Origin of the sequence: Clostridium sp. 'deep sea', from assembly GCF_014931565.1 — a bacterium.
Lineage (GTDB): Bacteria > Bacillota > UBA994 > PWPR01 > PWPR01.
This window is the reverse complement of sequence record NZ_CP063353.1, coordinates 57,672-115,342: the sequence shown is the minus strand read 5'-3', so window position 1 is coordinate 115,342 and position 57,671 is coordinate 57,672. Positions and strand designations below refer to the sequence as shown.

Here is a 57,671-nt window from a genome sequence, read left to right as displayed (position 1 = left end):
AACTTTGCAATAAAATTCCTGAAAATGGATTGACTATTAATTAAGATGCTGAGGCGTAAGGATTACCATTAAGCAATACCACCTTATTTTCCCTTCGTGCACTTTGTGGTATTAAAAACATTACCTATTAACTTTAAGCTCAATTTTTAAACCTAAAATATTGTAATTTAATAACAGCTTTAAAAATCATACTCTCAAATTAGTCTAAATAAATTTTTAACCACTAAGTGCACAAAGGGTTTCTGGATTTAACTTAATTGGTAGTTTAAAAATGAAGGATTAATAATTAAGACTTAAAAAAATGGATTGTCTATAGATTATGCTGCTGAGGCGTAAGGATTACCATTTACCTGCCACACCTTCTTTTCCCTTCGGGCACTTTGTGGTACTAAAAACCCTTAACTATTTCCTGCAAGCTTGATTTTTAAACCTCAAATATTGTTACATTAATCTTTAAAAATCATACTCCCCAATTAGATTAAAATGGTTTTTAACCGCTAAGGGCGCAAAGGGTATGAAGAGGTTTCAGATTTAACTTAATTAGTGATTTAAAAATGAGACTTTACAATATAATTTCTAAAAATGGATTGACTATAGAGTAAGATGCTGAGGCGTAAGGATTACCATTTACCTACCACACCTTATTTTCCCTTCGTGCTCTTTGTGGTACTAAATCATTAACTATCTACTTTAAGCTCAATTTTTAAACCTCAATATTTCTAATTTACTAACAGCTTTAAAAATCATACTCTCCAATTAGTCTAAATAAATTTTTAACCACAAAGGGCACAAAGTGAAAAGAAGATGGTATTGCTTAATGAAAATCTAGTTGCCTCTCAGCATCAAAATTTGTAGTCATTCCACTTAAGTCTTTATTTTACTGTTTACTTGGCATGTATATGTAATTATCAATTAATGTTTTGTAAACAATTGATATATATTATTTATAAAACTACTCTTTTAATTCCGTCTTTTAAAAACCTTGTATTAAAATTAATTAACAAACCCAACTTTTTGTTTGATAATCTCATGTAAGAAAGTAGTTGAGACATATGTAAAGCTGTCAATTTATCTACTGATTTTAATTCAATTACAATTTGCTTTTCCACCAGCATATCAATACGATAACCACAGTCCAGTTTTATGCCTTTATAGAATACCGGTAATCTTTTTTCTACATCAACTTTTACATCTCTAAGCTTTAACTCGTGCGACAAGCATTGTTTATAGGTATTCTCAAAAAGCCCTGGGCCTAACAAACTATGTACCTCAAAGGCACTATCTAAAATTAATTTATATAGCTTCTCCATTACGGTTCTCCTTTTTTTAACATAAGACAAGAGGAACGCTTAGCGTTCCTCTAAATAATTTCATTTTACTGCATTAGTTTTGAATACCCCTCTAAAGCTGTTTGATGTTTTTTTGATAAAGAGATATTTTTTCCTAATTCTGTTTTAATTTCATTTAATAATTTTACTGTTTCTTCATGTTTTTGCAAAACTACTTTTACCTGTTTTTGAATAGTTTTGTCGTTTTTTATTTCCGGGGTAATATATTGTTTCATTTGCTCAATTACTTTGTTCTTGGCTTTATTTAGTTCCTCTAACGACTCTATGTTATCTGTTTCTATAGCGTCTTGTTGTTGTAACGTTAGTTTATGAAACTGCTCTAAACATTGTAAAAAATTAAATGGCATTTTTAGCGCCTTCTCGTTCTACAGTTTTAATAACCTGATACCAAGTTGTTCTAAACTCTTCAACCAGTGTTAAGGCTTCTTTGAGTTGCTCGGGGTCTTTTTTAACGTTACCTTGCATTAATTTATACATAATAAAATCATATATTTTAAGCATTTCTTTAGCTATGGGCATACTCATATCTAGGGTTTTTACTAACTCTCTAATAATGTTTATTGAGTTAGTAATATAATTATGGGCTTTCTCCATATCACTTTCATTAATGCTTTCTATAGCAATATTAATGTCTTTAACACACTCATTATAAAGCATAAGTGTTAGTTCTCCTGGGGAAGCTGTCATAACACTTTGCTGTCTATAAATGTTGGTTACTGACTTTCTATTCTTGTGCATAACCATACTCCCTTTCTTTTATTGACCTGAGAACTGTGAAGCTAACCAACTGCTTTGGGTATTTAGTTGAGAAAGGGCTCTTTCCATAGCAGTGAACCTTCTCCAATAACTTTGCTCTTTAGTATTCATTCGCTTTATGGCTTCTTTAACTCGCTTTTCAAGTTTTTCTATGTTTTTAGAAAAGGTGTTCTCTTTTTGAGAAGCGTCACCATCAACGCCAGCTTTTTCTACTAATATACCTTTTAGATCGTAATCATCACGAAAGGTAGAGATATTACTTTCTATTATATCTGATATTCTTTGAGCAAAACCATTTTCTTTTTGTCTCTGGGCATATTGCTCAGAATCAAGTCTCCTACTATAGTCTATATCTCCCTCTTTATTAAAGAGATCCCATACTGATTGAGCATCTTTTTGAATTGCTTCTTTTAGCTTTGTTTCATCAACTGCTATTTCAAATTTATTATAGTTTTTAGTGGTAGTTATTCCTGCCTCATATAGAGTAGTACTAGCTCCCTCTATCTTACTCCAAAAAGCATCTTTTAAATCATCAACTATTTTATTTAAGGTTGAATCATACTTTACTAAACCACTTTTAGCTTTTTCTTCCCATAGTTTTATTTGATTTTCAGTCATTTCCTTTTTTTGTTCTGCAGTTAATGGCTGGTAATCTTTATAAATTTTTTCACTAACTTTTGCTTCAAGGCTACTTATTAATTCGTTAAAATCACTCACAAATGTTTTAATGGTATCTATCATACCCTCGGTATCTTGGCTTATTTCGTAACTTATGGCTTCGTTAGTAACCTCTTTTAACGAATAACGCACACCATCTATAGTAAAGTTGTTATCACTCCTAGTGATAGGGCTAGCTTTAGATGGGTCATCAAGATAAAACATAGCATCTTTTCCATTAGCATAGATATTTTGAGTAATGTTTATTTTACTATTAGTACCAAATAAATTTCCCTCTTGATTTTCTATCATAACGGCAGATACCGCTCCTGTATCTTTGGTTTTTATAGTAAAGTTATCGTTAAGGCTACTATAAGTCATGGTTACATTGGCCTTAGAGTTATTTATGGTGTCCATTATTTTACGCATAGATGTTGTGTTACTAAACTCAAACTGTTGACCATTTATTTTAAATTTTATATTACTTGATGTTTCACCTAGTGAATCACTAACAGAACTATCTAAGTTAACTATGTTTTTTTGACCATTTTTCATGCCAAGTGTCTCTAAAAAATTGTTAGCTGTAGTACCATCAAACACTTGCACAACACTGTTTTGAGAGTTAAAGCTTATTTTACCGTCCGTAGCACTAGCTTGTATACGATCGGTGCCAAATACTTGATTAAAGTAATTGTTTAAGCCTGTTACTAAATCATCTGCAGAATTAAAGGTTCCTGCAGCAAGTGGAACTTCACAGTAAGCACCATCTAAAGCAATGCCGAAAGAGGTATTGGCAGGTATCGTTAAAGGAAAACTAATTGCTTTTGTTCCATTTAGTCCATTTGCTACTTTTCCAGTACTTACAACTGTTGTAGAAGTTGCTAATTGGGTAATGGCATTAATTGTATGGCTACCCTCTGCTGCTTGTGATTTTGCTGTTATTTCAACAAAACTACTGGAATTATTCGCTATGTTAGATGTTACTACTTTTTTGTTGCTTCCTTTACTAAAAAGGTAGGTATCTGAGCTTAATACATCGAAGTACTTTTTAGAAAAGGTTTTGAACTTAGACATTACTGAGTGATAAATTTCTTGAGTCCAAGTTTCTTTTTGTTTGTTAGCATTAAGCTTGTCAATGCCTGCTTGGTCTTTTGATAAAAGCTTTTTAATGATATTTTCTGTATCTAGTCCACTGGCTAAACCACTTATTCCATTATATTTGGAGTAAGCACTAATATTATTACCCATAATATCTCTCCTAAATTTTAGTATCTAAATTAAGACCAATATACTCCATTAAACCAGCTGCATAATCGAGTAATTTTTGGCTAGGTATTTGTTTTATTACTTCATCTGTTTGAGCATCTATTATTCTAATGACAATTGTGTTTGTTTCATCTTGAAAGTCGTATTCCATACGTTTGTTTTCCAGCATAAAGCTCTTGTTAACATTTTCAACAGCTCTAATAATTTGATCTTCTTTTATATCTAGATTAATTTGTACAGAATTGTTTTGCTGTTTTATAAACTTATCGGGATCAGTATTATTAGATAGTTTACTGTTGTTTAGTTGAATAACTATTGAGTCTACAGGATTGATTGAATTAATCATAAGTGTTAACTCCTTTAAATATTAGAGTTGCATTGTGATGAAATGTAACATAGATTGTTCAACTCATAACAATCTCTCATTTATTATTGTTTGCTGACCTACAATAATAAAACGAGCTGCATTATACAATCATGCAACTAATTTTGTTTTCTATTAATTTTATCGGATAAGCAAGTATTTTCTTTATAGCTATTATTTAGAAAGTTTTTTTGCTAACTCTGTTAGATTAATGTTTTTTGCGTTTAAACTAGAATTAATGTTAAGCTCGGTTACTTGATCAATGATTTCTTGCCTCATTATTCTAATGTTACGAGGAGCTTCTATGCCAATTTTTACGCTACCATTTTGAACCTCTAAAATTGTTAACTGAATATTCTCGCCTATGTGTAATGACTGATTAAGCTTTCTTGTAAGTACTAGCATATTAATCCATCCGTCCTCATAGTTAGTTGCCTAGCTCTACTACATGCCTAATATCATAAGGACTATTGTCTAGAATAATTTGTTTGCCTCTTTTTTTAGACAATGCTAACACTATTGGGCTTTTTAAGTTTACATAAATACTCTTACCATCTTGTGCCAATGAAACAATACAAACAACCACAATATCATTAGAATCACAGACATCTAACTCCTGTAACTCGAGGTCATCTATTTTTATTTCATAGTTTTCATGAACAAAAGTTGGGGGTACCACAACAAAGCTAATATCAGGGTTGTTAATTGATACCATAAGCCTAAATGGGTTATCAATATCATCAGTTTGGTTTACAAATCCAAACTGATGATGATTTTCAAAGCCGTATATACCATTTTTAAATGTAAAAACTGTATCTTGAGAAAACAATTTTGCTGGATAATCCTGAGTATTTATTGTCATATAAAACTACCTATCTTAAAAAATCAACCAAAGTTGGCTGAATAATCTTTGAACTAGCCATTAATGCAGAGTTATATACCATTTCGGATATTTTAAAGTTAATAATAGCTTCTTCATACTCTACGCCCGATACTCTAGATAATAGTTCATCTAAGCTGCCTTTAACTCCCTCATTTTGCTCAAACATACTCTCAACATTACATGTCTTAGTACCAACTATAGATTTAAAATTCTCCACTTTAACAGAAAAATCTATTACCTTAGTGTTTAAATCTTCTAATTCTGTTCTTGTTGCAGCTGGATCTCTTAAATTAGTACATACTCTCTTTAGTACACTAAACAGACTATCTGGTCCAGATCCTGTTAGTTCAATACCTGGCAATGACGTATCTATTTCTGTTGCTTTACCAGTTCGTACAATTAGCTTTTCGCCCGAAAAAGCATCATACTCAGCAGCTGTCATAGTTTCAATACTAACATTATTATAAGTAATATCTCCTGCTGCAGTTACTTTAAAGGGTCTTTCAAAGGTATTAAACCCACCAAAAATATGTTTTCCAGCATACTCTTTATTTAACTGGGCAACAATGGTATCTATCTCTGTTTCTATTGCATTGGCAAGGCCCTGTTTGTCTTCATCGTTGTAGCTACCATTTAAGGCTTTATTTAAACATGTTTTTATTGTTTTAAAAGACTTTGTCATAGAGTTATAAGATGATTCAGCTTCTTCAAATACTGCTTTTGCGTCAGCAATATTGCTAGCATATTGCTCTGCTCTATCTAATTTAATTTGCACATCCATAGTTCTTATAGCATTTACAGGATCATCTGAAGCCCGCTGAAATCTATCACCAGTAGAGGCTTGGGTATGGTACTTATCCAAATTACTATAAACATTATTAAGGTTATTCAACACTCTGCGAGAGAGTGTTTTAGTTGTTATACGCATTTTTCAACCTCCTATTTTAAGTTAATTAATGTCGTAATCATTTCATCTATAACAGATATCATTTTAGCAGAAGCACCATAAGAGTGTTGAAACTGTACTAAGTTTACTGATTCTTCATCTATTGATACTTCACTTACTGCTAACTTTTGATTTTCGATATGATTAGCTAAGGTTAGTTGACTTTTACTTCTATTTTTATAATAGTTAGTATTCATAGCGATGTCGGAAATAACGCCTTGTAATTGCTCCTCAATATTTGAGCTATTACGCATCTTGTCAAATTCTACTATATTTTCACTACTACCCCAATTAGTGTCTCCCACAATTAGAGTTTTAGAGGCAGCAATATTAAATCCACTTGCCAATAAATCATCAGATACTCTAATAGTAAAAGCGCTATAGTTTGCTGCATCTGAGTTAAAAAAGTCTACCCCAGTTCTAGATGGATTGCCACCTATGGGTATAGTATAACCAGCTCTATTTACAGTATTGAAGTTATCAATTGCTTTTTTTGCTAAGGTATCTATTTCGTTCAAATAAAAAGGAATACCTTGATTATCTTTACTATTACCATCACGAATATCCAATAGACCTTTAATTTTACCGCCAGTAATATTCACATTAGATGACGAACCTTGCCAGTATACTTCGCGTACTGCATCTCCCGTAAATGGATTAGTAGTTGAACCAGGTCGCAACTCTATTTTCTCTGTAGTTTCATTTTCAACTAAAGAAACTCCATTTATTTTAACTATAAACTCTCCATTTTCTGTTTCTTTAGTTTGTACAGGAACTAAGGCAGATAATTTATCTACTAGTAGATTTCGTTTATCTCTTAAGTCATTGGCCTTTTGACCATGGTTTTCATAGGCAAAAATTGTTTTATTTAAGCCTGCAATCTCTTCCGCATACATATTAACTTCATCAACCATTAACTCTATGTTATGATCTACTTCACCCTGATAAGTTAATACATTATTACTAATTGTTCTAAATGTATCACAAAGTTTAACTGCATTTAGCACCACAATTTCTCTATTACTTTGATCATATGCGCCATTACTTAAGTTTTCAATGGACTTAAAAAGATCCATAAAGGACTGATTAAGTCCGTGCTTAGAAGGCTCGGACATTACACCCTCAATATACTCTAAGGATTGATGTTTGGTTTGTAGGGTATTACTCTCTGAATTCTCAAATCGGTACTGTGCATCCAGATATTTATTACGAATTTGTGTTAGCTTGTCTATATTAACACCGCCACCTACCGAAGCCACTCCATCACTTACTCCTGTAATAGCTGATTGCTCTACTCTTTGACGTGTAAAGCCTTCTGTATCTGCATTTGCAATATTATGAGCAGTTACATCCATGTTTTTCTGGCTCGCGAAAAGACCAGTTCTTGCTATATTTAGTGAATAAAAACTCATTTTAATTCTCCTTATATAGATTCATCTATAAGTTTGCTTTGAGATGAATTATTAAGATTTGTTTTGTTATAAACTGCATTAGTGGCCAAGCCTAAATAATTTAATGAGAAATTTACAACATCTAATCTGTTTTTAATTAGACTACCATTGGTGGTATTTAATTCATTTAGTTCAACAATGATATCAGCAATATCACTCTCTAAAGTATTTAACTTTTGGATTTGCATAGCAGTAGAGTGTTTTTTTAATTCATCTATGTTAAAATTGTTGCCACCATAACCAACAGTTTTAGCAATATTATTAACCAAAGTTGTTCTTTTTTTCTCTAAAACAGAGAACTTCATAGCTAAAGCAGATTCCGCCTGAATTAAGATATTCATTTCAGTTGTATCATCTTTAACTATGGCTTTTTGCATTTGACGTGAATATTTAATTAGTTTTTGGTAAATAGTTTGTTGTTGTTGTAAAATATTAATTACATTATCAACCATATGCTATTAGCCTTTCTACTTACATTTATCTAAAATACAATTGGCAATTTCTTTAGAGGCTATTTTATATTCTCCCTTTTCAATCAAATCGGATATTTCTTGAAGCTTTGATTCTTTATCATCCATGTTGAGCAGTTTCTTCATTGATTTTTCATAAATTTGATAGTCTTTAGAGATTTTAATATCTGCCTCTTTATTAAAGCTTTTGTCATCGCAGGTCAAAACCTTAGTATCGTTTACTGGGTTATTTTTTTCAAAACCTGTTTGTGATTTCATTTTAACTTCGTTGTACTTTTGTATTGCTTTATTATAGGGCGTAATTTTCAATACAACCGCCTCCTACATTATTTCCTTAATCTATTTGCCATCGATGCCATTTCATCAACAGTTTGAACTACCCTAGAGTTAATGCTAAAAATGCGCTGAGTTTTCATAAGCTCAACCATTTCATATGCAGTGTCTACATTAGATAGTTCGGTAAATCCTTGGCGAACTTTAGCTTTTTGATTTTCATAAGGCTCTCCAGAAGATGCAGTTTCTTTATAAATGCCAAAACTATGCATCTCTAGGTTTGTTGGATCAGCAAAATTTACAACCTTAAGTTTTTGCTCATCCGACATACCCTCATATTTAATATTACCAGCTAAATCAACAGTAATATCACTTACATCTGCTGGTATTTCAACTCTACTACCATTTTCATCAAGTAAGTAATAACCAAGTCCGTTTACAATATTTTTAGTACTAGAGCCATCACCGGCTACAAAAGTAAAGCTACCACCTCTACTATATAGCTCATCACTGCCTTCACTTTGCACAGCAAAAAATCCTTCTTTATCTAACGCTAGGTCTAGTTTTCTACCAGTTTCTATTATTGCTCCGGGGGTAAAGTCTCTTGTTATAGTTGTAAAGTAGGTACCACTACCTGTTTGATAAGTTGTATTAATATTGTTGGGGTAGTTTTTATTAGTCTCGTAGTAAAGGGCATCAGCAAAGCTAGCATAGTTCTTTTTAAAACCCTGGGTGTTAGTATTAGCCATGTTATTTGCCACAACGTTTAAGCCTTTTTGTCTTCTTAATAAAGCCGATCTGGCTGAGTAAAAACCCTGTATCATTTTATTACACCCTTCCTATTTTATTAACAGCTATGCCAAAAATCTCATCTAACATCTGAATTGTTTGTTGCACTGTTTGATATCTTCTTGATACCTCTATTAAGTCAACCATTTCATTAGTCATATTTACATTAGAGCCTTCTAAGAACCCTTGTTGAAACATAGCTTCATCGTCATCCTGCACATTACTTTTGGGTGTTGTAAATGATACGTCTCCAACTTTTTTGATTTGTTTCATGTCTCTAAACTGTACAGCTTTTATTTTATCAACCTCTTCACCATCAACATAAATTCGTCCTACTTCATCAATTGTAAAGTCATTCGATTCAATTTGAATATCTCCGCTCTCACCTTGAACTCTACCTAGGGTTGGTACAATTAAATAACCTTCGTTATCTCTTTTAGTAGTAGCAGATCCTATATACACATCTTCTTTTTTAGTTTTAACAACCATGTAACTATCGGTTGCTAAGGCTATATCTGATTTACGACCTGTATCCTCAAGGTTACCTTTTTCATACGAAGTTATTACCTCACTGGCATAAACACCGGGGGTATACTCTTCCATAAAGCTTGTTTTGGTTATGTCATCATTGCCAAAAACTGATACTTGGCTTTTAAAGTTTCTCAGCAATATTTTATCAAAGCTTTCTGAAACAATGGTATCTTTTTTGAAGCCCATTGTTGCACTATTAGATAAGTTATTAGATATTACATTTACTTTTTCTTGAAAGAACTTCATGGTACTTCCAACATTATAAATACTTTTATCCATTACTTTTCCCCTTACTTGTATATCGGTTAATTAATTTCAAACTTAAACTACAGGTATTCAGAAATATTTTTTCTTAATTTTTGAATAGCTTTTTTCATTATTTGCGAAACACGAGACTCTGATATTTTTAACACTTTACCAATATCTTTTAACTTAAGTTCTTCTTTGTAGTATAAAGATATAACTAGTTGCTCTTTTTCAGTAAGTTTTTCTATTTCATTAGCTAAAATTTGACTTAGTTCTTTTTTTTCAATTACCTGTTCCAGATTGTCTTCGGGATCTCTGCTTACTGGATTAAGTCCTTTATTTAATAGTTCCTCAAAAGAGGCTATTTCGGAATAAGTAAGTTTACCAATTATTTTGTTGACTTGACTTATTGTCATACCTGTTTCAGCTGCTAACTCTTGATTGCTTGGATTCCTAAGCAGTTTTGATGATAATTTTTCTCGTGCATTTTCTATTTTCTTTTGCTTCTCTCGCACTCCTCGAGGCAACCAATCCTGCATTCTCATGTAGTCTTTAATTGAGCCCCGTATGCGTATAGAAGCATAGGTTTCAAATTTTACGTTTTTTCTGCTGTCGTATTTATGTACTGCGTCTATTAATCCAAAAATACCATTGCTGTAGTACTCTTCCCTAACATGAATATTTTCTGATCCATAAAGCTGAGAGTTAACTATTTTTTGAACAATAGGTAGGTACTGCAGTACCAGCTCATTGCGACACTCTATGTTTTTTGTTTGATTATATTCATTCCAAAGATGAATGTTGTCCACAATACATACCCCATTTGTTAAATATTTATATTACCAACTATTTTGATATCACACATTTCATCAATCTCTAGTACAGATAATACATCTATATCACATCTATTTTGTTTTAGTAAGCCTTTTAAGTAGCTTCTCAGCACAGGAGTTGTAACTAAAACAGGGCTATAACCTAAATCCGAGGCTGAGTTAAATTGCTCATTAGCATTTTGAATAAATTGCTTTATTTCATCATGCCTTAAAAATTTGCCATCTGGCTTGTCCCTAGTTACTAATGTATCTGTTAAGCGTTGTTCAAGCTCTGGGTTTATTACCAACAAGTCTATTTGATCATCATGAATAAAGTTAGAGCAAATTTCTTTTTTAATACCCTGTCTTACAAACTCTGTAAGCTCATCTGCATCAGCAACTGTTCTACCATAGTCTCCTAATATCTCTAGAATTTTAGGTAGATTTTTTATTTTCACACCCTCTTCTAGTAGATTACAAAGTACTTTTTGTAATGTTCTGAGGGTAATTATTTCTGGCACAACGTTTTCAACTAATGCTGGATACCGTTTTTGCAAAGCCTCTACAAGTTCTTTTACTTCTTCTAAGCCAACTAACTCATAGCTATAGTCTGTAATAATTTTTGATATATGAGTAGCTATTACAGATACAGCATCTACAACTGTGTATCCTTGCATTTCAGCTTTATCTAAGGCATCTGGTCTAATCCAATATGCCGGTATTCCATAGGTTGGCTCAGTTGTTTCTATACCATCTATTTCTCCTGCATGTTCATCCGATGTCATTGCTAAATAATAGTCTGGTAGTATTTCACCTGAGGCAACATTAAAACCTTTTACTTTAATGCTGTATTGATTAGGCATTAAAGTGTGGTTATCTTTAACCCGTATTTTAGGAAGGATAACTCCCCATTCAACTACGGTTTGTCTTCTTATCATTACTAATCGATCAAGTAATTTACCACCCTGTTTTTTATCTATAAGTTGCACTAGGCTATAACCAAACTCAACTACAATTGGGTCTGTAAAGATATACTCTGTTATATCATATTCTTCTACCTTAGGTAGAGCTGCCGCAGGCGCCGTTACAGGAACAGGCTTGTTTTGATCGGAATATATTCTGTACCCTAAAATAAGTAAAAATGAACCAACAACCATTAATGGTATTTTGGGTAGCCCTGGAATAAACATCATAAGGATTAAAGCAGCACCACCTATAAATAATACAATAGCTTGTGAGGTTAACTGACTTACAATCTCTCTATTTAGGGTATCGGATGAAGCTTTACGAGATAAAATGATACCCGATGCTGTAGAGATTAAAAGTGCTGGTATTTGAGATACTAAACCATCACCTACACTTGCTAAGGTGTAAACATTTACAGCCTGTCCAAAACTTTGTTTACCAATTACAACACCAATAATTATTCCACCTAACAGGTTAATAAATGTTATAACTATACCAGCAATAGCATCACCTTTAACAAACTTACTGGCACCGTCCATAGAGCCATAAAAGTCTGCTTCACGCTGTATATCTTCACGCCTTTGTTTGGCCTGCTTTTCATCTATTAAACCAGCATTAAGGTCTGCATCAATGGCCATTTGTTTTCCGGGCATTGAATCTAAGGTAAATCTTGCTGATACCTCTGATATCCGCTCTGAACCTTTAGTTATTACAACCAATTGAATAATCATTATGATCATAAAGATTATTAATCCTACAACAGGATTACCCTGTATCACAAAATCACCAAAGGTTTTAATTACGTCACCAGCATTACCATTACTACCTAAAATTAAGGTTGTTGACGATATATTTAATGCTAACCTAAACAATGTAGCTATTAATATAATTGTTGGAAATGAAGTTAGTTCTAAAGGTGATTTTACATACATTGCTATTAGAATAATTATTAATGAGGCTGCAATGTTAATTATTAATAATATATCAAGTAATTTTGTACTAACTGGTAAAATAATAAGCAGTACTATACCAATTACAAAAATTGCAATGAAACTATCTTTTAATTTTATTGTTTTTTCCTCCAATTTCTTAATTCTTGTAATCTACATTATTAGTTAGTAAATATAAACTTACAATAATCATAAAATGAATTTTAATACACTTCTATATAACTCTATGGTAAAAGATTTTAAAGACTCTGCTATCCACGGACCAAAAATTACTATTGCTAATAAAACAACTATTATTTTGGGTACAAATACTAAAGTTGGTTCATTGATTTGGGTTGTTGCCTGAAACAAGGCGACTATAAAACCGGTAACTAAGGCTCCAATTAACATAGGAGAGGCCAGTTTTAATACAGTAATTATGGCGTTTTTCAATATAAAAACAACATCTTGTACATCCAATCAATTCACCTGCCTTATCCAAAACTTGTTACTAGCGTTTTAAACAATAGGGTCCAACCATCTACAATAATAAACAATAATATTTTGAAAGGTAGTGATATTGTAGTTGGTGGAATCATCATCATACCCATTGCCATTAATACACTTGCTACAATCATATCTATTACAATAAATGGTATATAGATAATGAATCCCATTATAAATGCTTTTTTAAGTTCACTAGTTATAAACGACATCATTAATACCAACGAAGGTATATCATCTATGGTTTCTGGCACCTCTTGTTTGCCAGCTAGCCCCAAGAAAAAGTTAATAGTTTGTGGCTCTGTTTTAGCCTTATCAAACATAAACTGTCTCATGGGTTTCATTGCTTTATCAAAAGCCTCTTCTGTTTTAAGATCACCTGCCATATAAGGATCATAAGCCTCTGCTTTAATCTCAGTTATGATAGGAGACATTACAAAAAAACATAATATTAAGGCAATTCCAATTAACACTTGATTTGGTGGCGTTTGTTGAGTACCCATGGCACTACGTGTAAACGACAGTACAATTAGTATTCTAGGAAATACTGTCATTGTTAAAACTATAGCTGGTAATATTGTAAGGGTTGTTAGAACAACAATTAGCTTAACTATATCTGTAGTTTTTCCGTTCTCATTTAAGTAATCGTAAATAACCGAGTCGCCTGGTTCAGCCATTACTGGCACTAAATTAATTAATACAATAATAGCAAGCATATTAACAAATAATAGGGTTTTTAGTTGTTTACTTTTTAGTATATTTTTCAAGCACTGATGCAAAGAGATTAACATTTTCTTCTCTATATATCTCATGTAAATCCTCCTCATCAAGTTCTCTTAACTCATGTACCCCTTGTGGTGTTATTGCTATCAGCAAATTTTTATCACCTATCTTTATTATCTCTAGCCATTTGTCATTTGTTATTATGTATCTATCAATTGACTCAATATATTTGCTCTTATTGAGGGAAAGTTTTCCGTTAGCTGCAAAGCGTTTAAAGAAATAACCTACTGCAAACAAAATGATTAGGAATATTACTATTTTTATAATTAATTCGGTAATAGCGTCCATTTTAGACCTCCCATGTTACCATAACTAACCTCTACTCTTTGATGATGGAGGTGATTCTTACGCCATATGTTTCATCTAAAACCACAACCTCGCCTTTTGCAAAAAACTCTTTGTTTAATAATATATCTACATTTTCGCCAGCAGCTTTATTTAAGGCAATTATGCTTCCTTTTTCAAGCTTTAATATTTCTTTAGCAGTTTTGGTAGTTCTACCCAGCTCAACTACTACATGTGTTGCTAAGTCTGCTAAAAAGCTCATTGGCATTTCTTCGTTTTGACTTTGTTTTATGTCATCAAACTCTTCGAATGTAGCTTTATAAACCTTGGTTTTTTTTACAAGATTGCTTCTTTTAATTTTTCCATCAGTGTCTGTTGTATTGTCCTTTGTAAAAGATATTTGCATTGAAATTCTCCTAAATATTATATTTTTGTTATTTAAATTTAAGAGTTTCTACTGAGTTATTAACTGTTTATAATATACCTTTGTTATTGATTCATACTCATGTAATTCATTCATTTTTGTTATTAATTTTTCACTGATTCTGTCTTGAATATCATCAGCTCTAAATTCCAGTTCTTCAGTACCTCTTAAGATTTCTAGCATTACATCCTTAACCTTAAATGTTTCACTTACAAGCTTAGTAGATTCTTTTTCATTGTTTAAGATTAAGACTATCTCACACCTTACAAATCTTCTACTATTTTTTATATTAGTAATGATGTTACCAGGAATAGCTACCTGATACTCTTTAGTGGAAACAACAGGTTCGCCTGTGTTGCCTAGTATTTGTGAAACATCAATTACACCAAAAAACATTAAAGCCCCAACTACTACAATTAACAATAGCACAACTAGTAAGATAATTAGTAATCTTTTGCGTTTCATCTATAGCCTTCCTTTTGCTTAGTGTCAAAATTATATCTTTACCCAAAAGCCTATGTTACTTTTACTAGTACAATATCGGTGCGCCTATTTTTAGCCCTACCAGCTACTGTATCGTTATCTGCAATTGGATTAAACTCACCATAACCTAGAGGAACAAGTTTTTGAGGAGAAAAGTCTCCCTCATATTTAAAGAAATACAATACGGTTAGCGCTCGTTCTAAAGATAACTCAAAATTATCTCTAAACTGTTCATTATGTATAGGTAAATTATCTGTATTACCCTCTAATATTAATTTTTTTAAGATGCCATCATATTTTTTTACTATCACCGTTATTTCGGTTAGAGTTTCCCGGGCTTTGTTATTGAGATTAGCCCTCGCTGAAGCAAATAATAAATGATTAGATAATCTTATTCTTATTTCTGGTCCATCCATCATAACCTGCATTTGCATGCCATTTTGCATATTGTATTGAACCAAAGCATCATAAAGTTCGTTAAAGTTTTCTTGTATTTTTTGATTTGTGGCATTATCTACTTCTGATACGGCCTCAATTACAGGGGGTTCACTTTTATCAACAATACCTAAATCTCCTTCTAAAATTGAACTTGAATTATCTGATTCAATAATGTAGATTTCACCAGTAAAAGACTCTACAACCTTTTTCCATTTAGTTGCATCTACAGTTGAGAAGGCAAAGAGCAATACAAAAAACGCCAATAACAGTGTTACCATATCACTATATGTTACAATCCACTCATCTGGAGCATCTTCTTGTGGCTTAGGTTTGTTAATTCTCATTGTTACCATCCTTGGCGGTTTGGCGTTCGCTATTGGCTACAAAGGTTTTTAATTTTTCTTTAATCATTAAAGGTGATTCACCAGCTTGTACAGCCAAAATCCCCTCAATAATCATCATTTTGTAAATAACCTCTTGATCGCTTTTATACTGTAGCTTGCCAGCTAAAGGCAAAAATACGATATTTGCAAAAAAAGATCCATAAAAGGTTGTTATTAATGCAAGTGCCATTGCAGGACCAAGTGTGGATGGGTCATTGAGCTTTTTAAGCATTAAAATAAGTCCTATTAGGGTGCCAAGCATACCCATTGCAGGGGCATATTTGCCCATTGTTTTTAAGACACCTTGACCCTCTTGATGACGAGTTATCATATTCTCGAGATCTAAACTGAGCATTTTCTCAATCATTTTAGGGTCAGTACCGTCAACAACTAACAGAATTGACTTTTTCATAAACTCGTTATCAACTTCATTTGTATATTTTTCTAAAGCCAATAAGCCATTCTTTTTTGCCACTAAAGATAGTTCACTAAGAATTTCAATAGTTTGATTTATTTCGAAGTTTTCTTTAGTAAATGCCTTTTTAAATATACCTAAAAAACCTTTGAGTTTTTCTACTGGATAACTTATAGCTGTTGAGCAAAGAGTACCTCCTATCACAATTATTAAAGATGATGTACTCCAAAATGCACTAATACTGCCTTGAGTTACAATTGCTAAAATAAATAAGATAAACGCTAGAATTAAACCGGCTACTGATGTAATATCCATAAGTTAATTTCCTTCTTTTATTATTACAGGCAACTGCATATATTTTTGTCTAAAGTTAATTATTGACTCTATTATCTCTTCAGCTTTTTCAGTAACTACATAAGTATGCTCGTTAACTGTTCTTATAACTGTGTGAGGTACTTCTTCTATTTGCTCTATTATGTCGCAGTTTAAGAAAAATACTTCATTATTAAGCCTTGTTAACTTTATCAATTGTTCATCACCCCTTAATTATTAAATTGTATAATTCGAATTAAGTTAAGTTATGAGTATAACGGCTACCTTAGTAGCCGTTATACCTTGGCTTAAATATTTATTTATCTCTTAAGATTTACTAACTCTTGTAGTATTTCATCTGAGGTTGTAATAATTTTTGAGTTGGCTTGGAATCCACGTTGAGCAACAATCATTTCGGTAAATTCTTTAGCTAGGTCGACATTAGACATCTCTAAAGCACCATCTCTAATAGGACCTCTGCCCCCTGTGCCTGCAAGGCTATACTGAGGCTCCCCCGAGTTCCAAGACTTTATATAGTTATTATTGCCTGCTCTCTCTAAACCCTGGGGATTTATAAAAGACGCAATTGCTAAAGCAGCTACTGTTTTATCTCTACTATTAGAGAATGTACCCACAACCTCCCCTATGGCATTTACGCCCAAGCTAAGCAAGGAGCCAGATTGATAGCCATCTTGTTCACCACCTACAGTATTTTTATTTGAACTATAGGTAAACTTAGTGGCATTAAAGTTCACTGTTGTTGATATATCGGCTGCCCCTCCTAAACCACCAATTGTAATTGTATGAGGTGTGTGGGTATTAAGAACGCCTGAGGTATTAAAAGAAACAGTTCCATGTGGTACTGCTGCTGGTGTTATTGTTACTCCTGCCTCTGCTGATGAAATTTCATATGAATAAGTACGATCTGCTGCTGTCTTAGTAAAGGTATACGTAACTTTATGAGAAACACCTAAAGAATCATATACTGTCATATCATATGTAAAGCTAGCATCGTCCTTATCGATATTGCCTTCTAAAATCATTGCGGTGGTTGCTTTAGCTGGCATTGTTAAGCTAGATAAATCAAGTGACTGCAAGGGCCCTGTTGTATTAACATTTCCTGCTGAATCTGCCATCCAACCCATTATTTTACATCCGCCAGCAGTAACTAAGTTACCCTGAACATCTTGAGAAAAGTTACCAGCCCTAGTATAGTAGGTCTGTAAACCATCACTTACTACAAAGTAACCGTGACCATCTATTGCTAAATCATTAGGGTTGCCAGTTGGTTGTAGATTGCTTGGTGTGTGTTTGGTAGTTATGCTACCTACTGATACCCCCAAGCCTACTTGGGCAGGGTTTTTACCACCTAAACCACCACTTGAGGGGGGCTGAGCCTTTGATAAAGTTTGGCTTAAGACCTCCTGAAAGGTTATATTTGAAGTTTTATAAGCCACTGTATTTACATTGGCAATATTATTTCCAATAACATCTAATTTTGTTTGGTGAGCTCTGAGTCCAGATACTCCGGAATACATTGATCTTAACATAATGTCCTCCAATTGATTTTTTTTGGTAAAGCCCGTCTGTCGGTCAGGGCTTTTATAGCCTCAAAAAAGTCCAGCTATATGTTTACTACTCCATCTACATTGGTAAATACTTTGCCTTTCATGCTCTGCATAGCTGTAATTACGGTACGAGAGCTAGTATTAGCAATGTATATCGCCTCGTCAGTAACAATTAACGAATTATTAATACCTTTACGCTTGGCTATGTCTATTGCTTGTGAAACCTTTTTTAGGTCATTTCCGGTAAGTGTAATGTTTCTTTCTGCCAGGCGTTCATTAGCGTGTTTAGAAAACTTAACTTCACTTTTTCTTAAATTGTTGATATTACTCTGTAAGATATCATTAAAATTGTTATTACTTTGTGGTGCCTTTTTAGATTTAAGTGATTGTTGAAGTCTTATTTCATTAATTGAAAAATTAGTAATTTTTCTTGACATTTACTTATTCCTCACTAGTAGCTGGCGGTGTACTTGGCTCATTTTCATCGGATTCTTCGCTAGAGGTGGTTGTTGTTACAGCAAGTACGTTTTCTGGCTTTGCTATATGTTTACCAATATGAATATATACTTGTCCATTAGAGTAAGATATGCTATCAACCTTGCCCTCTATATACTCAACTTCATTGGTATCAGTGTTTAAAGCATTAGTTCCTACTGTATTTCCAAGAAACGAGTAGGCTTTAGTTTGGTTTAAATTTAATGTTAGATTATCATTTAAGGCCTGTATGGCTTCTAGTGTTGAAAACTGTACACTCTGGTTCATATACTCATTATTATCAACAGGTGATAATGGGTCTTGGTGTTTAAGTTGGGCCACTAACATCTTTAAAAAGAAGTCTTTATCTATGGTGTTTTTATCTTTTTTATTGTTTTCATTAAGACTATCTAAAGAGGTTTGCTGGCTGGTAACTCTATTAACATCCATGTTATCACTCCCTATATATATATACTTACTTTGTTGGCAGTTTGAATCACTTCTGGTTGCTCTGATTGATTATTACTGGGTACAGCATCTAAAATCATATAATCTCTTTTAGCCTCTTGCTGTTGCTGATCCTGTTGCTGACTTCCTGTAAAACTATGCTGATTTAATTGCTGACTTAAGTCACTATTTGTATTTTGATAATCCGTAGTTATTTGCACCTTATCTATAGTTACAGACTTATTAGACAATACCGATATCATGTCCTCAACTTTTTCGTTCAGCATACGTTTAACAGCTTCGCTCTCGACCTGAATATTTAACACACTACCCGACTGAGTCTTTTGAATATTAATACTCATAGCTCCAAGGTAATCTGGCTTAAGCTTAACGTGCATATACTCACCATCTGCTAACTTACCATAACTAATACTTTCAGTCATTTGGTTCATTATGCTTTCTCCAGTTTTGGGTTCTGCACTAAATAACTCCTCTGAAAACTGTTGCTGTGTTTCTACTGATGCACTCTGAAAACTAGGCGCTACTTTAACGTTACTAGCCAGCGGAGTGTTCAAAACCCTAGAATCACTTACCTCTTTGTTAAGTGGCTGTTCACTTTTTAGCAATTGTGCTATAAATTCTCTACTAGATTCCTTTTCATTCGTTTCGCTATGTAGGTTATTCATAGCAGATGTTTTTTGCTGCTCTGTTCGTTGCAAAAGGTCACTATCTGTTTTAGGTTTAACCTCGGCAGTATTTTTTTCAGCGTTAAATAACTGCTTGTTTTTGTTAGCTTTAATCAGCCTTTGTAGCTTAGTATTGAATATTTTATCTTGCAGTTCAACTTCCTCAAAAACATTATTATTATCATCTTTATTAACACTGACCGAATCGGTCAAAGCCCTTATTTGGGAATCTTTATCGGTCTCTGGTTCTGTGTTAAATTCTTTAGCAACTAGTATCTCACTTTGGTCTACTTTTGTTGCCTCACTAGCTACTGACTCACTGTGCTCAGGATCACTTGTTGTTAGTTCAGTAGTTGTTTTTTGCTGGGAATCTTGATTGACATTAAGAACAACAATTTGATTTTGCAGCGATAATAAATCAATAATTTCTTGGGGTTCACTATCTTCAGTTATTTGATTTTTCTCATCACTTTGATCTACCTCTTCAGGCTCCTTATCGGCCGCCTCTGCACTAACCTTGTTTTGTTCTGGTAATAAATCAAGTTCTTTCTTTAGCTCGTTTTCAAAGCCATTTTCAGCCCTATCACTACCATACTTATTCGCTAGTTTACTATCGACTTTTGTTGCTGTACTTAGTAATAGCTCCATGCTATTAATCACTTTTTCACCTCCTTTTAGTAAAGTTATAGTGTAAGTTTCAGTAATGCATAGCACTACTGAAACCATTACCAACATTTAGTTATGTTTACTGATGTTTACATTAATATTTTGCTAGTTTATCCTACTAACTTATCACTTGAATCTTTGCTAATCACAATCTCTTGATTCTGCTCTAACTCATGTACAATGCCAACAATTTTCTGCTGGGCTTCAAGCACCTCGCTGAGTCTGATACGACCCATCATATCCATCTCTTGATTAATGATTTCTTTGGCTCTAGCTGAGATGTTTTTAAATACAAAGTTTTTCATACGATCGCTTGTTGATTTAAGTGCCATTGCTAGGTCTGAGTTTGGTACTCTCGATAATACAATTTGAGCATGCCTTGGATCCAAGCTAACAATATCCTCAAATAAGAACATGCGCTTTTTAAGCTCTTCTGCTAGCTCTTGATTTGTTTCTTCAACTCTATCAAAGATATTAACTTTTGTTCCTCTATCTATTGATGATAAAATATCTGCCGCTATATTAATTCCTACAATGTCAGTTGAGGTAGTTTCACCGAGGAAATTACTAATTTTATTTTTAACTTCTCGCTCAACATCCTTAACTATTTCGGGTGATATTTTACTCATTTTTGCTACTCTTATAATTATGTCGGCCTGTCTCTCCTCATCAAACGATGATAAAATAACTGAGCCCTGTGCTGAATCTATGAATGAAAGTATTAAAGCAACAGTTTGATTACGTTCGGCCTTTAAAAAATCGATTATTTCATTTGGATCAACTTTTTTTAGAAAATCAAAAGGCTTACTTTTTATAAAGGTTGACATCTTACTAATGATCTCAGAGCATCTATCTTGTCCAAGGGCCTCTGTTAAAAGCTCTTTAGCATACTCTAAGCCACCACCAATGGAAAAGCCCTGTTCTAAACACAACTGGTAGAACTCATCTAAAACAGTGCTACGAAGATTTTGAGATACCGCCTTACTTTCCGCCATTCTAAAGGCTACTCGCTGAATATGTTCTTCATTTAGGTATTTCAGCACCTCAGCAGAAGTCGATTTATCTAGTGACAAAAGTAAAATTGCAGCCTTTTGATCTGGAGTTAGTCCTGCCATCAGCTCAACTCCTCCCCTACAACTTCTTCATCTTCTTCATCCTTTTTTTCCATCCAATAAGCTATTAAATCCGCTGCATTTTTAGGATTAACCTTAGCTATTTGAGTAATATCCTCAATAATTTTTTGCTCTTCAGCTAATTTTTCTTTATTAACTCGCTCTTCTTCTTTGACCTTAGCTAATTCTTCAGAGGTTAATAGTTCTTCAAGCTCTTGGCTACTTACCTGTGGTACTTCTATATCTACTTTAGGTTTTGCCATAGCCTTTCTAATAGTTCTTAATAAAATAAGGGCAAAGATAAAGGCAAAAAACATTCCAGCTATAATAATCATAGTTTGCTCCGATATAGGAAATGGTTCTTCTACCTCCTGTTTAGCCGCATCTAAGGCATCTTTTAGCCTTTGAGCCTCAACCTTATCTGCTGTAAAGTCCATATTGCTAACGTTTATGTTTGCGGTATCTACATCTACAGAAGCACCAACTATTTGAGATATATTAAATAAACCATCTTGATCTAATGTTGTGTCATTAATTAATATTGAAATAGAAATATCTTTAATAACTCCTTGAGCCTCTTCTATTGTTCGTGTTAATTCATTAACTCGATAGTTTACAACCTTTTGAACTCTCTCGTTTAAGCTATCACTGCCAGAGGCCGCATTTGTAGATGAGTCAGAAAACTTTTCTGTAAGCTCGTCTATGGTAAATGGTATTCCTTCGTTATTTATTATAGGGGTATATTCTGTTAGCTGCGTTTTACGTTTATCGAAGTCAAACGTAGCGTTTACTGAAACTTTTATGTTTTTACTGCCAAATACAGGCTCAAACATATATATTATTTTATTCTGCAGTTCTTTTTCAACACTCTTCTTCAACTCAAACTGTGAGCTTGTAATTGCACTTAATGGATCATTATTAGTATTAGGAAGTAAATCATTAGCCTCCGAATCTATAATTGCAACGTTTTCTTCTTTTAAACCTGAAATACTTGTTATCATGAGCTTTTGAATGGCCCTTATATGTTGTTTCTCTGGTACATACATCGGCTCAAGTTCTAATAATACGTTTGCCGTAACAGGATTCTTTTGGCTACCAAGTTGAAAATCTTCTTGCATATCCATGCTAATAGTAACAACAGCATTTGTAATACCTTGAAGCAGCTTTATGGTATTGCTTAGTCTATCTTGTAGTTGATAACGTAACATTATATTTTTGTCACGTGTAGATGTTGAAAAGTTTATATTATTTAAATACAAATCATAGTTTAGTCCTGTTTTGGGATAGCCTTGAACTGCCAGCTTCATTCTTACATCTTCTTCTCTACCCTTTTCAACAAGTATAGTTCCACTACTATTTTTCGATTTCACTCCTAAATCTGTAAGAAGTTTATCTATCTCAGCAACCTCTTTAACATCTAGCTTGCTATACAATACAACATAATCTGTACGATTTAGCAGCAATACCGTCGATGCTAAAGCAATTAAGCTTAACATTCCCCAAAACAATATTCGCCTTTTTACTTTAAACTCTAAACCTGACCAAGAATCTTTAATCTTTGTCATCGAATCACTTAGTTTACTGGGCATAATTTAATACTCCATTCAAAAATATCAAAAACTATAGCTGCATTCTCATTATTTCATTATAGGCATCAATTGCTTTATTTCTGACTTGAAGCGTTAGTTGTAAGTTCATTGCTGTTTTTTCTGTTTCAAGTAAAAATTTATGATAACCATCACTATTACCAGTGGCCAAAGTATTAAATGATGAACCAGATGTATTAATATCATTGTCTATTTTATTTAATGCCTCTTGTAACACATCGCCAAAACTTACATTGCTAGAAACAGTTGCAACTTGTTTTATAGAACCTAAATTACCCTTTATAACAGGGGTTATGGATTGTGTTCTCATAGTATGTATCCTTTATGTATTATTTGAGTATCTCAAGCGATTTTGAAAACATAGTTTTTGTAGCTGTTAATACCATTGAGTTAGCTTCGTATGCCCTAGATGCTGCCATTAGCTTTAACATTTCCTCGGTTGTATTTACATTAGATAGCTTCACATAACCATCTTTATTAGCCAGTGGATGCGTAGGATCATATGAGAGCTTGAATGGTGTTTGGTCTTCTACTATGTTGTCAATTTCTACACCACTTCCTTCTCGCGGTCTACTAAAACTATCTAAAGTTCTACTAAAAGTTTTGTTTTCTTTGCTTTCTCTAAACACAACTGATTTGGCTCTATATGGGTCTCCAGAATCTGTAATTATAGTTTCAGCATTAGAGATATTTTGCGCTACAACTTCAATTCTCTTCTTTTGAGCAATTAATCCAGTTGCACTAATGTCTAACGATCTTAAAAAACTCATTTACATCACCTCTTTGTAGAATCAATAACTATATCAAATAGTTTCATTTGTGATCTTAATGCTTCAACCATAAGGTCATATTGCATTTTGTTGTCGGAGAGTGCCACCATCTCTTTATCTACGTTAACATTATTTCCATCAATGTTTTCTAAGAGTCCCTTTTTATTATAAATAGAGAACATATTAAATTGCTTTTTGATAGTTTTTACTTCGGGATCACTGACTTTATTGTTTTTTAGATGCCTTGTTAAAACCTGTTGAAAATTAACATCTTTAGCCTTAAAGCCTGGGGTATCATGATTAGCTATATTATTGGCAATAGTTTCATGTCTTTTTTGTAATCCATCTAAGCCTTTTTGAAAGAAATCTAACCGACTATACATATTGCTAAACACTGGCATTCTCCTTTTTTTGAATTAACAGCATACCCATATTTAGGTACAAAATATACTATTTTTAATAATTATAATCCATAATTCGACATCTTACAACAGTGATACATTACATTTTAATATAAATTTAAGTTTAAGTTTTAGATATTTAAGATACTAGATAAGCACTATTAATACATGTAATTTAAAATTTATTTAAAGATGCATTCTTTAAAAGCGATATTTCTTTATACATAACCTAATTTAATCTATCAAGATAATTTACATTATTTTACTTATTTTTAATTAATAGCTAAACTATTGCAAAAAAATTTATCAAAAAAATTAAAAAAAAATAAAAAAAATAACTCCCAGTCACTATAATGTAGTGATATTCTGAGAATTATCTTTATTATTGTTAATTTTAAGGTAACAATCTACTTTAACAGATTGATTATTTAGTTAATAGACATTGCTACTATTTGTTTACATTAATGTAGCTAATCTACTCTGAGGTGTTACAATATCTGTTACTCTAATACCGTATTTTTCTTCAACTACAACAACTTCACCGTAGGCTATTAGCTTGTTGTTTACGTATATCTCCAGAGGCTCATCAACATAACCATCTAGCTCTACTACAGTACCTGTTCCGAACTTTAGTATATCACTAATTGTCTTACGAGTTTTTCCAAATACTACACTTAAGTCGAGTTGAACATCAAGTAATAAATCCATATTTTCAGGTAATTCTCTATCTATATATACCCTTTCAGTTTCACCAACTAAGCTCTCTTTTTGAGGCTCAGGGCTTTCTGTCTGTTCACTCTTGGCTGAAACTTGGGGGCTGGTATTATTAAGGCCATTAGTTAATACTTCTACAATCTCTTTTACTGTTTCAATAGAGTATAACTGCATTATGCTTGTCTCTAACAGCCCTTCTATTGACATAACAAAACCAATTTTAACAAACTCTTGATTTCCAGAAAAATCACCAGATTCTATATCAGACAATGTAGACCATACCTCAACCTCTGGGGCGCTAATGTCTACAACTCTACTCATCATTTGAGCAATAGAGGTTGCTGCTGATCCAATCATTTGGTTCATAGCTTCTGATACAGCACTTAGTTCTATTTCACTAAGCTCCTGTTTTTTGTTTGTACCTTGACCACCCATCATAATATCAGCAATTACAGAAGCATCTTCTGTTTTAATAAGTAAAAGATTAGTTCCTACTATGCCTCTTTCGAACCTTACCTTTAAAACTACATATGGTATTTGCATACCAGCGTGTATCTTTTTAAGATTAGAAACTGATACAACTGGCGTGGTAATTTGTACTCTTTTGTTAAGTATTTTTGATAACGATGTAGCAGATGTTGAAATAAAAATATTACCAGCCTCACCTATTACATCTTTTTCATCATCAGACAAAACAACATGGCTTACTTCCTCAGGTTCTGGCTCTGATGATTTCATTCCACCATTTAGTAAAGCATCAATTTGCTCTTGAGTTAATGTGCCTTCACTCATTCATGTCACATCCTTGTAGTGCAGTATTATAGTTAAAAATCCTGTATTTCATTATAAACCTAAAGCTTTATTCAATGACTCAAGCACCCTCACATTATCAAAAGGCTTTACAATAAAATCGCTAGCACCAGACTTAATTGCATCCATAACCATACCCTGCTGACCCATAGCGCTACACATAATAACTTTTGCCTTTGGATTTATTTTTTTAATCCAACGTAAGGCTTCAATTCCATCCATCTCAGGCATTGTTATGTCCATTAGAACTAAGTCTGGATTTAATTCTTGATAAGCTTCAACAGCCTTTTTGCCATTTTGGGCTTCACCAATTACTTCAAAACCTTCTTTTTCTAAAAGGTTTTTTAACATCATACGCATAAAAGCTGCGTCATCAACAATTAAGATACTCTTAGCCATAATAAAAATCTCCCTTATTTATAAGATTATTAATTATTATCTCCCCAAAACTCTTAAAGCTGTTTTACTTGTATATCATTTAAGTGTTTTGCATATTTAATGAAAACTTTTAGATTTTCAAGGTCTATAGACATAGTTCTGCCTACACTTCCACCTACATCTTCTTGTACTATTGGTATTTTCAATTCCTTTAAAACTTGTTTTACTGCCTTTATATTTGAATTACCAATATCAAAATAAGATGTGACTTTTTCTTTTAAAAACGTTTTCGCACCGCCTGCTATATATGCCATTAAATTACTGCGTTTCGCACCATAAATAATAAGATTGTTAACCATATCAGGAATAGCAGTATCGGCATATTTTTTTACTTCAATATTCTTATTAAACAATGTACTATCGTATAATAGAATATGAGATAATCCACCAATTTTATTAATAGGATCTAAAATAACAGTTCCTACACAAGAACCTAGTGCATATGTAATTAGTTTATTTGGATTTTTAGTTATTTTATAGTCAGATATGCCTACAACAAACTCTTTTTTCAACCTTACAACTCCAATATTATCTTAATCTTAAGTACTATTATATAAAAAACCATGCATTATTACTAATATTCTTTTATATTTTATTAATTTTTTTTCAGAATCATCTGAATTTTTTCAGATATTTGCTCAATAGGTAACTGGTACTTAACAGCACCTAAATCATAAGCAACCTTCGGCATTCCATAAACAACACTAGTAGATTGATCTTGACCAATTGTTATTGCACCACTAGCTTTCATACGTTTTAATCCTAAAGCACCGTCTTTACCCATACCCGTAAGAATAACACCAATAGCTTTATCTCTTACATTCTGTGATACAGAGTTAAATAAAACGTCTACCGAAGGGCAGTGCCCATTCACTTTATTTTTTTCATTATATTTTTCGGTTTTAATAATGTATTTACTGCCTTTTCTTGTTACCCTTATATGGCTATCACCTGGTGCTATAAAGGCTCTGCCTGGAGTAATTTCATCACCGTCTTCCGCCTCTTTTACTGCTAACAAACATTCATTGTTCATACGTTCTGCAAACATTTTTGTAAACACTGGAGGCATATGCTGCACAATTACAATACCAGGAACACCCCGAGTTAAACCTTTCAGAACCTTGGAAACGGCAATAGTGCCACCAGTTGAAGCTCCAATAGCAATCAACCTAATATCAGAATTGTAGTTTACCTCATTTAATGATGTCACTTTTTTATTTAAGTGTTTAAAATCCCCAACATTTACTGTTGAAGCAATTTTAATTTTTACAATTAATTCTTTTATGAACATATCCACACCATCACTACTGCTTGGCTTATTTACAAAATCAACAGCGCCAGCGTTTAATGCGTCAAATACGGTATCATTTAAAGAACTAACCATTACTATTGGCATTGGATATTGGGGCATTAATTTTTTAACAAACTCAATACCATTCATTTTAGGCATCTCTACATCTAAGGTCATTACATCTGGGCGATGTTTAATAATCATATCTCTTGCTTCATACGGATTTGCTGCTTTAGCTACTATTTCTATATCTTGGTCAGCTGAGAGTTTTTTTTCTAAAACAGCTCTAAAAAGTGCTGAGTCATCAGCTATTAATACTCTAAGTTTTTTTCTTTTTTTCATATTACAATTCTTTTCTATATATTGAAGGCTTAATATACTTAAAACCAGAAACCCCTCGATCAATACTCTCTGAGTGGCTAATAAAAAAGTATCCACCTGGCTCAAGTATGTCAAAGAATTTTTTTATTAATTTATTTCTGGTTGGAGCATCAAAATATATCATAACATTTCTACAAAAGATTATATGAAATTTTTTCTTAAAATTAAAGGTACTTAACAAATTAAGTCGTCTAAAGATTACCTCTTTTTTTATAACATCATTAATCATAAACTTTTCATCTTCTAAAGCTTTAAAATACTTATAATTCCACAACGGTGGATTGTTTTTTAAATTCTCTTCTGTGTAAATACCCTCTTTAGCTTTTGCAAGCACATTATTGGATATATCGGTAGCTAAAATCTTGCTATCCCACAGAGTTTTTTTATTTCCCAGGAAATCGGCTAAAACCATAGCTATGGTATAAGGTTCCTCCCCAGAAGAACAGCCAGCACTCCATATTCTTAAGTCACGATGCTCTTTATTTGCTTCTACTAAATAAGGAAGCACCTCTGCTGATAAATATTCATAGTGTTGTTTTTCTCTATAAAAGTAGGTATGGTTTGTGGTTATTTTATCAATTAATTGATTTACAGCTTGGCCTGTTTTATCATTTACTACATAGTCATAATATGCAGAAAAACTACCAAAGCTACCATTTTCAATAACCATACCTAGTCTACTGCTCAATAAATTTTTCTTTTTCTCACTTAAGTCTATACCTATATTGTCTCGTATATACTGAGATAGTTTCAGAAATTCATTATTTGTTATTAGCAAATCTACACTCTCCTAATGTAAGGTGCCTCCAGTTAAAAACTGAAAGCATCTCTCTAAAACATTTATATATTTATTTTGTTATTCAGTAATACCTAATTTCACTAATTCTGCACACTTAAGTAATATAAAAACTTCTTTCTTTTGCCTACCTATACCATGTATAAAGTTATTACTTGTACCATGGTTAAACTCTGGTATATCTGAAATTTCTTCATTTTTGAGTGTAATTACTTCTGCAACATTATCAACTATTACACCTACACTTTGTTTTTTTACGTCTAAAATTATAATGCAAGTTTTTTCATCATATGTTTTTTCTGGCTTACCAAATTTTAATCGCAAATCTACAATAGGTATTATTTCTCCACGTAAGTTAATTACACCCTTCACATAGTTAGGCTGTTCAGGAATTTTTGTGATATCTATAATACTTATTATTTGTCGCACATAGGCTATATCAATACCATAGGTTTCTGTACCTAACTCAAAGGTTAGGTGTTTGCCATCTAAGGCACTAGTAATCATCTTTAACCTCCTTACTTAGTAAACTAACTACTTAATCCTAATGGGTCTAGTATTAAACTGATGTCTCCATCACCAAGTAAAGCACAGCCAGAAACACCCTGAACATAATTAATATATTTTGAGAAGTTTTTAACAACTAGTTGATATTCTCCTAAAAGCTTGTCTACAAAAATACCTACGCTATTGTCATTGTTTTCAACTAATACAAATATTCCATCATCAATTTTAGTTACAGCTGATTCAACACCATGTATTTTATGAATACGAACAACCTTTATGCACTTGTTCATCATCATAATCATTTCATGGCCCATTGGATCTTTAATTATATCTTCTTCTTTAGCCTCAAATAGCTGTTTTATGGCAGTAATAGGTACGGCATACTTAGCTTCACCAACCTTAACTAAAATACAGTCAATGATTGCTAATGTAAGAGGTATTCTTATTGTAAACTCGGTACCTTTACCCAATTCACTTTTAATTTGAATTTGTCCACCAATACGCTCTATACCTTTAGCTACAACATCCATTCCTACACCTCTACCAGAAAATCCAGTAATTTGTTCTCTAGTTGAGAATCCGGCATTAAAAATTAATTCAAAGGCCTCTTCATTGCTATATTCTTCTTTAGCTTTTACTAATAAACCTTTGCTTTCAGCCTTTGATAATATTTTTTCTCGATCTAAACCCTTACCATCATCGCGTACCATTATTAGAATCTCTCCGCCAGCGTGTTTGGCTTCTAACACTACTTTACCAATGGGATCCTTTCCCTTTTCCAAACGCTCTTCATTAGACTCTAAGCCATGGTCAATAGCATTTCGAACAAGATGCATAATTGGGTCTGAGATATGTTCAATTATATTTTTATCTACTTCTGTTTCTTGACCAAGTAATTCTAGTTCCATTTTTTTGCTAGTTTTATTACTCATATCTCGAGCTAAACGATGCATTTTTTGAAATGTTAAAGCCAAAGGTACCATACGAATTTCCATTACAACATCTTGTAAATCATTCATAATTTTTTTCATGTGTTTAGCTGCTTTTCTAAAATTATCTAGCTTTAAGCCATTTAAATCAGGATTACCAGTAACCATTGACTCTGATACTACCAATTCTGATACAAAATTCATTAGTTGGTCTAGTTTAGAAACTTTTACACTAATAAACTTTTGTCCTGTAGTTGTGCTTTTAGTTTCGGCTTTTTCTTTATTTTTTCTCTCTTTTTTTTCATGCTCTTTTTTAAGAAAGTCTTCTATATCAAGATTGTCACCGTTTTGCAAATTCTTATTATATTTTAAATAGGTTTTTTTGTCTACTTTATGAAGGTCTAAGCTTTTCATAAAGGCAACTCTTGTAAAAAATGATGATGTTTCATCATAGCCTTTATCATTAACAAAAGCTATTTTTAACCCCCCATTTTCAATAACCGTTGAGGCTTCTTCATCATCTAAATCAGCTGGAAAATGATTTATTTCTAGCGTTTCATCACTTAGCTGACTTATTGCTGAAAAGGCCCTTACACCAACCATTTGGCAGTCCTCTTCGTAACGTAAGTTACAAAGATAGTATTGCTTATTTTTTTCGCTAACTACATGTTTTTCTTCTTCATTATTTAGTTTAGTTTCTACCTTTATGTCTTGTTTCTCTTTTTTTGGCTCTGTACTTGTAGCAGCAGCTGCCTCTCGTTTGCTTAAATCTACTGCCTTTAATGATTCTAAATGGGTCTCAATTCTCTCTTGTAGGTCTTCGTTATCCTCTAACTCAAAATTATTCATAATTTTATCTGTTTCGGATTTTATGTAATCAACTGTTTCAAGCACAAAATCTGTGATTTTTTTGTAATCTACATCTGGTTCTTCCGACCTTAAAAAATCAAATAAGTCTTCTAGTGCATGAGCGCAACTAGCAATGCCATGAAACTGCATCATCATAGAATTACCTTTTATGGTATGCATAACTCTAAAAATTTCGTTTATGGCACTAACAATAGTGCCTTCACGCTCACTCTCGATTATTCTAGTTTCTAACTGTTCAATTAAGCCATTGGTTTCATGTATATATAATTCAACCATTGGATCATTACTATTATAGCTTGCCATATTCTCCACCGCCATATCTGTATTTAAACATAATACCCTACTATGTTTATCGGATAATAATTCAAAAAATTTAACTTGTCAAAATATACTTTATTAATAGTTGATAAGATATTTTTGTATTAAATCTATATAATACTCTATATTTTGGGTTATAGTGATTTTAATCTTATACTTTTGGATTAATAATAAGGTTAAGCTAGGGTCGCATATTATAGCGACCCCTACTTCTATATTTATTTACTAATATTTTCCAAATTCCATATCATCTAATGTTATTTTAATATCATTATTTTTGTTAATAGAAGAGCGGGTTGGTTCTTGTTTAGTAGTGGCAGCTACTTGTTTTATTGATTTAACAGCTATACTGTTTTTAAGCTGGAATTGAGATATTAATTTATTTAAGTTTTCAGCCTGTGCTGCCATCTCTTCACTAGCTGAGGCACTTTGCTCTGACGTTGCTGTATTAGCCTGTGTTACATCAGAGACCTGTAATATTCCATCATTAATTTGTGCTATAGCTGAAGCTTGCTCATTAGATGCATTTGCTATATCCTCAACAATTGAGCTAACCTCTGTTATGCTCTTAACAATTTGACCTAGAGCTTTGGCTGTATCGTCAGCAAGTGCGGTTCCGTCATTAACTTTTTTAATTGAGGTATCTATTAAATCAGTAGTTTCTTTAGCTGCCTCAGCACTTCTAGCAGCTAAGCTCCTTACCTCTTCAGCTACAACCGCAAATCCCTTGCCGTGTTCACCAGCTCTAGCTGCCTCAACCGCAGCATTAAGAGCTAATATATTTGTTTGGAATGCTATATCATCAATTACTTTTATTATTTTAGATATATTACTAGAGGCAATATTAATTTCATTCATAGCTAATAACATTTCTTGCATTTCTACATTGCCCTCATCTGCTACACTCATTGCATTTGTGGCTATATCATTGGCATTATTAGCATTAATAGCATTTTGTCTGGTTTGCTCTGCTACTTGAGTTACTGTTGCTGATATTTCTTCTACAGCACTGGCTTGTTCAGTAGAACCCTCAGACAATGCTTGGCTTGAGTCTGCTACCTCTTGCGCTCCTGCCCCAACCTGATCAGAGACCTGCTGAATTTCACTTACAACTACATTTAGTGAATTAATAATATCGTTAATTGAAACTTTAAGTTGAGAGAAGTCTCCCATATAAGCTCTGTTAATACCCACATTAAAGTTATTATTTGCCATTTGTGATAATACATCAGCAATCTCAGCTATATAACCTTGAATTTGTGCTGCCATGCTATTAACAGAGTCTTTAATTTTACTAAAATCGCCTTGATAAATACCGTTAACTCGAGCACTAAGATTACCCTCAGCCATACTACTTAAAGCGTTCATAGACTCTTCTACTGGTGTTGAAATGGCATCTAAGATATCGTTAACACCTTTAATTACTTCACTATAACTGCCTTTAAACTTACTAACGTCTCCTCGGGTAGTTAAATCACCTGCTACAGCTGATTGAGTTAGCATTTGAGCCTCATTAACTAAACCCTTAATTGAATTAATAGTTTGAACTAAAGCTGGTCCAATTTCATCTTTATTATCTTTAATTTCAATCTCAAAATCTACATCTCCCTGAGATATTCTTTTCATAGAACCAACAATTACATTTTGTAAATCATCAGCAAAGCCATCAATAACTTCACCCATTTCACCCAATTCATCCTTGGTGTTAAGCTGTAGCCTATTGTTTAAGTGTCCTTTTCTAATTTCAGAAATAGCATTAACTACTTTTTTAAGGGGTTTTGTTATAATATTACTTAATAGTAAACCCAATACTATCGCTATTAATGCTCCCATTGCAATAAATAATGCCATTATTTTATATGCTTTATTGGCTTGGGCTCTATTTGCTATTGCTTGATCATTGGCCTCTTTAATTTTTTGATTAACCAACTCTTTTATTGTATTACGTTCTACTACAATAGCTTTTCCCAAGCTACCGTTTTCACCTATCTCATAAAAAGCTTGTTTATCCTGATTATCAGCTATTAGTTCTAAAACATTATTAAGTGAATTTGCGTAAATGGTTCTGGCGTTTAAAAATTCTTGGTACTTAGTTTTCATTTCTGCTGAGTCTATATGTTTTTCTAGTTCTGTAACATGAATCCCAAACTGCTCTCTTATTGTATGATAAGCTGACTCATATTTTTTTACATCTTTTTCACTATCTGCTTCTATCATATCTCTTAAAACAGAATGAACTTCCTCAAATAGTTTTGATATGTAACCTAATTGCTCTATTGGTACAGTCATTTTTTCATACATTTCATCGCTAGATTTCACTAAGTTTGTCATGTTTTTTACAGCTAAGGCACCTACTCCAACCGACACTAATGCAACTATAATAAAACTTGAAAGAAGCTTGAAGGCAATTTTTTGATTTAGAAACCATTTCATATTATGCTTTCTCCTTTAATTGTTTAGATTTAAACATAAGTAATAAAATACCGATTACCTAGGTTTAAGGTAGATAAGTTTTAAGCAATTCTATTCCCCTTTTAACAATTAAAATCCTTATTTATATATCTATATCTGTATCTGTATTTTTTCTAACTATAGCTTCTTATAGTTATATTAAATTTTTAAACAGTTTGCTGTTTTAGTGACTTTTATTATAAACATATGGCTTATGTATATGTTCACCTACCTTTTCATAGCAATATGTTCTATATAGTATTCTTCGGTAGTAAACTTGTTTTTTTTAACACTTTTCACCATAATAATTCATTAGTAATATATGGCTTTTTAAATTACCTTTAACTTTAAATAGAAGTGAGTGTATTGGTTTATAAAAAAAAATGACTCCCATTTAGTACAGGAGCCACCTAATTTTACTAATTTATATTAGATTTTTTTAATACTAAGTTTATTTTTTACTCACTACATTGTTGTAGGTTTCTTTATCGTGTTTTACTATTTCATGTGCTTCTAAGATAATAATAACATTTTCATTTACTTTGGCAATTCCCTTAACAAAATCTTGTTTAATACCTTGATCAAATTCAGGAACTACTGCAATATCTTTTTCACTAATGTTAATTACTTCAGTTACTGCATCAACAATAATGCCAACAACAATATCATCAATGTTTAAAATGATTGCACAGGTTCTATCATGATACTCAACAGGTGCTTTATTAAATCTTAAATGCATATCTATAATAGGTACAATTTGACCTCGTAGATTTACAACACCCTTTACATACACAGGTTGCTGAGGTATTTTAGTTATTTTGGAGACACCAAACCTAATTTGTCGAACAAAACCAATGTCAATTCCGTAGGTAACACCTGCTACCATAAAAGTTAGTTTTTTATCTGCATGAGAATCTGCTGATGCAACTATTGAACTTACTGCATAATCACTCATGTTTACCTCTCCTTTTGACATTAATCATCTTTCTTTTTGCTCAATTTTTCAAATTTATTTTTTAGCTTGTTGCCAAAGTCCATAAACCCATTTTTCAATTTATTATCTTTAGCTAAGTTTTCTTTTTTCTTTTCAACATTGTTACCTAAAACACTCTGTAATATATCATTTACTTGTTCTTTATCTATCTCATCTGCAAAATCATCAATAACCTTTATTTCTTCTTCTCGCTCTTGAATTTGAGGTTCTTCATCATCATCTAAAAATGAAAAATCAAATTCCTCATTGTCTTCTTGAGCTAACTCTATATTAGCTGTTTGCTCTTCTTCGCTAATATCTTTAACTACATCATCAATAACCTCAGTTATCTTGGCTTGTATATCATTATTTGACTCATTGTTAATTGTATCATCATTTTTTTCTGTTGTTATATTTTCACTGAGTTCTAAATGATCATCTATACCTGCTAACTCAGAATTTTCTATTTCTGAGTCAAGCTTTATCTGATCTTCATTATTTATTAAAGATGAGTCTTTTGTTGTTAAATCATAATTATTGTCATTTCTTAAGTCATCAGCTGCTGCTTCAGCTCTCGCTTTAGCTGCTTCTATTTCTGCAAACAGCATATCTTTATCTATTTCTTTATCTTTAAGGCTAAACTCACTTATTAAGTCATTAAGCATTTGAGCTTGTTTAGACATATTTTGGCTAGCTGTTGCACTCTGTTCAGCCGTAGTTGAGTTAGATTGGGTAACTTTAGAAACCTCTAATATACCTGCTCCAATTTCATCTATAGCAGCAGACTGCTCTAAAGATGCCTCTGCTATCTCTTCTACTATTTCACCAGCCTCTGTTATTCTACCCACTATTTGAGAAAGTGCTTTAGCTGTATTATTAGCAATACTCTTACCCTGCTCTACCTTATTTAAGGTATCTTCTATTAGGTCTGTTGTTTCTTGAGCAGCATTGGCACTTCTTGTTGCTAAGTTACGTACCTCGTCAGCAACTACTGCAAAACCCCTACCAAATTCACCAGCTTTTGCAGCCTCAACAGCGGCATTTAAGGATAAAATTCGAGTTTGAAAGGCAATACCATCAATTACTCTAATTATTTTAGATATATTGTTAGATGATTCATCAATTCCATTCATAGCTAATAACATATCTTGCATTTTTTGATTACCTAACTCAGCTTGTTCTCTTGCTTCTATTGAAATGTCATTAGCGTTGTTAGCATTTTCAGCATTTTGCCTTGTTTGACTTGCGACTTGTGTGATTGTAGCTGAAATTTCTTGTACTGTACTTGCCTGTTCAGCCGCGCCCTGTGATAATACTTGGCTAGTACTCGCAACCTCAGTAGCACCTAACTCTACTTGCTCAGCAGCATTTTGCATCTCGGATGCCATAAGATTAAATGAATCAATTATATGGTTAATTGCTACCTTCATTTGGTTGAAGTCACCCATGTATTCTCTATGTATCTCTACATTTAGATTTTTACTAGATAATTTAGTTAATACTTCAGACATTTCAGCTATGTATGCCTGCAATTCTTTTCCTGTTGCATTAACGGCAGTTTTGATCTTATCGAAATCGCCTCGATAATTACCAGTCATTCTGGCACCTAAGTTTCCTTGATCTAGTTGGTTTAGTACTATGGCTGCTTCATTTATTGGGGTAACCATTTTATCTAAAGTTTTGTTAAAACCGGCTACTATTTCTTTATAACCACCTTTAAAGGAGTCTGCATTTCCTCTAATTGTTAAATCACCCTCTACAGCAGCGTTAGTTAAAGTATCTGCCTCAGAGACTAGTTTATTTAATGTTCTTACTACATATTGCATGCTTTTTGATAGTACATCTTTATTTGATTTAGGTTTAATCTGTAGTTTTAAATTACCTCGGGCAATCTGCTCAGCATTACGTGCTTGTTGTTTAATATTTTTTACTAAAGCATCAAAAGCACGCATTAAGTCACCAATTTCATCTTTAGAGGATGTATCAATTTTTATATGAGTATCACCTGTAGCTAAGATATTGGCTTGTTCCACTAAGTTTGCAATAGGTTTAGTAACTTGTTTAGATATTACTATTACTATAGCAAAACCAATTGCTGCTAACACAACTATTAATATTAAACATAATACCAGCAAAGATCCACTAGCTTGTTTTGTAATTTGATTCATTGGAATAACTAAGCTAAATACCCATGGAGTATTGGTATTGCCTATTTTTACAGGCACATAGGAGAACCAGCATTTTTTATACTTATAACTACTTTGTGCTTTATAACTAAAACTTTCACCTTTACTAATTGTTTTAAGAACATCTCCCCCAAGTTTATGTTTATAGGAAGTCTCACCAAAATTATGCCCTATTAATTTTTCATCATGCACTACATACTCACCATTATTAGACATTAAGAAATAATAGCTCTCATCATATTTGCCTAAGTTATATGGTAAAACGTTTAAAGCAGTTAATGAAATATCAATACCAACTACCCCTAAAAACTTTCCATTATCGTCATTTATAGGAACAACAATAGAGGTCATGGTTCTCTCTTTTCCATTAGAAACAAACTCATAAGGGTTTAAAATAATTTCTGTTTTATTCTTTTTTATATTACTATAATAATCCCTAACACCATTTTCATAACCAACTAAAGGCTCTAAAACAACATCACACACAGAGCGTGTGTATGCAGGAATAAATCTACCGGTTGCATCATGTCCATCTTTATTAACATATTTTTTATCTAATTTGTCAATGCTATTTGGCTCCCAACAACTCCAAACACTCCAATAATTCTTATTAGCAATTAAAACATGTTTTAGCATTGAATTATAGTATTCTCTACGATCATTTTCATTAATATCTTTGTAACCTGTAAAGGATTGAGCCAATGTTCTGGCGCTATCTAAAGCCTGTTTAAGCTCTCCTTCGACCATGGATGCATTTTCTTTAGCTAAAACTTCACTATATTCGTAGGCACTATTTAGCTCATTATTATTAAAAGTATAAAGTATGTAAGAAATAAGAACTAAAAATATTAATCCCGTAATAGCTACTGTTGAAAAACTTATTCTTGCTCCCAGCTTCATTTCTTTTAAAAAGTTCATTATCGCTTCTCCTATAAAAGTTTTTAAGAAAATATTTATCTATTTTATACAATGGCAACTTATAGTATTTTGATACCAAAATACCTGGTGCAAATTTATTAAACTTATACTTTTAAGGCACTTTGATTATTAACTTCACTTATCTTATCGTCACTTTATTATGAATATTAATACTAAAATACAAATAAATTTACATTTGTAAAATTATTTAATTTATTTTACTATTCTTAAATTTATCTTCAATTACTTAAATTTATTGAATATTAGCAATAGCTCTACTTAAGTAATAAAGGAGTTGCTTTGGTAACAACTCCTTAACTATATGTTTAGTCTTATCAGTTTAAAAATTATCTTTAATACTTTCCAAACTCTTCATCATCTAAGGTTATTTCAAGGTCCTTATTATTAACAACATCACTTGTTGCTGCAACTGCCTTAGTTGCGGTAACTAACTCTATTTTATGAGCATTGATTGTTGCTTTAGTAACAAATTTTTGTAATAAATTTTGCAGGTACTCAGCTTGAGCAGCCATTTGCTCACTAGCAGAAGCACTTTCTTCAGCTGTTGAAGTGTTAGATTGTGTAACAGTTGATATTTGCATTATCCCGTCATTAATTTGAGCTATTGCGCTTGCCTGTTCGTTAGAAGCATTAGCTATATCATCTACAATAACACTAACATCTGTTATTCCATTTACTATTTCAGCTAAAGCACTTGCTGTTTCGGCAGCCATTTGGGTACCATCTTTTACTTTTTTAATTGAGGTATCAATTAAATCAGTTGTTTCTTTAGCTGCTTCAGCACTTCTGGCAGCCAAACTTCTTACTTCTTCAGCTACAACAGCAAAGCCTTTACCATGCTCACCAGCTCTTGCAGCTTCTACAGCAGCATTTAACGCTAAGATATTGGTTTGGAATGCTATATCATCAATAACTTTAATAATTTTACCAATGTTTTTAGATGCAATATTCATTTCTTCCATTGCTTCTAACATATCTTTCATTTGTTCATTGCCTTCTTCAGCCATTGCTTTTGCTGTAGTAGCTATTTCATTGGCCTGGTTAGCATTATTGGCGTTCTCACGTGTTTGTTCTGCTACCTCAGTAATGGTTGCAGACATTTCTTCAACTGAACTGGCCTGTTCAGCAGCACCATTTGAAAGATTTTGACTGGCATTTGAAACCTCTCTGGCTCCAGATTCAACATGTCCTGATGATTCTTGAATCTCACCAATGATTTGATTTAATGAATTTATAATGGTATTAATAGAGTCGCGAAGTTGTTTAAAATCTCCTAAGAAGTTACTATTTATTTCAACATCTAAGTTATTGTTGGCAATTTGATCTAGTACTGTAGATATTTCTTTAATATAATTTTGAATCTCAGAAGCTGTAGTATTAACTGAGTCCTGAATACGAGCAAAGTCGCCCCGATAATCACCATCTACTCGAGCATCTAAGTTACCCTCTGCCAACTCGCTCAAGGCCTCTAATGACTCCTCTATAGGTATCATTATGGCATCGAGTGTTTGATTTACTCCATAAACTATATCCTCATAAACCCCGTTAAATAATGTAATATTAGCTCGAGTATCTAAATCACCTTGAATAGCTGAGGTAGTTAATTTACCTGTTTCAGTTACAAGATCATTAAGGGTTTCTACAATTTTTTTCATACTCTTAGAGAGTATATCACCCTCTGATTTAGGAACAATTTCCATACTTAGGTCACCATTTGAAATACTCTCAGCAATCTCTGATTGCAAATGAATATTTTCGACTATTTGAGCAAATGCACCGGTTAAAATGCCAACCTCGTCTTTAGTTATTTGCTCAACACCAATATTAACATCACCTTTAGCTAGTTTATTGGAGACATCTACTAGTACGCTAATAGGCTTTATAATTAAATTAATTATTAGTAATGACAGCCCTACCATTAAGAATATTGCTATAACACTCAAATATATTAACTTCTTCATTAATGCTTTACTTGTATTAGTAAATTCATCTCCTAGTGCTTGCATATTACCATTCATTTTAGCTGTTATGCTTGCTAAGGGAACTTGTATTTGTTTAAATTTATTATCTAAATCACTATGTAGGTTTTTTATTTCAGTTGTTGTGTATTTTGTTTTACTTAATGCAGGTAACATTTTATTTTCGTAAATATCTATTAAATCTTCTAAAGCAAGCTTAGCTTCGTTTATTAGCTTAAGGTCTTCTTCAGATATACTATTATTTTTAATTTTGTTAATTAACTCAAGAGCCTTTACTTTTTCTGACTGCCATAGTACCTCTGATTCTTCTATGTCTCTATTAATAATTGAGTCTGCAATTACTTGATAAAGTCTAGCTCCAATTGAAGATCCCTCAGTAGCATATATAGCTATCGATGAGCCAGCGTAGTTCTTCTCTTGTAGTGTTTTTAAGTCATTAAGTGAGTAATAAGTTACACCACACATAACTAACACCACTATTAGGCCTACTGCTACAAGCATTCTTAATTTAGTTGCAATTTTTAAATCCTTCAACCATAACATTATATAGCCACCCTCAATTTAATATTTTAAGCATAATACCTTGTGACTCAATACTGTAAAAAGTACCTTTTATCTCTTTAGCCAAAGAACACAGTTATGCTTAATCAGTCCACTGACTAATTAATCGGTAAAATTTATCAACACTTAACTATTTTTTAACAATTAATTTAATGTTATTGTTTAATTTTTACATTAATAAAGTAGTTATTATTGTAATAATACTATTTTTGTATATTTAGCTATATATAAATAATATGGATAAAAAAAATAGCAAGTATTTGTAAAATACTTGCTAAATAAAGTTGACTAAGGTATTCATTTAAATAATATATCGCTTATTTAGTGGGCTATACTTTATATTTTAGTATAGTAAAAATAATGTTTAACCTATTTTAACAGCTCGCTACTATTTAATAAAATATACACTTCATCACCAATCTTGCCAATTCCTCTAACAAAACGATTACTCATATCATTATTAAAGTCTGGTGGATCAGAGATATTTTCATCGTTAAGTACAATAACTTCTGATACTCTTTCTACAATTAAGCCAACTGTTGTGTTATCTATATCAACTACAATAAAGCAAGTTCTATCATCAAAAGCTATTTCGTCTTTACCAAAGCGCAAACTTACATCCATAACCGGTACTATTTCTCCTCTAAGATTAATTACACCTTTTAAGTACTTTGGTTGATTGGGAATAATGGTTATTTTTTGAACTCCAATAATTTGCCTAACATACTTTATGTCTATTCCATAGGTCTCATTATTAACTATAAAGGTTAAGTTTTTGCCTTTTTGGGTATTATTATCGCTTGCATTATACATAGTATCTCTCCTATCTATTTAGTATTAATACTTACCAAAATCAGAGTCGTCTAGAGATATTTCAATAACAGATTCTTTATTGTTTTCCTTATTAGCTTTGACAGTTTTTGTTTCTTTTTTGATTGTATGGTGATTTAAAGCTGTTCCTTTTAGTGTAAACTGGCTTACCAAGCTCTGAAGATACTCTGCTTGTGCCGCCATTTCTTCACTGGCTGAGGCACTTTGCTCTGATGTAGCAGTATTAGACTGTGTTACCTCTGATACCTGTATTATACCATCATTAATTTGAGCTATAGCAGATGCTTGCTCATTTGAGGCATTTGCTATATCCTCAACAATACTACTAACTTCATTTATACTGGTTACAATTTCTGCCAAAGAACTAGCTGTTTCATTAGCAGTTAATGTACCTTCATTAACCTGCTTAATTGAGTCATCAATTAGTTCTGTTGTTTCTTTAGCTGCCTCAGCACTGCGAGCAGCCAAGCTTCTTACTTCTTCAGCAACTACAGCAAATCCTTTTCCGTGTTCACCTGCTCTTGCTGCCTCTACAGCGGCATTTAGGGCTAATATATTAGTTTGAAAAGCAATATCATCAATAACTTTAATTATTTTAGAGATATTTTTAGATGATTCATTTATAGCATTCATAGACTCTAACATGCTTTGCATTTGATAATTGCCTTCTTCAGCCATTGCCTTCGTACTATTAGCAATCTCATTTGCGTTATTAGCATTTACAGCATTTTGCTTGGTTTGCTCTGAAACTTGAGTTATTGTTGCTGACATTTCTTCAACTGAACTAGCCTGTTCAGTTGCACCCTGTGATAAGCTTTGACTTGAGTCTGAGACCTCTCTGGCACCCGAACCAACCTGCTCTGAAGACTGCTTAATTTCTGCAACTATATCATTAAATGATTTAATTATATAGTTAAGAGCGTCCTTCATTTTACTAAAATCTCCTAAGTAATTACGATCAATATTCACATTTAAATCGCTGTTAGCCATTTGTGAAAGCACCTGAGACATCTCAGCAATATAACCATTTATTTCAGTTGCTACAGTATTTACAGAGTTTTTAATATGCTCAAAATCACCCTCATACTGCCCTGTAACTCTAATAGATAAGTTACCTTTAGCTAGTTCATCTAGGGCCTGTAGAGATTCACTAATTGGGGTATTTATAGCTGCTAAAGTTTTATTAACACCATCTAGCACCTCTTTATATCCCCCTTTTAATTTATCTGTTTTGCCACGGGCTGCCATATTACCAGCAATCGCTTCTCTAGTTAACATATTGGCTTCTATTATTAGTTCTTTTACAGAATCAATTATTAGCTGCATACTTTTTGATAATGTATCATCATCGGATTTTGCTTTAATAGCTATATCTAGGTTTCCATTAGCAATTTCTTGGGCATTTAAAGATACATTTTTTATATTTTCTGCTAATTGCTTAAATGATAAAGTTAGTTTACCTATTTCATCCTGATTTATATTTTCAGTATTTATATCAAAATTAACATTACCAATAGCCAATAGGTCAGCTTGGGCAACAATATTTTTAATAGGATGTGAAACAATTCTGTTAACAGAAAGTGCTGTAGCTCCAGCAATCATTAGCAGAATTAAAAAACCAATTAAGGCTAACATATAAGCCTCAGACCTTGAGTTTGCTGTTATTTCTTTCATTGGCAGTACCAAACCAATTGCCCATGGTGTTTTTGTTTCACCTATATTAACAGGGTTAAAACAAATTAGGCTCTGAAGTCCTGTTGCGATGCTCTGTTCTTCATAACTAAGAGGCACGCCCTTTTTAATAGCATTTAAGGTATTCTGATAAATATCATCTGGCAAACCACAAATATCAAGATGTTTTCCTTTAACATTTTGGTTATTGTGTACTATAAATTCACCCTCATTAGTTATCATAAAGAACTGTGGGTCTTTATAGCTGCCAACACTAAACTGAAAATGATCTAGTGACTCTAAAGACATTTCGCCACCTATTACTGCTAAAACATTACCGTCATCATCCTTAATAGGAAAAGATAATGTTACAGCCTTGAATGTATTGCCATGGGTCTCATACAGGTATGGTTCAGTTATAATAACATCTCCAGAGTTTTTTGCTAACAAGTAATAGTCTCCAGCGCCAGCTGTGTTATAACCCTTACACTGCTCTGCTACAACTTCACCATTTATTCTTATCCAATAAGGTATAAATCTACCTGTTTTATCATGGGCTTTTGCATTCTTATATTTATAATCGTAGTTATCTAAGGCATTAGGTTCCCATACAGTCCAAACTCCTAACAAATTAGAGTTCTGCTCAACTACATTTTTCATTTGCATATTGAAGTAATCTCTACGTCTACTAGCTGCTATGTCTTTGTAGCCATCAAATACATCCGCTAAGGTATTGAGAGTAATGTAAACATCATCAAACGTTTGTACCATCATTGATGCATTGTCTTTAGCTAAAGAGTTTGCATACTGTTTAGCCTGTGTTATATCTTTTTGCACACTAGAATTAATTAAGTAACCAAAAGCTATAACTAAAATGAGGGCAGTTAAAACAACAGTTGTAAGCGTAATTTTTATGCCAATCTTTAGTGATTTAAACATGCTCCTAAATCTCCCTTGATCTATTTAGCAGGACAAACTTTTATATCTTTTTGTTTACTTATACTGCTTCTACTTAATTTTACAATATATCTGCACTTAGTTTATTCCTGCTCTAAATTTTTCGGTAGTTTATTAAAATATTATAGTTTCTTTTAAAATTACTATTTTACATATCAGTACAATAAAATTCTACTTAATTATTATTGATTTAAGGTAAGTTTAAAGTAAAAAAGAAAAAAAAACTAACTAAAAAATTAATTTAAATGGATTTTGGCATGAATAATATAAAATACCCACTGTTTTAATGCTTATTTTACATTATTTTCTCGTACATAATAACTATTTTATGTAGTTACATTAAACTGATAATTATATATATTATTAGTATATTTTAGGTTTATTTTAAACTATTACATACGCTGATTTTTTTGAAATTTTGTAAAAATTAAAAACTCACTCATACTTAATGAGTGAGTAGAAAAATGCTCTTATTTAATGTTTGCTTCTGGCTTTTTTATGTCGGTTATTTTTAATGAGAACTTCTTATTATTTGAGCCTGGATTGCCCTTAAATTTAATGTAATCATTTATGAAAATATCGAGTTTATCATCGATATTTGTGTTTAAAGATATTATATCTCCCACTTGTAAATTTACTACATCATCAAAAGTAACACTAGCATTTCCTAATAATGCTTTTACATCAACTTTTGTTTTACTAGCTTTCAGCTCAACTAGTTTTTTGGCCTCTTCTTCAAACTGTTTAGCTTTTGCAGAGGTAAACCAAAGCTTTGCATTTAATCTGGGCATAACAGACTCTATTACAATATGAGGGTAACAAATTGTTATAATATCATCAACACCATCAACCGAAGTTTTAAAAGTTACTAAAATAATCATTTCATTGGGCGATGTAATTTGGGCTAGTTCAGGATTAGATTCAATTCTTTGAATTGTTGGCTTTAAAGATATTACGTTTTTCCATGGCTCAGCAAGCTGTTTAACAAAGTGTTGAATAACTCCGTTTATTGTTGAAAGTTCTATTGCTGTAAAATTCTTAACAACCTCTGTAGATCCACTTGAACCCCCTAATAATCTATCAATAATTGCATAAACAATACTTGGTGGCATGTTTAAAACTATTGAGCCTTTTAGTGGATTCATATCAACTAAAGCAAGTATTGAAGGGTTAGGAACTGATTTATCAAAATCAAGATAGGTGAGAGCCTCTATACTAACTACTTCAATTTGAAAAGATGTTCTTAAATATCTGGTTATAATATTTGCAACCATCTTACTGTAATTTTCGTGTATTATTTGAAGTGTTCGGATATGTTCCTTAGCAAACTTGCTTGGTCTTCTAAAGTCATATTTAGTGATTTTTGTTTCATCCTCATGCAATAAATTATCTAAATCTGCATCGCCCGATGATATGTTTTTTAATAAAGCATCAATTTCTGATTGTGATAGAATTTCATTCATAACTATACCTCATATCTGTTCTTAAGTTTTTTATAGAATTTATAGCTGTTAATTTCATCATTAGTTTTTTGTTCTTCTATTTTAAGCTCGTTTTTATATTTATCGAACTCATTCTCTTCTAACTTTACTAATATTTGCTTTTCTTTAACAGCGTTTAATAGTTCTAAACGAATTTTAGCTATTCTTTTCTTTATTTCAGCTATTTCTTTTTTTTGAAATTCAATTCTCTGGTCTAAAACATTCAGGTAATCGTAATAGCTTAATATTTGATAGATAGTTGTTTGCTCCTGCCTAGATGACTCAAACTCAGCAATTAAGCTTTCTCGTTTTATTATAGTATTTGTTAAATAACTATTAGCATCGTTTAAAATTTGTATTTCATTAGAAAGTTTATTTTTAACATTTTGCTCAATTTGTTTTTTTAGGCTAAGAACTGTTTCAAACTTAAACTCAAATCTTTTCATGATTATTTAAATACCTGCTCTAGTAATTTTAAGGTTTCATCGTATGTAATATTTTCCTCTACTCCTTGCTCTATAAAGGCATAAATTTTATTAATTTTACTAATAGCATAGTCTATATTAGAGTTACTACCCTTTACATAAGCACCAATGTTTATTAAATCTTCCGACTCTCGATAAATAGCCAATACTTTTCTTAGTTTAGAGGCAGTATTTTTGTGTTGATCGCTTACAATCTGACTCATTACTCTACTAACACTATCTAAAATATCTATTGCGGGATATCTATTTTTGCTAGCTATTTTTCTTGATAAAACAATATGTCCATCTAAAATACCTCTTGCCGCATCTGTTATTGGCTCATTAAAATCATCACCATCTACTAGCACTGTATAAATACCTGTTATAGATCCCTTATCTGTACTACCTGCTCTCTCTAACAGCCTTGGCATTACTTCAAATACAGAGGGTGTATAGCCTCTTGAAATAGGGGGTTCACCTATAGCTAAGCCTATCTCTCTTTGGGCCATAGAGAATCGTGTTAAAGAATCCATCATTAAGAGTACATCTTTACCTTGATCTCTAAAATATTCAGCTATTGCGGTTGCTACAAAAGCAGCCTTTAATCTTACTAAAGCAGGTTGATCTGAGGTAGCAACTATTACAACTGACCGAGCTAAGCCATCTGGCCCTAAATCACGCTCTAAAAATTCCTTTACCTCTCTACCACGCTCACCAATTAAGGCCACAACATTAACATCTGCTATTGTGTTTCGAGCTATCATACCCAATAATGTGCTTTTTCCGACCCCACTACCAGCAAATATACCAATTCTTTGACCTTTACCAATGGTTAGCAATCCATCTAGGGCTTTAATACCCAGTGATAAGGGCTCTTGTATTCTGGTTCTCAGTAAGGGATGTGGCCCTATTCTGTCTATAGGATAAAAATCCTTATCCTCTATTTTTGTGCTTTCATCAATAGGATTGCCTAATCCATCTAATACTCTTCCTATTAGCTTATCTGAAACCCGAACCTTCAATGTTTCTTTGGTGGATACAACTCTGTCTCCTAGCCCAATTCCCTGCATTTTTCCAAGCGGCATTAGTAACATGTTACTTTCATCAAAGCCTACCACCTCAGCTTTTACAATTTTTTTAGCTGAATGAATGTAACATAAATCACCTATATTAACCTCTGGACCTTTTGAACCTATTGTTAAGCCAACCACTTTAGAAACTCTTCCATAATATTCAATAAAGTCCGACTCATTTATAGCATTTTTGTATAACTCTAATTTGCCTGTCAAATAGATGCCTCCTTAAGCTATATATCTATAAATTAGCTTATTTCGTTGCTAAAATTCTTTTTAGAGAATCCTCAATTTTATTCAGTCGAATATCTATGCTGGAGTTAATACTGCCACTATCCGTATCTACAATACAACTGCCTGCCTGTAGCTCTTCATCTGAAATGATATTTAGTTCATCGATACCACTAATATCTTTAAGGATTTTGTCCTGATTATTGTAGATAAACTCATAATCTGCTTCAGCCACCCTTAAGCTTACGTTAGTTCTTTTACTACAGCTTTCAATGGTTTGTTTAACTAAGTTTAGTACCACTTCTTTGTTATTATTTACACTATCTATTGTAAATTTTTTAGCAATAGACATTATTATTTCAACAATATCTTGTTCAGCAGTGTTTAAGTATTCTTTATATTTTAATTGGGTGTTGTTTTTAAGATTTTCTGTCTCCTGGATTAAAGCCTCATACTGTATTTTTCCTTCTAGGTAGCCCTTATCATAACCCTCTTTATGGCCTTCTTTTTTAGCTAAATCCGTTAATTCTAAAGCCTCTCTTTTAGCATTACTAATAATACGTTGAGCTTCTAGTTTAGCCTCTTTCACTAAGTTATCTGCTTCAGTTATTTTTTGATTATACTCTAACTCTATTGCTGGATCAGTAGTTTTTGCTGTTGATTTGTCTGGTTTATCACTACTAGATATAACAACTTTTAGTGGTGAGTCCAAATCTATCAAATTCTTTTTTATTATGCCCATTCTAAACCCATCTCCTCTTTGAACTGAGTCACACTTACACTTTTTATGTAAAACATTATTACTCTTTTAATTTCGTCAGAAACAAAAATATATTAATGATTTTTTACATTTTTTTAATTTAGTTAAAAATTATTTAAATATTTTATTAAGACAATCTTACTCATAATTTTACATATAAACAACAAATTAAGCTAATAATTCTTTATAAACAGCTAAAATAGTTTCTTTTTCTTTAATGTGTATACATAAGCCAAAATTTCTGCAACAGCGGTAAAAAACTCTGGCGGAATTTGATCACCAAGTTCAGCAGAAGCAAATAAAGCACGTGCTAGTTCTTTGCTTTCTACTATCTCAACTTTATTGTCTTTAGCTATTTCTTTAATTCTTTTAGCTATTAAATCTGCACCTTTAGCTACAACAACTGGCGCAACATGCTTTTTTTTATCGTATTTTAAGGCTATAGCATAATGAGTTGGGTTTGTTATAACTACATCTGCTTCGGGTACCTGTTGCATCATTCTTGCTGAAGCCATTTTCATTTGAATATTACGTATTCGAGATTTAATTTCTGGATTACCTTCTGTATTTTTGTACTCATCTTTAATCTCTTGTTTACTCATTCTGAGTTTCTTTTCATTCTCAAACCACTGGAATAAAAAATCTATAATAGAGATGAAAATCATAACAATTGTTAGCTTTATAGCTATATTAGTCATGTTTTTAACACCATAATTAATTGATTCATAAATATCATAACCCATAGTGTTAACCGTACTCTGAACTAAAGGTTTAAAGGCCCCATAAGCCACATACATACAGGCACCTATCTTTAATAATGATTTAACTAAATTCTGTAATGTAGTCATTGAAAAGAGCCTTTTAAAGCCTCCTATTATGCTAATTCTATTTAGCTTAGGCAGTATAGCTTTAGGGGTAAACAAAAATCCTACTTGAAAATAGTTGGCTGCCACACCTGATATTAACACTACAAAAAGAATGGGCCCTGCTACTACTGCAATTGTTTTAATAGCGAGTACTACTAAGTTTTGAAGTGAGCTAAAACCATCAGTTCCAAAGTCTTGATAACCAGTAGTAATTATTTGCACCATAAAGTTAAGCATATGTTGAAACATATACCTCCATAATATAACCATAGCCAATAAAGCTATAATCATTGTTACACTACTATTTATCTCTTTACTTTTAAGAACTTGTCCTTCTTTGCGGGCGTCCCGCCTTTTTTTGGGCGTTGCCTTTTCGGTTTTTTCACCTGCCATTTACATCTGTCCTTTATGTATACAATTGTGTTAATACATCAAAAAGATGATTAAAAATAAAATCTAAATACTTTATAAACGGTTCAATTAAAAAAATTATACTAAATAATCCAACTACTATTTTTAATGGTATACCTACCGCAAAAATATTTAACTGAGGTACAAACTTTACTAAAGTCCCTAATATTACATTAACAAATAATACTATTAAAATAACCGGTAAAGCTATCTTTAAGGCTATTACAACTGCAAATGAAAACGAACTAACCACTATATTGTAAAGTGAATCAAAGTTTATTCCACTACCTATTTGGTTAACCGTATAGGAGTTTGACATTATCTTAATTAACTGTAAATGACCATTAAGACGTAAAAACACTATTAAAGAGGTAATGTTTAATAGTTTTGCTGTTTGCGATACCTTTACACCATAATTTCGATCTAGGATACCTCCCATTTGAAAACCTATATGCATATCAATAATTTGACCAGCTATTAAGAAGATTGAAAAGAATATACTACTTATATATCCAACTAATACACCTTTAAACGTTTCTAAAATACAAACTAAAAAGAATTGTCCTATACCGATAGTAGGTGTAACTAGTTGAGCCTTACCAGTTAGTATCATTATGTAAGCAAAGTATATGCAAAAACATACCTTAAATATCTTCTGAACCTCTTGTCTACCCCATATAGGTGAAGCCAATACATAGCCAGAAATTCTTAAAAGGATTAAAATAAATAAATCTATTTGACTAAATAGTGTATCTAAAAAAGTCATAAGTATAGTCCTTAAATAAATTTGTTTGAGAGGTTTTTTAAACAATTTAAATCTAAAAAACTAGTTACATAATATGTAAGTTTAGCACTTTATATATCTATTATTATTTATATCTAACATAAGTAACAAAAACGTTTAGTCTCACTTATTCTTATTATATCAAATGTAGAGTTTATTGGCTTTATTTTTAGTATTTTTATTTAATTTAATTACTGTAAGTTAAAATTATTATAAAATATATTTTTTAATAACCAAATATTATTTATTATAATATTTAAAAAGTAACATTCAACAATAATAACAACTATTTTTGTGAAACTTTGTTTATATATCTTATAGCTATTATTGATATCGGCAGTTTTTCTGCTTTATCCATAACTCTTAGCTGATAACAACAGCTATATAATTTAAAATTCAAATTTTTTATCTTATTACTGGTAATGTACTTATTTCAACTCTCGTTTTTCAATGACTCTCCCTTATTCACTTAGGGTAAGCTTCATTCCTTGGAATACTGACATTAGATTCTGGAGCTCAACTGGCTAAAACCCATAATGAAAAGGTGTTTACCAGTATAAGATACCAGTAAACACCTATTTATATTATCTTAGTTTAATAATCTTGCCATTTTCTATTGTGTAAAAAACCGATCCCACAATATCCATGTATTCATTTCCTTTAATATCTTTAGCTTTAACAACTAAGTATGTCTCTTCAAAAAATTCGTCACTTCTTAAATTATCAACATCTTTTTTGCTAATAGTAAACGTACCGGAATAGATACTCTCTTTGCTACTTGAATGTACTTTATGCTCGTAAACATATTCTGGTATACTATTTGTAATTTTATCAATAGGTTTGCTTTCATAGCCACTGCCTGAGGTAAAGTCTATCTCACCTATAACTGTGTCACCAATTCTTACTTCTGCCGTTATTTCGGTAATTAGAATATTTTCAAAAAGGTGCATCTCTTTAAAGTCCTCTTTACTTTTGCCAAATACAGCAACATAAAAGTCCAAACTCATTGAGCCATCTTTTTGTGATGTAATTGATACTATATCACCATCAATCCTAACTACTCTATTCTTGAAGTTACTTAAATAGATTCTATTAATTTCTTCATTTCGGGTAATATCTTCGCTAACACCTACTAAATTAAGCTGATAGTCACTATCTGCTAACTTTAAGTCTATATCATATGTTAAGCTCTTATTTTTAGGAACTTCGATATTTGTTTGTAATCCAGTATTTAAATCAATAACATTAATGCTTAGTTGTTCATTTTTTTTGAGTTGATTAAGAGCTATTGATTGCTTTATTGTATATTGTTTAAAATCATCACTAACGCTTTCAATTACATAATTTCTTTTATTAATCCACATTGAAGTTTTCTTTAAGTTATTAAGTACCGAATTAAAGTTACTACTATAGCTATTCATAGAATGTACTAGCTCGTTTTTCACATTATAAACAGTCTGTTTTAACATCTTAACCTCAGAAAACAACGTAAAATTAATTGATATTGATACTACTAGTAAAACTACTATTAAAAGACTTACTCTGATATTATTTTTCATTATATCTCCATTATTCTTGATATTGTGAATACCACTGCGGCACTCTAGTGGCGAATCCTTGATAGCTACTATATATGGCCTCTATATTCCGAAATGCAACAGCTACTTCCTTTTTACCAAAGGGAATTGACCAAGGTATTGATGATATAGCATTATTAACTAAATACAAACAGAATAAAGAGAAAAATTCAATAGGAACACTGTTATTAAAATAGCCATTTAACATGCCTACAGAGAACGCTTGACTAGTTCTAACGCTGAAAGGCATTCTATTAAAGTCTTCCCAAGGATCACCAATATCTTGTCTATTAAAATCAATAATGCCAAGTTGCTCTTTTTCATTAATAATCATATTGCCAACATGAAAATCACCATGCAGTAATCTTGTTGGCCTATTTTGTAATAAATGTCTGTTTTGCTCTATGTAGTTTAAAAACTCTTTTTCATAATTAAACTTAACAGAGCAATTTAAATAACTCTTAATTTTTTTATCTATTTTTTTATTAAAGCGTTCATGCCATGGCATATAGCTAAAAGTAGGTTTTAATGAGTGTATTTTACTAATATTCTCACCAGCTTTTACACCTAAATCATACTGCTTTTTCTTGCTCAACTTAGGCAACTCTTGTTCTGCATCGTTACCTTTAAGCCATGTTAATAGTAGATATACATGTTGATTATTATTGCATACCCCAAAGTCCACGGGTCTTGTGATATTTAAATTAAGACTATTAATTTGCTGAAGCATTTCATACTCTCTTTTTTTATGCTCATAATACTTAATATCACTTAGCCTTAATATATAATAATCTTCTCCTATTAAAACTTTATACTTTAAATCATTTGACCAACCAAGAGTTATAGGTTTGATATTGCTCCAATTCGAATAGCCCTTAATATCAGCTAAATTTACCATAGTTAATCACCCCTTACATTAAATTAAAAAGCCTTAAACCAATTAATACAATTGCTGAATCTGCAAGTATGTGAATTATCCAAGAATTAAAGAGATTTTTAGATTTTACATCTACATAATTAAAAACAAAACCAATTAAAACTAAAGCAAACATAGCTAAAAGCGTTATGTGAGGTTTAAACCAAGTTTTAAAAATACCTATATGATAAATAGCAAATAAAACTGCAGAATATATATAGGCTATTTTTTTTTGACCTGAATTATAAAAGCTTAAAAATATATATCCTCTAAAAAAATACTCTTCTAAAAACGAGTTTAAAAAGGTTACATATAAGCCCACAAAAATGAAATTTGCTGGTGTTATTTTGGATTTTGTTTGAATTTCAGTTACGATGGATTGGAAATCGATTAATCCCTTAAATATTAAGTAAGAAATTATTACTGCAGCAAAAGATGAAACTCCTAAAATTACGCCTAGTTTAAAATTATTGTTTTGAAATTTTAATCTAATTATAGTTTCTTTACTAATTAGTTTGCTGTATATAATAGGAATACTTATAAATAATGTTATCTTTAATATTGTTTTAATTAAATAATTTACTTGTAGATATTGTTCTATAAAATATAACACGATTACAGCTATTAAGGAAGTACTTATTAGGTAGATAACTTTTTTTAAACTGCTCACACCCTTCAACTAATATTTTATAGACATAATTCTATTTTTTACGCCTTTATAATTATATTATGTAATAAGTTATAGTCAAATGTTTTCTAAAGTAATTAACAACACCTTTTTCCATTTGATATTTTACAAAAAAAATGATTAAATGTGATTGATACATTAAAGGGAGTTAGGAAATGAAATTAGAGAGTATTTTAACTAAAATTAAATCTTATGTTTTAGATATAACCCAAAATAAACTGTTATTATTTTTCATAATTTCCATTATTTATATGGAGCTTGTATACGCTGTTTGTGTTTTTCAGAGAGTTGACATTGCTTTTATTTACCCTGTTTTATTTTCTATATCAGCAGGATGTTTATTTACCATATTAAGCTCTATATTTAAACCTCAAGTTAATAAAATAATAGCCTATTTAGTAACTACTTTATTAGGTTTAACATATTGCTTTTATTTAGTGTATTTTAAAATATTTAAAACAACTTTTTCTTTGTATTCTTTTGTAGGAGCCAAAGATGCCCTACAATTTAGTAGTGTTATTAAGTCATCCATAATAACTAACTTATTTTCGATATTATTATTTTTTATACCCCTAGCAATAGCTGTTTACTTTCACAAAAAAGTTAGTTTATCTGAGCGAATTATTAAAATGCAGGTTTTACTTCTTTGTTTAATGTTGTTTAGTTTTGTGTTAGCTATAGGTGCTGTGCAAACAACAGCTAATAAGCCTAATTCTCAACATAGTTTGTATTATAAATCTACTTCTCCTCACCTAATGGTTAAAAAACTTGGTCTATTAACGACAATAAGGCTAGATTGCAAACGACTATTATTAGGTTTTAACCCTAACTCTGCAACTGAAAATAGGCTGCAATATATCAAAAACTTAAACCTTAAAAAATTTTTAACAAAGGAACCTAAGTTTAATATCCAATCAAAATATAATGTTATGGATATTAGCTTTTTAGATTTACTTACAAAAGAAAATAATAACAAGCTATTAGATATGCATAAATACTTTAGTTCAGTTCAACCTAGCTCTCAAAATAAATATACAGGATTGTTTAAGGGTCACAACTTAATTTTAATAACAGCTGAAGCATTTTACCCATATGCTATAGATAAAGATTTAACACCAACATTATATAAATTAGCTAATGAGGGTTTTAAATTTAGTAATTTTTACAACCCACTTTGGGGAGTTAGTACATCGGATGGAGAATACGCTGCCTGTACAGGATTAGTGCCTAAAGCAGGTGTATGGAGTATGTCTAACTCTAGCAAAAATGATATGCGTTTTACCCTTGGCAACCAGCTTAGAAAACTTGGTTATATTACAAAAGCATATCATAATCATACCTATAATTATTACAATAGAGATATCTCTCACCCTAACTTAGGTTATGACTATAAAGGTGTTGGTAATGGACTAAAAATCTCACCGGCTTGGCCAGAATCAGACCTTGAGCTTATTGAGCAATCTACTAATGAATACATTGGTGATAAACCATTTCATACTTATTATATGACTGTTAGTGGCCACTTCGAATATAATTTTGAGGGCAATAATATGAGTATAAAAAATAAAAAGTATGTGGAACATCTTAACTACTCTGACCCTGCAAAAGCCTATCTTGCTTGTAACTTAGAGTTTGAATTTGCTTTAACAGAGTTAATCAAGAGGCTTGAAGAAGCTGGTGTAGCAGATAAAACAATTATTGCAATTAGTCCAGATCACTATCCGTATGGTTTACCTAAAAAGCAAATTGATGAACTAAGTAGTCATGTGATTGAGGAAAATTTTGAACTATATAAAGCTGATTTTATTCTATGGAAAAAGGGTATGGAACAAGTTATTATTGATAAACCTTGTTCTAGTATTGATATTTTACCAACATTATCAAACTTATTTGGTTTAAAATATGACTCTAGGTTATTATTTGGTAGAGATATTTTATCAACTGCTAAACCATTAGTAGTATTTAATAATAGAAGTTGGATAACTGACAAAGGTAAATACAATGCTTTAACAAGTCAGTTTAGTGGCAGTGTAGATAATGAAGCAACTTATATTAATATAATCAATAATAAGGTTGCGGATATCTTTAATTACTCTGCTTATATTTTGGAAACGAATTATTATAGTAAAGTATTTAAAAAAAATCAGTAGTTAGCATGATGCTAACTACTGATTCACACTTTTTATCGCTCTATACCATCTCTGGCCTCAACCCCATTATTATAATAGTGTTTTATTTCTCTCATTTCAGTCACTAAATCTGCAGCTTCAATTATTTCTTTAGGGCAGTATCTACCTGTAAAAATGATTTCTACATCTTTAGGTTTTTGTTCTATAATGTTTAGCATTTGTTTTACTGTTATTAAATTATAATAGTTGGCTACACATATTTCATCAAACACTACAAGATTGTACTGTTTAGAAAGCATAGCCTCAATACATTTTTGCACACCTAATAAAGCCATCTCTACATCTTGAGGGTTAGGTGGATTTTTAACATGGATAAAAGTATCTTTACCAAACTGCTCAATAATAATATACTCACTTAAAAGCTTGGCACTTTCTAATTCTCCATATTTTTGTCCTTTCATAAATTGACCTATATAGGTTTTTAAGCCTCGACCAGCTGCCCTTAAAGCTAACCCTAAAGCAGCTGTAGTTTTACCTTTATTATTTCCTGTATAAACTTGTACATATCCTTTAAAATTCATTGTATGCTCCTTATCTTGCTAATAATTTATTATGCTAAACTATTGAATAACTCGCTAATTAATTTACTATGCTATTATACTTAGTTTACTCTAAAAATGATTTTAAATAAAATATTTATAAAAAATAGTGTAACCTTTTAAGTAGTTACACGAATAAATAATAGATATGCAAAGGAGGGAGCTATTTTGCTTAATGATAAAACTCTCATTCAAAAATTTTTAGCCGGCGATGATGAGAGCTTTGAAAAATTAATAATTAAATATAGAGCTAATGCTATCTCTTTTGCTATTAGGTACCTAAAGGATTATTATTTTGCTGAAGATATTGTTCAAGAAAGCTTTGCAACGATTTATGTTTATAAAGAACGATACAATAATAAGTACCCATTTAAAACCTATTTATTTACCATAATTCGTAACAAGGCAATTGATAAACTCAGAAAACTTAAGAAAATAAATAGCCAACCGTATGAGGTTAAAATTTATAGATCTCCTGAGGATATAGTAATTGAACAGGAGCAAACTTGTGTAATTCTGCAAAAATTCTCAGAGCTCAAAGAGGAGTATCAAACGGTTTTATATCTTTCACAATACGAAAATCTTAAACAAAAGGAAATAGCAAAAGTAATGAATAAGTCAGTAGCTCAAATAAAAGTATTAAATTACCGAGCCAAAAAAAAGTTGCAAAAACTATGTGAAAAGGAGGCTATAAGATGAGTTATTTCAAGAATGATAAGCAGTTTATAAATAAAATTTGTCAAAAGATAAATGTTCTTAACTATGAAAAACAAGAAGAAGAGATAGTTAAAAGAAATAACCGTAATTTTTTTAAACAGTGCCTTTACAACTCTATTTGTCTTATTATATTACCGCTAATCTTTTCTCTAGTTATTTATCTAAAATATGGCCTAGACCAATTTTTATCAATGATTATTGGAGCAATGTTACTATGTTCAGGAGTAATATATGAGAACAACTCAGGAGAACAATACTATGGAAATAAGCATAAATAATTTAAGTAAACAATATGTCAAAACAACTGCTCTTAACAACATAAATTTAACTATTAATAAAGGCATGTTTGGATTACTTGGTCCTAATGGGGCAGGTAAAACAACTTTAATGAGAATTCTTACTACGTTACTTAATAAAACAAGTGGAACAGTTAAAGTTAATAATATAGACATTGAAAATAAACAGCAAATAAGAGAGATAATTGGATATTTACCTCAAGAATTTTCTCTTTACCCTAAAATGACTGTTTTTGAAGCTATGGACTATTTATCTTTATTAGCTGGAATTAAATCTGCAAAGTTTAGAAAGCAAAATATTATAGAGCTTTTAGAAAAAGTAAATCTCTTAAAGTTTAAAAAAACTAAGGTAAGGGCTTTGTCTGGGGGTATGAAAAGACGTTTAGGAATAGCTCAAGCTTTAATAAATAATCCCCAACTATTGATAGTAGATGAACCTACTGCTGGTTTAGACCCAGAAGAAAGAATACGATTTAGAAACTTACTAAGTGACTTTGCAAAAGATCGCATAGTAATATTATCAACTCATATTGCAGGAGATATTGAATTCACTTGTAATGACTTAGCTATTTTAAACAAAGGCAATATTGTATATCAAGGTTCAGTAACTAATTTACTTAAAAATGCAGAG

59 protein-coding genes (1 of these 59 only partly in view) are annotated in these 57,671 nt (G+C 31.8%); 4 read left to right on the top strand and 55 right to left on the bottom strand.

Annotated elements, in window-relative coordinates; translation table 11 throughout:
* Nucleotides 1-944 precede the first annotated feature (944 nt).
* The 54 genes from IMX26_RS00580 to IMX26_RS00315 all read right to left on the bottom strand — a co-directional run bounded on the left by IMX26_RS00580 (nt 945) and on the right by IMX26_RS00315 (nt 53,281).
* Nucleotides 945-1,310: a GxxExxY protein gene (locus IMX26_RS00580; protein WP_195159785.1), complete on the bottom strand. Its 366-nt coding sequence runs from the start codon at nt 1,308-1,310 to the stop codon at nt 945-947.
* Nucleotides 1,311-1,375: 65 nt separating this feature from the next.
* Nucleotides 1,376-1,696, bottom strand: coding sequence for a hypothetical protein (locus IMX26_RS00575; protein ID WP_195159784.1), 321 nt, complete (start codon nt 1,694-1,696; stop codon nt 1,376-1,378).
* On the bottom strand, nt 1,686-2,087 hold the full coding sequence (fliS, locus tag IMX26_RS00570) for a flagellar export chaperone FliS (RefSeq protein WP_195159783.1): 402 nt from the start codon (nt 2,085-2,087) through the stop codon (nt 1,686-1,688). Before fliS ends, IMX26_RS00575 begins: the two co-directional genes overlap by 11 nt.
* An 18-nt stretch (nt 2,088-2,105) precedes the next feature.
* Complete coding sequence (gene fliD / locus IMX26_RS00565) at nt 2,106-4,010, bottom strand: flagellar filament capping protein FliD (RefSeq protein ID WP_195159782.1); 1,905 nt, start codon at nt 4,008-4,010, stop codon at nt 2,106-2,108.
* Nucleotides 4,011-4,020: 10 nt separating this feature from the next.
* Nucleotides 4,021-4,374 (bottom strand): flagellar protein FlaG, encoded by a 354-nt coding sequence (locus IMX26_RS00560; RefSeq protein WP_195159781.1) that lies wholly within the window; start codon nt 4,372-4,374, stop codon nt 4,021-4,023.
* Nucleotides 4,375-4,566: 192 nt separating this feature from the next.
* On the bottom strand, nt 4,567-4,797 hold the full coding sequence (csrA, locus tag IMX26_RS00555) for a carbon storage regulator CsrA (RefSeq protein ID WP_195159780.1): 231 nt from the start codon (nt 4,795-4,797) through the stop codon (nt 4,567-4,569).
* A gap of 22 nt (nt 4,798-4,819) precedes the next feature.
* Entirely contained in the window at nt 4,820-5,254 is a 435-nt protein-coding gene (locus IMX26_RS00550; RefSeq protein WP_195159779.1) for a flagellar assembly protein FliW, read from the bottom strand.
* Nucleotides 5,255-5,264: 10 nt separating this feature from the next.
* Nucleotides 5,265-6,203 (bottom strand): hypothetical protein, encoded by a 939-nt coding sequence (locus IMX26_RS00545; RefSeq protein ID WP_195159778.1) that lies wholly within the window; start codon nt 6,201-6,203, stop codon nt 5,265-5,267.
* A gap of 11 nt (nt 6,204-6,214) precedes the next feature.
* A complete protein-coding gene (gene flgK, locus IMX26_RS00540; RefSeq protein WP_195159777.1) occupies nt 6,215-7,633 on the bottom strand; it encodes a flagellar hook-associated protein FlgK in 1,419 nt (472 codons plus the stop codon).
* Nucleotides 7,634-7,644: 11 nt separating this feature from the next.
* Entirely contained in the window at nt 7,645-8,124 is a 480-nt protein-coding gene (locus IMX26_RS00535; RefSeq protein WP_195159776.1) for a flagellar protein FlgN, read from the bottom strand.
* A 15-nt stretch (nt 8,125-8,139) separates the two neighbouring features.
* Nucleotides 8,140-8,451 (bottom strand): flagellar biosynthesis anti-sigma factor FlgM, encoded by a 312-nt coding sequence (locus tag IMX26_RS00530; protein WP_195159775.1) that lies wholly within the window; start codon nt 8,449-8,451, stop codon nt 8,140-8,142.
* Nucleotides 8,452-8,468: 17 nt separating this feature from the next.
* A complete protein-coding gene (locus IMX26_RS00525) occupies nt 8,469-9,239 on the bottom strand; it encodes a flagellar hook-basal body protein (RefSeq protein ID WP_195159774.1) in 771 nt (256 codons plus the stop codon).
* A 4-nt stretch (nt 9,240-9,243) separates the two neighbouring features.
* Nucleotides 9,244-10,014: a flagellar basal body rod C-terminal domain-containing protein gene (locus IMX26_RS00520; protein WP_195159773.1), complete on the bottom strand. Its 771-nt coding sequence runs from the start codon at nt 10,012-10,014 to the stop codon at nt 9,244-9,246.
* Between the two features lie 47 nt (nt 10,015-10,061).
* Nucleotides 10,062-10,790 carry a FliA/WhiG family RNA polymerase sigma factor gene (locus tag IMX26_RS00515; protein WP_195159772.1) on the bottom strand — a complete coding sequence of 243 codons (729 nt, stop codon included), beginning with the start codon at nt 10,788-10,790 and terminating at the stop codon, nt 10,062-10,064.
* A 17-nt stretch (nt 10,791-10,807) separates the two neighbouring features.
* Nucleotides 10,808-12,844: a flagellar biosynthesis protein FlhA gene (gene flhA, locus IMX26_RS00510; protein WP_195159771.1), complete on the bottom strand. Its 2,037-nt coding sequence runs from the start codon at nt 12,842-12,844 to the stop codon at nt 10,808-10,810.
* 54 nt (nt 12,845-12,898) lie between these two features.
* Nucleotides 12,899-13,168 (bottom strand): flagellar biosynthesis protein FliQ, encoded by a 270-nt coding sequence (gene fliQ, locus IMX26_RS00505; RefSeq protein ID WP_195159770.1) that lies wholly within the window; start codon nt 13,166-13,168, stop codon nt 12,899-12,901.
* Nucleotides 13,169-13,182: 14 nt separating this feature from the next.
* A complete protein-coding gene (gene fliP / locus IMX26_RS00500; RefSeq protein WP_243259258.1) occupies nt 13,183-14,004 on the bottom strand; it encodes a flagellar type III secretion system pore protein FliP in 822 nt (273 codons plus the stop codon).
* The gene (locus IMX26_RS00495; RefSeq protein WP_195159769.1) at nt 13,937-14,263 is read right to left on the bottom strand and encodes a flagellar biosynthetic protein FliO; all 327 of its coding nucleotides are present in this window, start codon (nt 14,261-14,263) and stop codon (nt 13,937-13,939) included. Before IMX26_RS00495 ends, fliP begins: the two co-directional genes overlap by 68 nt.
* 31 nt (nt 14,264-14,294) lie before the next feature.
* Complete coding sequence (locus IMX26_RS18240; RefSeq protein WP_195159768.1) at nt 14,295-14,666, bottom strand: FliM/FliN family flagellar motor switch protein; 372 nt, start codon at nt 14,664-14,666, stop codon at nt 14,295-14,297.
* A 48-nt stretch (nt 14,667-14,714) separates the two neighbouring features.
* Complete coding sequence (locus IMX26_RS00485) at nt 14,715-15,149, bottom strand: flagellar basal body-associated FliL family protein (RefSeq protein WP_195159767.1); 435 nt, start codon at nt 15,147-15,149, stop codon at nt 14,715-14,717.
* Nucleotides 15,150-15,199: 50 nt separating this feature from the next.
* Nucleotides 15,200-15,949: a flagellar motor protein MotB gene (locus IMX26_RS00480; protein ID WP_195159766.1), complete on the bottom strand. Its 750-nt coding sequence runs from the start codon at nt 15,947-15,949 to the stop codon at nt 15,200-15,202.
* Complete coding sequence (locus tag IMX26_RS00475) at nt 15,939-16,718, bottom strand: motility protein A (RefSeq protein ID WP_195159765.1); 780 nt, start codon at nt 16,716-16,718, stop codon at nt 15,939-15,941. The genes IMX26_RS00480 and IMX26_RS00475 overlap by 11 nt, the downstream gene beginning before the upstream one ends.
* Nucleotides 16,719-16,721: 3 nt before the next feature.
* Complete coding sequence (locus IMX26_RS00470) at nt 16,722-16,931, bottom strand: flagellar FlbD family protein (RefSeq protein WP_195159764.1); 210 nt, start codon at nt 16,929-16,931, stop codon at nt 16,722-16,724.
* Nucleotides 16,932-17,035: 104 nt separating this feature from the next.
* Entirely contained in the window at nt 17,036-18,265 is a 1,230-nt protein-coding gene (locus tag IMX26_RS00465) for a flagellar hook protein FlgE (protein WP_195159763.1), read from the bottom strand.
* 74 nt (nt 18,266-18,339) lie between these two features.
* Nucleotides 18,340-18,720: a TIGR02530 family flagellar biosynthesis protein gene (locus IMX26_RS00460; RefSeq protein ID WP_195159762.1), complete on the bottom strand. Its 381-nt coding sequence runs from the start codon at nt 18,718-18,720 to the stop codon at nt 18,340-18,342.
* A gap of 4 nt (nt 18,721-18,724) precedes the next feature.
* Nucleotides 18,725-19,207: a flagellar hook capping FlgD N-terminal domain-containing protein gene (locus IMX26_RS00455; protein WP_195159761.1), complete on the bottom strand. Its 483-nt coding sequence runs from the start codon at nt 19,205-19,207 to the stop codon at nt 18,725-18,727.
* An 11-nt stretch (nt 19,208-19,218) separates the two neighbouring features.
* Nucleotides 19,219-20,550: a flagellar hook-length control protein FliK gene (locus tag IMX26_RS00450; RefSeq protein ID WP_195159760.1), complete on the bottom strand. Its 1,332-nt coding sequence runs from the start codon at nt 20,548-20,550 to the stop codon at nt 19,219-19,221.
* A 116-nt stretch (nt 20,551-20,666) separates the two neighbouring features.
* Nucleotides 20,667-21,671, bottom strand: coding sequence for a flagellar motor switch protein FliG (fliG, locus tag IMX26_RS00445; protein WP_195159759.1), 1,005 nt, complete (start codon nt 21,669-21,671; stop codon nt 20,667-20,669).
* On the bottom strand, nt 21,671-23,257 hold the full coding sequence (locus tag IMX26_RS00440; protein ID WP_195159758.1) for a flagellar M-ring protein FliF C-terminal domain-containing protein: 1,587 nt from the start codon (nt 23,255-23,257) through the stop codon (nt 21,671-21,673). The genes fliG and IMX26_RS00440 overlap by 1 nt, the downstream gene beginning before the upstream one ends.
* A gap of 31 nt (nt 23,258-23,288) precedes the next feature.
* On the bottom strand, nt 23,289-23,585 hold the full coding sequence (gene fliE / locus IMX26_RS00435; RefSeq protein ID WP_195159757.1) for a flagellar hook-basal body complex protein FliE: 297 nt from the start codon (nt 23,583-23,585) through the stop codon (nt 23,289-23,291).
* A gap of 19 nt (nt 23,586-23,604) precedes the next feature.
* Nucleotides 23,605-24,045, bottom strand: a complete 441-nt coding sequence (flgC, locus tag IMX26_RS00430) for a flagellar basal body rod protein FlgC (RefSeq protein WP_195159756.1) — start codon at nt 24,043-24,045, stop codon at nt 23,605-23,607.
* Between the two features lie 5 nt (nt 24,046-24,050).
* Complete coding sequence (flgB, locus tag IMX26_RS00425) at nt 24,051-24,440, bottom strand: flagellar basal body rod protein FlgB (protein WP_195159755.1); 390 nt, start codon at nt 24,438-24,440, stop codon at nt 24,051-24,053.
* Between the two features lie 462 nt (nt 24,441-24,902).
* Complete coding sequence (gene fliY, locus IMX26_RS00420) at nt 24,903-25,952, bottom strand: flagellar motor switch phosphatase FliY (protein WP_195159754.1); 1,050 nt, start codon at nt 25,950-25,952, stop codon at nt 24,903-24,905.
* 51 nt (nt 25,953-26,003) lie between these two features.
* Nucleotides 26,004-26,369: a response regulator gene (locus tag IMX26_RS00415; protein ID WP_195159753.1), complete on the bottom strand. Its 366-nt coding sequence runs from the start codon at nt 26,367-26,369 to the stop codon at nt 26,004-26,006.
* Between the two features lie 53 nt (nt 26,370-26,422).
* On the bottom strand, nt 26,423-26,920 hold the full coding sequence (locus IMX26_RS00410; RefSeq protein ID WP_195159752.1) for a chemotaxis protein CheD: 498 nt from the start codon (nt 26,918-26,920) through the stop codon (nt 26,423-26,425).
* 83 nt (nt 26,921-27,003) lie between these two features.
* A complete protein-coding gene (locus IMX26_RS00405; RefSeq protein WP_195159751.1) occupies nt 27,004-28,041 on the bottom strand; it encodes a chemotaxis response regulator protein-glutamate methylesterase in 1,038 nt (345 codons plus the stop codon).
* Nucleotide 28,042: 1 nt separating this feature from the next.
* Entirely contained in the window at nt 28,043-28,858 is an 816-nt protein-coding gene (locus tag IMX26_RS00400; RefSeq protein ID WP_195159750.1) for a protein-glutamate O-methyltransferase CheR, read from the bottom strand.
* 78 nt (nt 28,859-28,936) lie between these two features.
* The gene (locus IMX26_RS00395; RefSeq protein ID WP_195159749.1) at nt 28,937-29,383 is read right to left on the bottom strand and encodes a chemotaxis protein CheW; all 447 of its coding nucleotides are present in this window, start codon (nt 29,381-29,383) and stop codon (nt 28,937-28,939) included.
* A gap of 23 nt (nt 29,384-29,406) precedes the next feature.
* The gene (locus IMX26_RS00390) at nt 29,407-31,485 is read right to left on the bottom strand and encodes a chemotaxis protein CheA (protein ID WP_195159748.1); all 2,079 of its coding nucleotides are present in this window, start codon (nt 31,483-31,485) and stop codon (nt 29,407-29,409) included.
* Between the two features lie 240 nt (nt 31,486-31,725).
* Nucleotides 31,726-33,933, bottom strand: coding sequence for a methyl-accepting chemotaxis protein (locus IMX26_RS00385; RefSeq protein WP_195159747.1), 2,208 nt, complete (start codon nt 33,931-33,933; stop codon nt 31,726-31,728).
* A gap of 469 nt (nt 33,934-34,402) precedes the next feature.
* Nucleotides 34,403-34,906 (bottom strand): chemotaxis protein CheW, encoded by a 504-nt coding sequence (locus tag IMX26_RS00380; RefSeq protein WP_195159746.1) that lies wholly within the window; start codon nt 34,904-34,906, stop codon nt 34,403-34,405.
* A 20-nt stretch (nt 34,907-34,926) separates the two neighbouring features.
* A complete protein-coding gene (locus tag IMX26_RS00375; RefSeq protein ID WP_195159745.1) occupies nt 34,927-38,028 on the bottom strand; it encodes a methyl-accepting chemotaxis protein in 3,102 nt (1,033 codons plus the stop codon).
* A gap of 353 nt (nt 38,029-38,381) precedes the next feature.
* A complete protein-coding gene (locus tag IMX26_RS00370; protein ID WP_195159744.1) occupies nt 38,382-40,571 on the bottom strand; it encodes a methyl-accepting chemotaxis protein in 2,190 nt (729 codons plus the stop codon).
* A gap of 387 nt (nt 40,572-40,958) precedes the next feature.
* Nucleotides 40,959-41,402, bottom strand: coding sequence for a chemotaxis protein CheW (locus IMX26_RS00365; protein ID WP_195159743.1), 444 nt, complete (start codon nt 41,400-41,402; stop codon nt 40,959-40,961).
* Nucleotides 41,403-41,426: 24 nt separating this feature from the next.
* A complete protein-coding gene (locus IMX26_RS00360) occupies nt 41,427-44,030 on the bottom strand; it encodes a methyl-accepting chemotaxis protein (protein ID WP_195159742.1) in 2,604 nt (867 codons plus the stop codon).
* 488 nt (nt 44,031-44,518) lie between these two features.
* On the bottom strand, nt 44,519-45,511 hold the full coding sequence (gene fliM / locus IMX26_RS00355) for a flagellar motor switch protein FliM (RefSeq protein ID WP_195159741.1): 993 nt from the start codon (nt 45,509-45,511) through the stop codon (nt 44,519-44,521).
* A gap of 2 nt (nt 45,512-45,513) precedes the next feature.
* Entirely contained in the window at nt 45,514-45,975 is a 462-nt protein-coding gene (gene fliJ / locus IMX26_RS00350; protein WP_195159740.1) for a flagellar export protein FliJ, read from the bottom strand.
* A 2-nt stretch (nt 45,976-45,977) separates the two neighbouring features.
* Entirely contained in the window at nt 45,978-47,282 is a 1,305-nt protein-coding gene (fliI, locus tag IMX26_RS00345; protein ID WP_195159739.1) for a flagellar protein export ATPase FliI, read from the bottom strand.
* Nucleotides 47,283-47,319: 37 nt separating this feature from the next.
* The gene (locus tag IMX26_RS00340; protein WP_195159738.1) at nt 47,320-48,039 is read right to left on the bottom strand and encodes a FliH/SctL family protein; all 720 of its coding nucleotides are present in this window, start codon (nt 48,037-48,039) and stop codon (nt 47,320-47,322) included.
* 212 nt (nt 48,040-48,251) lie between these two features.
* Entirely contained in the window at nt 48,252-49,316 is a 1,065-nt protein-coding gene (flhB, locus tag IMX26_RS00335) for a flagellar biosynthesis protein FlhB (protein ID WP_195159737.1), read from the bottom strand.
* Nucleotides 49,317-49,329: 13 nt separating this feature from the next.
* The gene (locus tag IMX26_RS00330; RefSeq protein WP_195159736.1) at nt 49,330-50,100 is read right to left on the bottom strand and encodes a flagellar biosynthetic protein FliR; all 771 of its coding nucleotides are present in this window, start codon (nt 50,098-50,100) and stop codon (nt 49,330-49,332) included.
* A gap of 602 nt (nt 50,101-50,702) precedes the next feature.
* Nucleotides 50,703-51,677 (bottom strand): hypothetical protein, encoded by a 975-nt coding sequence (locus IMX26_RS00325; protein ID WP_195159735.1) that lies wholly within the window; start codon nt 51,675-51,677, stop codon nt 50,703-50,705.
* Between the two features lie 10 nt (nt 51,678-51,687).
* Nucleotides 51,688-52,593 carry a phosphotransferase gene (locus IMX26_RS00320; RefSeq protein WP_195159734.1) on the bottom strand — a complete coding sequence of 302 codons (906 nt, stop codon included), beginning with the start codon at nt 52,591-52,593 and terminating at the stop codon, nt 51,688-51,690.
* Between the two features lie 13 nt (nt 52,594-52,606).
* Nucleotides 52,607-53,281: a type II CAAX endopeptidase family protein gene (locus tag IMX26_RS00315; protein WP_207729299.1), complete on the bottom strand. Its 675-nt coding sequence runs from the start codon at nt 53,279-53,281 to the stop codon at nt 52,607-52,609.
* 173 nt (nt 53,282-53,454) lie between these two features.
* Between IMX26_RS00315 and IMX26_RS00310 the strand changes: the two genes are divergently transcribed.
* Nucleotides 53,455-55,449, top strand: a complete 1,995-nt coding sequence (locus IMX26_RS00310) for an alkaline phosphatase family protein (RefSeq protein ID WP_195159733.1) — start codon at nt 53,455-53,457, stop codon at nt 55,447-55,449.
* A gap of 32 nt (nt 55,450-55,481) precedes the next feature.
* Here IMX26_RS00310 and IMX26_RS00305 read toward each other — a convergent pair whose 3' ends face one another.
* Nucleotides 55,482-56,009 carry a cob(I)yrinic acid a,c-diamide adenosyltransferase gene (locus IMX26_RS00305; RefSeq protein ID WP_195159732.1) on the bottom strand — a complete coding sequence of 176 codons (528 nt, stop codon included), beginning with the start codon at nt 56,007-56,009 and terminating at the stop codon, nt 55,482-55,484.
* A 186-nt stretch (nt 56,010-56,195) separates the two neighbouring features.
* Between IMX26_RS00305 and IMX26_RS00300 the strand changes: the two genes are divergently transcribed.
* The 3 genes in view from IMX26_RS00300 to IMX26_RS00290 are tightly spaced (each overlapping or abutting the next) and all read left to right on the top strand, a layout consistent with a single transcriptional unit that may run on beyond the window.
* Entirely contained in the window at nt 56,196-56,726 is a 531-nt protein-coding gene (locus tag IMX26_RS00300) for an RNA polymerase sigma factor (RefSeq protein ID WP_195159731.1), read from the top strand.
* The gene (locus tag IMX26_RS00295) at nt 56,723-57,022 is read left to right on the top strand and encodes a hypothetical protein (protein ID WP_195159730.1); all 300 of its coding nucleotides are present in this window, start codon (nt 56,723-56,725) and stop codon (nt 57,020-57,022) included. The genes IMX26_RS00300 and IMX26_RS00295 overlap by 4 nt, the downstream gene beginning before the upstream one ends.
* A protein-coding gene (locus IMX26_RS00290; RefSeq protein ID WP_243259249.1) for an ABC transporter ATP-binding protein crosses the window boundary here: on the top strand, nt 56,976-57,671 show its 5' portion. 198 nt of this gene lie beyond the right edge of the window; 696 of the gene's 894 nt are visible here — the first part of the coding sequence; the start codon lies at nt 56,976-56,978; its stop codon lies off the right edge, out of view. The genes IMX26_RS00295 and IMX26_RS00290 overlap by 47 nt, the downstream gene beginning before the upstream one ends.

Excerpts from the sequence above, each read along its gene's own strand:
- IMX26_RS00580 (WP_195159785.1), bottom strand. The coding sequence starts at position 1,310 with ATGGAGAAGCTATATAAATTAATTTTAGATAGTGCCTTTGAGGTACAT.
- IMX26_RS00575 (WP_195159784.1), bottom strand. The coding sequence starts at position 1,696 with ATGCCATTTAATTTTTTACAATGTTTAGAGCAGTTTCATAAACTAACG.
- fliS (WP_195159783.1), bottom strand. The coding sequence starts at position 2,087 with ATGCACAAGAATAGAAAGTCAGTAACCAACATTTATAGACAGCAAAGT.
- fliD (WP_195159782.1), bottom strand. The coding sequence starts at position 4,010 with ATGGGTAATAATATTAGTGCTTACTCCAAATATAATGGAATAAGTGGT.
- IMX26_RS00560 (WP_195159781.1), bottom strand. The coding sequence starts at position 4,374 with ATGATTAATTCAATCAATCCTGTAGACTCAATAGTTATTCAACTAAAC.
- csrA (WP_195159780.1), bottom strand. The coding sequence starts at position 4,797 with ATGCTAGTACTTACAAGAAAGCTTAATCAGTCATTACACATAGGCGAG.
- IMX26_RS00550 (WP_195159779.1), bottom strand. The coding sequence starts at position 5,254 with ATGACAATAAATACTCAGGATTATCCAGCAAAATTGTTTTCTCAAGAT.
- IMX26_RS00545 (WP_195159778.1), bottom strand. The coding sequence starts at position 6,203 with ATGCGTATAACAACTAAAACACTCTCTCGCAGAGTGTTGAATAACCTT.
- flgK (WP_195159777.1), bottom strand. The coding sequence starts at position 7,633 with ATGAGTTTTTATTCACTAAATATAGCAAGAACTGGTCTTTTCGCGAGC.
- IMX26_RS00535 (WP_195159776.1), bottom strand. The coding sequence starts at position 8,124 with ATGGTTGATAATGTAATTAATATTTTACAACAACAACAAACTATTTAC.
- IMX26_RS00525 (WP_195159774.1), bottom strand. The coding sequence starts at position 9,239 with ATGATACAGGGTTTTTACTCAGCCAGATCGGCTTTATTAAGAAGACAA.
- IMX26_RS00520 (WP_195159773.1), bottom strand. The coding sequence starts at position 10,014 with ATGGATAAAAGTATTTATAATGTTGGAAGTACCATGAAGTTCTTTCAA.
- fliP (WP_243259258.1), bottom strand. The coding sequence starts at position 14,004 with ATGAGATATATAGAGAAGAAAATGTTAATCTCTTTGCATCAGTGCTTG.
- IMX26_RS00495 (WP_195159769.1), bottom strand. The coding sequence starts at position 14,263 with ATGGACGCTATTACCGAATTAATTATAAAAATAGTAATATTCCTAATC.
- IMX26_RS18240 (WP_195159768.1), bottom strand. The coding sequence starts at position 14,666 with ATGCAAATATCTTTTACAAAGGACAATACAACAGACACTGATGGAAAA.
- IMX26_RS00485 (WP_195159767.1), bottom strand. The coding sequence starts at position 15,149 with ATGAAACGCAAAAGATTACTAATTATCTTACTAGTTGTGCTATTGTTA.
- IMX26_RS00480 (WP_195159766.1), bottom strand. The coding sequence starts at position 15,949 with ATGAGAATTAACAAACCTAAGCCACAAGAAGATGCTCCAGATGAGTGG.
- IMX26_RS00475 (WP_195159765.1), bottom strand. The coding sequence starts at position 16,718 with ATGGATATTACATCAGTAGCCGGTTTAATTCTAGCGTTTATCTTATTT.
- IMX26_RS00465 (WP_195159763.1), bottom strand. The coding sequence starts at position 18,265 with ATGTTAAGATCAATGTATTCCGGAGTATCTGGACTCAGAGCTCACCAA.
- IMX26_RS00460 (WP_195159762.1), bottom strand. The coding sequence starts at position 18,720 with ATGTCAAGAAAAATTACTAATTTTTCAATTAATGAAATAAGACTTCAA.
- IMX26_RS00455 (WP_195159761.1), bottom strand. The coding sequence starts at position 19,207 with ATGGATGTTAATAGAGTTACCAGCCAGCAAACCTCTTTAGATAGTCTT.
- fliG (WP_195159759.1), bottom strand. The coding sequence starts at position 21,671 with ATGGCAGGACTAACTCCAGATCAAAAGGCTGCAATTTTACTTTTGTCA.
- IMX26_RS00440 (WP_195159758.1), bottom strand. The coding sequence starts at position 23,257 with ATGCCCAGTAAACTAAGTGATTCGATGACAAAGATTAAAGATTCTTGG.
- fliE (WP_195159757.1), bottom strand. The coding sequence starts at position 23,585 with ATGAGAACACAATCCATAACCCCTGTTATAAAGGGTAATTTAGGTTCT.
- flgC (WP_195159756.1), bottom strand. The coding sequence starts at position 24,045 with ATGAGTTTTTTAAGATCGTTAGACATTAGTGCAACTGGATTAATTGCT.
- fliY (WP_195159754.1), bottom strand. The coding sequence starts at position 25,952 with ATGAGTGAAGGCACATTAACTCAAGAGCAAATTGATGCTTTACTAAAT.
- IMX26_RS00415 (WP_195159753.1), bottom strand. The coding sequence starts at position 26,369 with ATGGCTAAGAGTATCTTAATTGTTGATGACGCAGCTTTTATGCGTATG.
- IMX26_RS00405 (WP_195159751.1), bottom strand. The coding sequence starts at position 28,041 with ATGAAAAAAAGAAAAAAACTTAGAGTATTAATAGCTGATGACTCAGCA.
- IMX26_RS00395 (WP_195159749.1), bottom strand. The coding sequence starts at position 29,383 with ATGATTACTAGTGCCTTAGATGGCAAACACCTAACCTTTGAGTTAGGT.
- IMX26_RS00390 (WP_195159748.1), bottom strand. The coding sequence starts at position 31,485 with ATGGCAAGCTATAATAGTAATGATCCAATGGTTGAATTATATATACAT.
- IMX26_RS00385 (WP_195159747.1), bottom strand. The coding sequence starts at position 33,933 with ATGAAATGGTTTCTAAATCAAAAAATTGCCTTCAAGCTTCTTTCAAGT.
- IMX26_RS00380 (WP_195159746.1), bottom strand. The coding sequence starts at position 34,906 with ATGAGTGATTATGCAGTAAGTTCAATAGTTGCATCAGCAGATTCTCAT.
- IMX26_RS00375 (WP_195159745.1), bottom strand. The coding sequence starts at position 38,028 with ATGAACTTTTTAAAAGAAATGAAGCTGGGAGCAAGAATAAGTTTTTCA.
- IMX26_RS00370 (WP_195159744.1), bottom strand. The coding sequence starts at position 40,571 with ATGTTATGGTTGAAGGATTTAAAAATTGCAACTAAATTAAGAATGCTT.
- IMX26_RS00365 (WP_195159743.1), bottom strand. The coding sequence starts at position 41,402 with ATGTATAATGCAAGCGATAATAATACCCAAAAAGGCAAAAACTTAACC.
- IMX26_RS00360 (WP_195159742.1), bottom strand. The coding sequence starts at position 44,030 with ATGTTTAAATCACTAAAGATTGGCATAAAAATTACGCTTACAACTGTT.
- fliM (WP_195159741.1), bottom strand. The coding sequence starts at position 45,511 with ATGAATGAAATTCTATCACAATCAGAAATTGATGCTTTATTAAAAAAC.
- fliJ (WP_195159740.1), bottom strand. The coding sequence starts at position 45,975 with ATGAAAAGATTTGAGTTTAAGTTTGAAACAGTTCTTAGCCTAAAAAAA.
- IMX26_RS00340 (WP_195159738.1), bottom strand. The coding sequence starts at position 48,039 with ATGGGCATAATAAAAAAGAATTTGATAGATTTGGACTCACCACTAAAA.
- flhB (WP_195159737.1), bottom strand. The coding sequence starts at position 49,316 with ATGGCAGGTGAAAAAACCGAAAAGGCAACGCCCAAAAAAAGGCGGGAC.
- IMX26_RS00330 (WP_195159736.1), bottom strand. The coding sequence starts at position 50,100 with ATGACTTTTTTAGATACACTATTTAGTCAAATAGATTTATTTATTTTA.
- IMX26_RS00325 (WP_195159735.1), bottom strand. The coding sequence starts at position 51,677 with ATGAAAAATAATATCAGAGTAAGTCTTTTAATAGTAGTTTTACTAGTA.
- IMX26_RS00320 (WP_195159734.1), bottom strand. The coding sequence starts at position 52,593 with ATGGTAAATTTAGCTGATATTAAGGGCTATTCGAATTGGAGCAATATC.
- IMX26_RS00310 (WP_195159733.1), top strand. The coding sequence starts at position 53,455 with ATGAAATTAGAGAGTATTTTAACTAAAATTAAATCTTATGTTTTAGAT.
- IMX26_RS00305 (WP_195159732.1), bottom strand. The coding sequence starts at position 56,009 with ATGAATTTTAAAGGATATGTACAAGTTTATACAGGAAATAATAAAGGT.
- IMX26_RS00295 (WP_195159730.1), top strand. The coding sequence starts at position 56,723 with ATGAGTTATTTCAAGAATGATAAGCAGTTTATAAATAAAATTTGTCAA.